Here is a 57,671-nt window from a genome sequence, read left to right on the forward strand (position 1 = left end):
CGCGGCCTGGAACGCCGGCGAACCGGAGCGGGTCATCGCCCTCGCCGGGCAGGCCACGCCGTCGTGGCGGGATGACGAAGCCGTGCTGTCGCTGCTCGGCCTGGCGCAACAGGCCTGCGGCCACGTGCAGCAGGCCGCGACGAGCTTCCGCCGGCTGGCGCAGTTGCAACCGGAGGTTTCCGCACACTGGAACAACCTCGCCGTGGTCTGCCGCGAAGCAGGCGACCTGGCCGAGGCCGAACAGGCCTTGCTGACGGCGCTGGCGCTGGCGCCCGACGATGCCGAAGTGCACTACAACCTCGGCCTGCTGCGCATCCAGCAGCGGCAGTGGCTGGCCGCCCGGCAGAGCCTGCTGGACGCCGTGCAGCTGTCGCCGCATTTCATCGAGGCCCGCCTGCAGGCAGCCCATGCCTGCCACGTCTGCGGCGACAACACCCGACAGGAAGCGCTGCTGGACGGCGCCGGCGACTGGCCACCGCAAACAGCCGAGCATGCCCTGCTGCTGTCGGCGATGCTTTCCGTCCAGGGCGAACTGGACGCCGCGCTGCGCACGCTGGCCCGGGCGCAGCTGCCGGCCGAACCGGCGGCCACGATCATGCGCCTGCGCATCGCGGCGCAGCGGGTGCTGCTGCATGAACGGAACAACCGGCTCGACGCAGCGCGGGAAGCATTGGAGCAGTTGCCCATCGAGGCGCTCGAGGCCCTGCCCGCGCAGGCGGAACAGGCGCGCGCCGAAGGCTGGCATGCACACGCCGCGATGGCGATGCGCGCAGGCGAGGCGGCCACGGCCGCGACGCTGCAGGCCAGCGCGCTGGCCAGCGCGAGCGACGACGAGAGCCGGGCCGGCGCCGCCTTCGGGCTCGCCTCCGCGCTTGATCGACAAGGTCACTACGCCGAAGCGTGGCAGGCCTTGCAGCAGGCGCACTCCGCTCAGCGCGAGATCGCCCGCCACGTGGTGCCGGAGCTGCTGGCGGCCGACAGCCGACCGCTGCAGGTCAGCGCCCAGCGGGTCGGCCGCGACGAGCATGGCCGCTGGAGTCCGCTGGCCGCCCCCGACACCCGGCACAGTCCGGTCTTCGTGGTCGGCTTCCCCCGCTCGGGCACCACCTTGCTGGAACAGATGCTCGACGCCCACCCGGACTTCCGCTCGATGGACGAGCGCGCCCACGTGCATGACCTGATCGAGGCTATGCAGCTGGTCGGCCAGCGCTATCCGGCGGACCTGGCGGAACTGAGCCAGCAGGATGCGGACCAACTGCGCGGCGTGTACTGGCGGCAGGCGCGACGGGTCGCGCCCGATCTGGGCGAGCGGCGCCTGGTCGACAAGAATCCGCTCAACATGCTGTGCCTGCCGATGATCATGCGGCTGTTTCCGCACGCGCGCATCATCCTGTGCCTGCGCCATCCCTGCGACGTGCTGCTCAGCTGCTACATGCAGTCGTTCCGTTCGCCGGCCTTCATGATGCTGTGCTCGTCACTGCCGCGACTGGCGCAGGGCTACGCCCACGCGTTCGCGCAATGGTTTGCCGACGCCGAGGTATTCGCGCCCGCCGTGCTGGAGTGGCGCTACGAATCGGTGGTCAGCGGGCTGGACGAGCAGCTCGCCCGGCTGGGGGACTTCCTCGAAACAACGGACACCGCGGCGATGACCCGCTTCGCCGAACATGCACGGGGCAAGCGCTTCATCAGCACGCCCAGTTATGCCCAGGTGACCGAGGGCGTCCATCGGCGGGCGGTGGGGCGCTGGCAGAACTATCGCCGGCAGTTCGAGCCGGTGCTGCCGGTGCTGCAGCCATGGCTCGAACGGCTGGGCTATCGCCCATGAAAAAGGAGGCGGTGCCAAGCACCGCCTCCTTTCAGGCTTGCCGCTGTTGCCGCGCGGATCGACTCAGTGCTGCTCCAGCACGCCGGACGTATCCGGCTGGGCATTCACCACGCTGACGCCCGACTTGCCGCCGTAAGGCAGCACTTCGCTGGCCAGTTTCGGATCGGCCTTGATCATGCCGATCGCGTCGAACAGGATGTGCGCCGTTTCGTTGAGCTGCACGTCCTTGGCCTTCTTGGCGTCCTTCTCCTGCTTCAGCTCGCTCTTCAGGCTGCGCTCGTTCGCGTTCAGCCCGTCGTCCAGGCTGCTGGCCTCGTCGGCGAGCGAGGCGTCGGTGCCGTCGATGGCCTTGTGCCGCGCGCGGAAGTCGGCCTGGATCGCCTCCAGCTTCTTGCGCTCGGCTTCGCGGGTGGCGAGGTTCAGCGAGATCGAGGTCTTCGCCCGCATCGTGCGGTACTGGGCCAGTTCGTCCAGCATCAGCTTCCACGCCGGCGACTGCGCCACGCGATCGGCGTGCAGCTTCTCCAGCCGCGGCAGGTAGTCGGCGAAATTCGCCACCACCTGGTAGTCGGCCGGCGCGATCTGGGTCCACTTCAGCGCGTTCTCGTAGGTGGATTCGCCGAAGTCCTTCTCGTCGCCGTTCTTCGGGAACGCGATGTCGGGGGTGACGCCCTTCAGCTGGGTGGAGCCGCCGTTGATGCGGAAGAATTCCTGGATGGTCATCTTCAGCTCGCCGAGCTGCGGCTTCTCGTCGTCGCTCTGGGCGAAGCGGTCCAGGTCGACCAGGTTCTGCACGGTGCCCTTGCCGAAGGTGGGCTCGCCGATGATCAGGCCGCGGTGGTAGTCCTGGATCGCCGCGGAGAAGATTTCCGAGGCGGACGCGGTGCCGCGGTTGACCAGCACCGCCAGCGGGCCGCTCCACACCATGCCCGGGTCGTCGTCGCCCTGCTGCTCGACCTGGCCCTTGGAGTCGCGCACCTGCACCACCGGGCCCTTGTCGATGAACAGGCCGGTCAGCGAGTTGGCCTCGGCCAGCGAACCGCCGCCGTTGTTGCGCAGGTCGACCACCACGCCCTGCACGCCTTCCTGCTTCAGCTCGCCGAGCAGGCGGGCCACGTCGCGGGTGGCGCTCTTGAAGTTCTTGTCGCCGGCGCTGCGTGCACCGAAGTCGGAATAGAAGGTGGGCAGGTCGATCACGCCGATCTTGCGGGTGACGCCGCCATCCTTGATCTCGACGACCTTCTTCTTCGCCGCCTGCTCCTCGATGCTGACCTTCTTGCGCACCAGGGTGACGATCTCGTGCTTGCCGTCCACGCCCGCGTCGGCGGGCAGGATTTCCAGCCGCACCACGGTGTCCTTCTTGCCGCGGATGCGGTTGACCACGTCGTCGAGGCGCCAGCCGATCACGTCGACGATCGGGCCGTTGTCGCCCTGGCCGACGCCAACGATGCGATCGCCGACCTGGACCTTGCCGGACTTGCCGGCCGGACCGGCGGGCACCAGCTCGCGGATCTGGGTGTAGTCGTCACGCGCCTGCAGCACCGCGCCGATGCCTTCCAGCGACAGCTTCATCGAGATGTCGAAGTTCTCGGCCGCGCGCGGGCCGAGGTAGTCGGTGTGCGGGTCGGTGGTTTCGGCGTACGCGGTCATGAAGGTCTGGAACGCGTCCTGCCCGTCGAGCTGCCTGATCCGTTCGATGTAGGCGGCGTAACGCTTGTCCAGCGTCTTGCGGATGTCCGCATCGTCCTGGCCGGCCAGCTTCAGGCGCAACCAGTCGTTCATGGTGCGCTTGCGCCACAGCTCGTCCAGCTCGGCCTGGTCCTTCGGCCAGTCGGCGTGTTCGCGGTCGAAGGTGTAGCTCTGCTCGGCGGAGAAGTCGAAGCCCTGCTTGAGCAGGCCGCGGGCGTAGGTCATCCGCTCCACGGCGCGCTGCACGTAGGCGTTGAAGATGGCGAACGGCGCGGACAGGTCCTGGTTCCAGATCGCGTCGTCCAGCTTGGTCTTGCTGGGTGCGAACTGCGCCATGTCGGCCTGGGTGAAGAACACCTTCTCGCTGTCCAGCAACTTGAAGTAGGCGTTGTAGATGCGCGCCGACATCGCGTCGTCCAGCGGCTGCGCGTCGTAGTGGAAGCGGGTCAGGAAGCGCGCGGACAACTGCGCGGCCTGTGCTTCTTCCTGTGTCGAAGTCAGCGGCCAGGTGGCTGCCTTGCGCGGCTTGCCCGCGCCCATGTCGGCGGCGGACTGTGCCTGGGCGCCGGTGGCGGCAAGGGCTAGCAGCAGGAACAGCGCGGGACGAAATTTCATGGAGGCTCTCAGGCTGTCTCGGTGACACCGGCTGCATGGGCCTGCAGGTCGGCGTGGTAGGACGAACGTACCAGCGGGCCGGAGGCGACGTGATGGAAACCCATCGCCTCACCGGCTTCGCGCAGCATGTCGAATTCTTCGGGGGTCCAGTAGCGCACCACCGGATGATGGTGGGGCGTGGGCTGCAGGTACTGGCCGATGGTGATCATCTCGACGTCATGGGCGCGTAAATCGCGTAGCGTCTCGATCACCTGGTCATACGTCTCGCCCAGACCAAGCATGATGCCGGACTTGGTCGGCACGTCGGGATGCTGCGCCTTGAAGCGCTTGAGCAGGTCCAGCGACCACTGGTAGTCGGCGCCCGGGCGCACCTCGCGGTACAGGTGCGGCACGGTTTCCAGGTTGTGGTTGAACACGTCCGGCGGGAAATCCTTGAGCACTTCCAGCGCCCGTTCCATGCGGCCCTTGCCGCGGAAGTCGGGGGTGAGGATCTCGATCCGGATGTTCGGGCTGGCGTGGCGCGTGGCGCGGATGCAGGCGGCGAAATGTTCGGCGCCGCCGTCGCGCAGGTCGTCACGATCGACCGAGGTGATCACCACGTACTTCAGGCGCATGTCGCGGATCGTCTCGGCCAGTCGCGCCGGCTCCAGCGTGTCCGGCGGCAGCGGGCGGCCATGCGCCACGTCGCAGAACGAGCAGCGCCGGGTGCACACCTCGCCCAGGATCATGAAGGTGGCGGTGCCCTTGCTGAAGCATTCGTGGATGTTCGGGCAGGACGCTTCCTCGCACACGGTGACCAGCGAGTTCTCGCGCAGGCGCGCCTTCAGCTGCTGCACCGCGTTGCCCTGGGGCAGGCGCACCCGGATCCACGACGGTTTGCGCAAGGTCGGCACGGCAGTGTCGAAGCCGGCGCGGTTCAGCGCGATCTTGTCGTTGCCCAGCTGCTTTTCACCGGCCGGGGCGTTGCCGACCACGGTGATCGGGATGACCCGGGTCGACGATGTGGATGATTCGCTCATGTAGAAAGCTCAGACCGCCGCGCGCGCGGGGAGTTCGGGTAATAGGGAAGCGGCAGGCTCGGCGACGAAACCGAACTGGCGACAGAACTGCGCTACCAGCACGTCCTCGACCGTGGCCAGGCTTGAAGGGCCGCCCAAGTCTAGCAGTTGCGTGACCGCCAGATCCTTGTAACCGCAAGGGTTGATGCGGTGAAACGGCTCCAGGTCCATGGCCACGTTGAAGGCCAGCCCGTGGAAGCTGCAGCCGCGGCGCACGCGCAGACCCAGTGCAGCAACCTTGGCCTCGTCCACGTAGACACCCGGCGCGCCTTCGCGGCGCGCGGCGCTGACGTTCCAGTGCGCCAGCGTATCGATCAGCGACTGCTCGATCCGGTGGACCAGCTCGCGCACGCCCACCCCGACCCGGCGCAGGTCGATCAGCGGATAGCCGACGATCTGGCCCGGCCCGTGATAGGTCACCTGGCCGCCGCGATCGACCGGAACCACCGGGATGTCGCCCGGCGCCAGCACGTGCTCCATCTTGCCGGCCTGGCCCAGGGTGAACACCGGGTCATGCTCCAGCAGCCACAGTTCGTCGGGCGTGTCGGCGGTGCGGTTGTCGGTGAACGCACTCATCGCCCGCCAGGTCGCCGCGTAGGGCTGGCGACCGAGGCGGCGGATTTTCAGCGGCAACGACATGACAACAAACCTTGGGGAACGGGAAACAGGGAACGTTGGGGTACTTCGCAGGTGATCAATGGCACCCAGGCGAAACGGGCGAGGCTATCTCTCTCCCCGCGCCCTGTTCCCTGCCCTCACATCGTGTACCGGATGTCCGGATCGGCGCGCAGCGCATGATGCGCCGCTTCGTACTGCTCGCGGTTCTCGCAATGGAAGCTGACCGTGACCGAGACGTAGTTGCCGGCGCCGGAGTGCCGGTGCCGCACGGTTTCGTGCAGCACGCGCAGGCCGGCGCGCTCCAGCAGCTGCGGCACGTGGGTCGGCAGGTTCGCGCTGGACTTGCCCACCGCGGTGATCTCGAACTCGCCGGGGAATTCGAAACCCTTGCCTTCCTCTTTCGCCCTGGTGAAGTCGATCGGCTGCATTACTTCGCGTCCGCAGCCTTGGCCGGCGCCGCGGCGTCGGCCTTCTTGTCGCTGTGGAACCACAACAGGATGCTGTCCCACAGGCGCGAGAAGAAGCCGCCCTGCGGTGCATCGGCCAGCGCCACCAGCGCCACGTTCTGCACCGGCTTGCCGTCCAGCGTGATGTGCAGCGTGCCCACCTGCTGACCCTTGGTGAACGGGGCGATCAGGGTGGCGGGGATGTCCATGGTGGCCTTCAGCTGGTCGTACTGGCCGCGCTTGACGGTGACCTGCACACTCTCGTTGACGCCCAGCGGCAACTGGTTGGACGCACCCTTCCACAGCTTCGGCGTGGCCAGCGGCTTGCCGGCTTCATACAGCTTGTGGGTCTCGTAGAAACGGAAGCCGTAGTTGAGCAGGGCCATCGCCGAATCGGCGCGCGCCTTCTCGCTGCTGGCGCCCATCACGATCGCGATCATCCGCGACTCGCCCTGCTTGGCCGAGGCGGCCAGGCAGTAGCCGGCGGCGGCGGTGTGGCCGGTCTTGATGCCGTCCACGCTGGGGTCGCGCCACAGCAGGGTGTTGCGGTTGTGCTGCTTGATGCCGTTCCACTCGAACTCCTTCACCGCGGAGATCGCGTAATCCTCGGGGAAGTCGTGGATCAGCGCTCGCGACAGGATCGCCACGTCATGCGCGGTGGTGTAGTGGTTGGCGATCGGGTAACCGGAGGCGTTCTCGAAGTTGGAGTTCACCATGCCGAGCTGCCTGGCGTAGGCATTCATCAGGCCGGCGAAGGCCTGCTCGGAGCCCGCAGTGTGCTCGGCCAGCGCGATCGCCGCGTCATTGCCGGACTGGATGATCATGCCGTACAGCAGGTCCTTCAGCGGCACCTGGCTGTTGAGCTTCATGAAGCTGGTGGAGCCGTCGGTGCCCGCGCCACCGCCACGCCAGGCGTTTTCGCTGATGGTCACCGGGTCGGTCATGTGCACCTTGCCGTTGGCGACCTCGGCCGAGACCACGTAGTCGGTCATGATCTTGGTGATCGATGCCGGCTCCAGCCGCAGGTCCGGCTCCTTGCTGGCCAGGATCTGGCCGGTGGCGTAATCCATCAGCACCCAGCTCTTGCCGTCGACGTCCGGCGGCGGAGGCACCGGCGCCTCCGGCACCACCGGACGCGGCACCGGTGACGGACGCGGCGGGGTCTGGGCGACGGCGACGCCGACCAGCAGGGTGACGGCGGCAAGCGGAAGCAGGGTGCGGCGGAAAAAATTCATCGTGTTGTTCAGTCCGGTGTCTGGCGTTCGACGTCGCAGGCGTCGATCAAGGTGGAAAAGGTTGCGCAAATCCTGCTCAGTCTACCGCGACCTGCGGCCGGGGCAGACCCATGCCTTCGATCCGGCTGCTGACCTGGTCGGCGCGATCGACGCTGGCCAGCGGCCCGACCCGCACCCGACGCACGCGCTGGCCGTTGATCACCGCGTCGGTGACCTGCACCGCGCCGAGGTTGGCCTGACGCAGGCGCTGGGCCAGGCGGTCGGCGTTGTCCGCGTCGGCGAACGCGCCAATCTGCAGGTAGATGCCGGGATGTGAGCCTGTGACCACGGGCGCCAGCGGCAGTTCCTTGCCAGGCCGGGACGGGTCGATGCCCTGCACTTCGACCAGACCGGTGCCCTTGGGCCAGATGCCGATCTTCACCGCGGCGGCGTAGGACAGGTCGATCAGCCGGTTGTCGTGGAACGGGCCGCGGTCGTTGACCCGCACGATCACGCTCTTGCCGGTTTCGAGATTGGTCACCCGCGCATAGCTGGGCAGCGGCAGCGTGGTGCTGGCGGCGCTGAACGCATACATGTCGTAGGTTTCCAGGCTGGAGGTCTTGTAGCCGTGGAACTTGTTGCCATAGAACGAGGCAATGCCGCGCTCGTCGTAGCCGCGCGCGCTGGGCAGCACGCGATAGCTCTTTCCGCGCACGCTGTACGGCGACTTGTTGCCATACAGCGAGCGCGGCTCGACCTTCGGCACCGGCTCGACCAGCTTGCTGACATCCAGTGGCGGCGGCACGCTGTCCTCGCCGTCGCGGTAGCGGCTGCCCTGCGGCTTGCTGAGGTCGTCCTCGAAGCGGTCGTCGCCGGAGGTCCGGGACGGGCTCGACGGCGACGTCCGCGAATGACCGTCGCGATGAGCGGGCTTCGTGCGGTGGCCTCCGCACGCGGCCAGCAGCAGGCCCGCCGCCAGCACCAGCGCGACGCGGACCAGCCTCATCGCGCCGCTTCCGCCGCGCCGACGCCAGCCGCGATGGCCTGCGCCAGCTGGTTCACCGCCATCGCGTACAGCGGACTGCGGTTGTAGCGGGTGATCACGTAGAAGTTCTGAAAGGTGAACCAGTATTCCGGCCCGTTCGGGCCTTCCAGCGTCTGCAGGCTGCTGGGTTCGGCCGGCGACAGCGGTTGCAGCGGCGCATAGCCCCACGCCTCCAGTTGCTCCAGTGGCCACTTCGGGCTGGTGTCGGTCACCGTGGGCGGTGTTGCCGACGCATCCGGTTGCGCGCGCGCCGCCACCGGACCACCGGTGACCCAGCCGTGCTTCACGAAATAATTGGCCACGCTGGCGAAGATGTCCGGCAGCGAGTTCTGCAGATCGATGTGACCGTCCTGGTCCGCGTCCACCGCGAAATCGCGGATGCTGGTGGGCATGAACTGGCCCCAGCCCTGGGCGCCGGCATACGAGCCGGTGAGCCTGTCCAGCGGACCGGCCAGGTGGTTGTCCGGCAGGCTCAGCAGTTCCTTCAGCTGTTCGCGGAAGAACTTCGCCCGGGGCGGGTAGTACAGACCCAGCGTGACCAGCGCGTCGAGCACCTTGTACTTGCCGGTGTTGCCGCCGTAACTGGTCTCCACGCCCACGATGGCCACGATGTATTGCGGCGCCACGCCGTACTGCCTGCCGATCTGATCCAGCAGCGCACGGTGCTCGCGATAGAAGGCCACGCCATCGTCGATGCGCTTGTCGGTGAGGAAGATCGGCCGGTAATCCTTCCACGGCTTGCCCTCCGCCGGCCGGCTGATCGCGTCGAGGATGCCCTGCTGCATCTTCGCGCCGTCCAGCAACGCATTCAGCGCCTGCGGACTCTTGCCGGTTTCCCGCGCCACCTCGCGCACCAGTTCGGCCTGGCCGGGATGGGTGGCAGCCAGCACCGGCGTCAGCGAAGCCACCCACAACAGGCTGAGGACGGCGAGAAAACGGGCCGGGCGCGGCGCAGGCGTGGCTGTCATGTTGTGGTTTCGCTCACAGAATTACCATGTCCACGAAAGCCTAACACGCAGGCGCGCGCAACTTCGGGCACGCACGGGACGGTGCGCTGGCGAGGTTCAGAGATGCGTCTTGCGGTTGGCGTGGATCGACATCAGCACGCCGAAGCCGGTCAGCAGCGAGACGGCCGAGGTGCCGCCGTAGCTGATCATCGGCATCGGCACGCCGACCACCGGCAGCATGCCGGCGACCATGCCGCCGTTGACGAAGACGTAGACGAAGAAGCTCATGCCGATCGCGCCGGCCAGCAGGCGCGAGTAGGTGTCGCGCGCCTCCATCGCTATCCACAGGCAGCGGCCGATGATGAAGGCGTACAGCGCCACCAGCGCGCACACGCCGACCAGGCCGAACTCCTCGGAGAACACCGCGAAGATGAAGTCGGTGGTGTGCTCGGGCAGGAAATCCAGCCGCGACTGCGTGCTGTGTTGCCAGCCCTTGCCGAAGATGCCGCCCGAGCCCACCGCGATCTGCGACTGGATGATGTGCCAGCCGTTGCCCAGCGGATCGGATTCGGGATTGAGCAGGGTCAGCACGCGGTCGCGCTGGTACTGGTGCAGGAAGTGCCAGCCGACCGGGATCATGCCGGCGACCGCGCCGACCAGCAGGCCGATCCGCCACCACGCCATGCCGGACAGGAACAGCGCGAAGGCGCCGGCAGCGGTCACCAGCACCGCGGTGCCCAGGTCCGGCTGCTCGGCGATCAGCCCGGCCGGGATCGCGATCAGCAGGCCGACCACGGCGATGTCCTTCCAGCCCGGCGGCAACTGGCGCGGGTGCAGGTACCAGGCGACCATCATCGGCATGGTCAGCTTGAGCAGTTCGGACGGCTGGAAACGCATGAAGCCGAGGTCGAGCCAGCGGATCGAGCCGCGCCCCTCGCCGAGGATCGCCACCACCACCAGCAACGCGGTGCTGCCGCCATACAACCACGGCGTCCAGCTGCGCAGCACCGAAGGCGGGATGCGCGACACCAGCAGCAGCAGGCCTGCGCCCAGCACGAAGCGACCGGCCTGGCCGCCGACCAGGGACAGGTGGGCGTCGCCGGCGCTGTACAGCGTGACCAGTCCGGTGATCGCCAGCACGAACAGGCCCAGGGCCAGCGGCAGGTCGATCCGGGGCCGGGTCAGTATCCGCCGCAGGAAGCGCCGGCCACGCGCGTAGAGCACCTCGATCATGGCGTGTCTCCGCTTGAGGTGGCTTGGGCCGGGATGTCTTCGACCTGCTCGTCGTTCGGAACCTCGGCGGGAGCGCTTGCCGGCGCGGCGTTCGACACCGGCAGGCGCTCCGCGTCGGGAATCACGCCGCCGTGCGAGGCGAGCCACGCGTCGAGGATCTGGCGGGCGATCGGGCCGGCCGAGCTGGCGCCCCACGCGCCGGATTCCAGCAGCACGGCCACCGCGATCTGCGGGTTGTCCGCGGGCGCGTAGACCTCGAACCAGGCGCGGTTGCGGCTGGCCAGGTAGGCCAGGTTGCTGCGATCGTCGTAGGCATTGGTGGTGCGCGAGTAACGCTCCGCGGTGCCGCTCTTGCCGGCCAGGCGGTAGGGGAAGCCGGTCACCAGCGTGCGTCCGGTGCCCCGCTCGCCATACATCACCCGCTCCATGCCCAGGTTGACCGCATCCCAATCGGCCGGCTTTCGAATCACCGACGGTCCGCTGGGCGGGTTGGCCAGTGGCTGCAGCGGCGCGTTGACGCCATCGCGGGTCGCCATCACCAGCCGTGGGGCGTAGGGAATGCCATGACCGGCAAAGGTGGCGATCGCATGGCCGAGCTGCAGCGGCGTCACCGCCCAGAAGCCCTGGCCGATGCCGGCGATGACCGTTTCTCCGGGATACCAGGGCTGTTTGGAGTTGGCCGCTTTCCATTCGCGCGAGGGCAGCACGCCGGCCGACTCGCCGATCAGGTCGATCCCGGTCGGCTTGCCGAAGCCGAACTTGGCCATGTAGGCACTGAGCTTGTCGATGCCCATGTCCAGGGCGAGCTTGTAGAAATAGGTGTTGACCGATTGCTCGATCGCGCCGGCCAGGTCCACGCGCCCCACGCCGCCGCGCTGGTCGTCGCGATAGCCGCGGGTCTGGCCGGGAATGTAGAACACGCCGGTGGAAACCACGGTGTCCTGTGGCGTACGCATGCCGCTCTCCAGGCCAGCCAGGCCCACCAGCGGCTTGACGGTGGAGCCTGGCGGATAGACGCCACGCAGCGCCCGGTTGTAGAGCGGCTTCTCCGGATCGTTGGTCAACGCGCTGTAGTCGGCCTGGCTGATGCCGTTGACGAACAGGTTGGGATCGAAGGTGGGCACGCTGACCATCGCCAGCACCTGGCCATTGCGCGGATCGATCGCCACCGCGGCGCCGGGCCGGCCGGCGAACGCCTCTTCGGCGGCCTTCTGCAGGCGCACGTCGATGCTGAGGTAGAGGTTCTTGCCCGGCTTGGGCGCATGCGTTTCCAGCACGCGCTGGGTGCGGCCGTCGGCGTTCACCTCCAGCAGCTCGTAGCCCGGCGTGCCGTGCAGCATGTCTTCGTAGGATCGCTCGATGCCGCTGCGGCCGACGTGGCTGGTGCCCTTGTAGCGGACCGGATCGAGGCGATCCACGTCGTCGGCGTCGATGCGCCCGACATAGCCCACGACATGGGCGAACATTTCGCCCAGCGGATAACGCCGGGTCAGGTACGGCACCACGTCCACGCCGGGGAAGCGCCAGCGATTGACCGCGAAGCGGTCGATCTCGTCCTCGGTCAGGCGCAGCTTCAGCGGCACGCTCTCGAAGCGCCGGCTCTGCCTGAGCTGCTTGTGGAAGGCGTCCAGATCGTCCTGGTCCAGCGGCACCACGTGGCCCAGTTGTTCCAGCAATGCCGGCATGTCCTTGACCTGCTCGGGCACCACTTCCAGCCGGAACGCCGGCACGTTGTCGGCCAGCAGCACGCCGTTGCGGTCGTAGATCAGGCCGCGCGCCGGGGGAATCGCCCGTGGCTTGACCCGGTTGTTCTGCGAGCGGGTGACGAATTCCTCGTGGTGCGCCACCTGCAGGAAGGCAAAGCGCACCAGCAACAGACACAGGCCCAGCAGGATCAGCACGAAGGCAGCCGCGGCGCGACGCCTGAACAGCAGGCTTTCGCCACGCGGGTCCTTGATCGATCGCCGGATCTTCATGTCACTGCTTCATGTCTCATTGGATCCGCAGCCGTGCGCGCAGATCGTCGAGCAGCAGGAACAGGAACGGCCACAAGGCGGCACCGACGAAGGGCGAAATCCACCAGCTGGCCGGCGGCAGCGAGGCACCGGCCAGCAGCCGCACCAGCAACAGCAGGATGCGGTCGTTCAACAACAGCGCGAGCACGGCCAGCGCCTGCTGCCACATCGGGAAGAAGCGCAGCCGCGAACGGAAACGCAGGGCGATGAAGACCAGCGCGCACAGGCGCAACGCCTGTTCGCCCAGCACCACGCCGTTGAGCAGGTCGGCGCCGAGTCCGATCATGAAGGCCAGCCCCAGGGTGACCCGGTCCTCCGATTCCAGCGACCAGTACAGCAGGAACAGTGCCGGCCAGTACGGCTTGAACGGCTCCAGCACGCCGGGCAAGGGCACCAGCATCGACAGCAGGGCGAACACCAGGGTGCCGGCAAACCACCACTGGCTCAGGCGTTGCCGGCTCATGGCTTCACCTCGCTGGCCGCGGCCGGTGCGGCGACACTGGCGCCAGGCGCCAGCTGGCTGGGCGGGCCCATCGGTTTGACCGGTGCGGGCGGACCATCGGGTTCGGCCTGGTCATGCAGCAGCAGCACGTCCTCGCTGCGGTCGATGTCCGCCGCCGGCTTCGCCAGCGCGACCAGGAACATGCCGGTGGGTGCCGGTGCCACCGAGCGCACGTCGCCGACCGGGAAGCCGGGCGGGAAGCGGCCACCGAGGCCCGAGGTGAGCAGCTTGTCACCGACGCGCACGTCCGCCGCCAGCGGAATGGTGGGCAGCGCCAGCTCGTCGCCGTCGCGGGAACCGTAGGCCACGGTGCGCAAGCCCGTGCGCTCGACCACCACCGGAATCGCATGCGCCGGATCGGTGATCAGCATCACCACCGAGGTGGTCGGCAGAACTTCCTTGACCTGCCCCATCACGCCGTGGGCATCGATCACCGGCTGGCCGGGCCGGACACCATCGCGGGCGCCCATGTTCAGGGTCAGCTGGTAGCGATACGCGCCGAGGTCCACACCGATGACCCGCGCCAGTTGCACGTTGAGATCGAGGCTGTGCTGCGTGTCCAGCAATTCCTTCAGGCGCTGGTTCTGTTCCGCCACGGCCGCCATGCGGTTGAGCTTGGCGTTCGCCAGCAGCAGATCCTCGCGCAGACGCTGGTTCTGTTCGGTAAGACGCTGGCGATCGGCGAAGGCCACGCTCATCGTGCGCACACCGACGGCAGGCAGGCCAGCCAGGCGGTACACCGGCTCGACCACGGCTGACGCGGTGTCGCGCAGCCGCCACAGCCAGCCATTGCGATGGTCCAGCACCATCAGCACCATGGCCAGCGCCAGGTAGACGATCAGCCGCAGGGTTCCCGCGGCATTGCCGGCGAACAGCGGCGAGGATTCGTCGCGCGCACGCGCCATGAGCAGGCTCTCGCCTTATTCGGGTGCGAAGAAGTCGCTGCCGTGCTGATCGATCAGCTCCAGCGCCTTGCCGCCGCCACGCGCCACGCAGGTCAGCGGATCGTCCGCCACCTGCACGTGCAGGCCGGTTTCCTCGGAGATCAACCGGTCCAGGTCGCGCAGCAGGGCACCGCCACCGGTGAGCACGATGCCGCGCTCGGCGACGTCGGAGCACAGTTCCGGCGGAGTCTGCTCCAGTGCCGACTTCACCGCGGCCACGATGCCGGCCAACGGCTCGTGCAGGGCCTCGAGGATCTCGTTGGAGTTGATCGTGAACATCCGCGGCACGCCCTCGGCGAGGTTGCGGCCGGAGATCTCGATCTCCTTGACGTCGGCTTGCGGGAAGGCACAGCCGATCTGCAGCTTGATCCGCTCGGCGGTGGATTCGCCGATCAGGGTGCCATGGTTGCGACGCACGTAATTGATGATCGCCTCGTCGAAGCGATCGCCGCCGACACGCACGGATTGCGAGTAGACGATGCCGTTCAGCGAGATCACCGCGACCTCGGAGGTGCCGCCGCCGATGTCCAGCACCATCGCGCCACGCGCCTCGTGCACCGGGATGCCGGCGCCGATCGCCGCGGCCATCGGCTCCTCGATCAGGAACACGTCGCGGGCGCCGGCGCCTTCGGCCGATTCCTTGATCGCGCGGCGCTCGACCTGGGTCGAGCCGCACGGCACGCACACCAGCACGCGCGGGCTCGGGCGCAGGAAGCGCGACTTGTGCACCTGCTTGATGAAGTGCTGCAGCATCGCCTCGGTCATGGTGAAGTCGGCGATCACGCCGTCCTTCATCGGCCGCACGGTGGCGATATTGCCCGGCGTGCGGCCGAGCATGCGCTTGGCGTCGCCACCGACCGCCGCGATCGTGCGCGGACCACCGGGGCCACGATCCTGACGGATCGCCACCACCGACGGTTCGTTCAGCACGATGCCCTGCCCACGCACGTAGATCAGCGTGTTGGCCGTGCCGAGGTCGATGGAGATGTCGTTGGAGAAGATCCCGCGAAACTTCTTGAACATGAGTCCGCCGTGGTCCGGCCTGGTTAAAAAGTAAGCTCGCCAGTCTAGTCAGCGTGCCCCGCATGCGCAAGGACAATAACGTTAAGAAATCCTTCTACAACACGACCCTAAGCACGTTTTCTGCGTCGCAGGCTGAGCTTCGGGGATGGCCAGAAAGTCGCCAATCCGGGCGGATGGCGTTAAGATCGCCCCTTTGACCGGGGCCGTCCGGTGCGGCCTGCGCCGTCCCGCGGCGATACGGTTTTCCATTCTCTGCCCAGGGGCTCCCGCGCATCATGTCTGCCGTCATCTGCGGATCGCTGGCCTACGACACCATCATGGTGTTCCAGGACCAGTTCAAGAACCACATCCTGCCCGATCAGATGCACATCCTGAATGTGTCGTTCCTGGTGCCGCGCATGCGACGCGAGTTCGGCGGCTGCGCCGGCAACATCGCCTACAACCTCAAGCTGCTCGGCGGCGATCCGCTGCCGGTGGCCGCGGTGGGCCAGGATTTCGCGCCGTATCGTGCGCACATGGAGCAGTGCGGGATCTGCCTGGACAGCGTGCGCGTGTTCGACGACCAGTTCACGCCGCAATGCTTCATCACCACGGACCTGGACAACAACCAGATCACCGCGTTTCATCCCGGCGCGATGTCCAGCGCCCAGGAAAACCACGTACGCGACATCCCCGACATCGATTTCGCGATCGTGGCGCCGGACGGACGCGAGGCGATGCTGCAGCATGTCGACGAGTTCGCCGCACGCGGCGTGCCCTTCATCTTCGATCCGGGCCAGGCGATGCCGCTGTTCAGCGGCGAAGAGTTCCGCTCGATGATCGCCAAGTCGACCTACGTGATCGTCAACGATTACGAATCGCAGCTGCTGCAGACACGCACCGGCTGGAGCGCCGAGGAAATCGCGCAGAAGGTGACTGCTTACATCGTCACCCAGGGCCCGCGCGGATCGGTCATCCACGTCGGCAGCGAGACCCACCACATCCCGCCGGCCCGCGAGCGGCAGATCGTCGACCCCACCGGCTGTGGCGACGCTTATCGCGCCGGGCTGATGTTCGGCATCATGCGCGGCAAGGACTGGCCGACCGTGGGTCGCATGGCTTCGCTGATGGGTGCGCTCAAGGTCGAACATCCGGGCACGCAGAACCAGCGTTTCGGCTACGCCGACTTCGCCGCCGAGTTCCTGGACCAGTTCGGCTACGCGCTCGACTGAAGCCGGCCGTCACCGCTTGAAGAACGAGGCCCCGCGCATGCCGCCGGGGCCTCTTTTTTCAGGCCACCCGAAAGCCGATGGTGGCATGCACCGCATCGCGCCAGCCCTGGTAGAGGCGCTCGCGATCGGGTTCGGCCATCAATGGCTGGAAGCGCTGATCGATCCGCCACAGCTTCGCGATCTGCGCCCGGCTTTCCCAGAACCCCACGGCCAGCCCTGCCAGACACGCCGCGCCCAGCGCCGTCGTCTCGGCGACCTGCGGACGCAGCACCGGGACACCGAGCATGTCACTCTGGAACTGCGCCATGAAGTCGTTGGCGATCGCTCCGCCATCGGCGCGCAACTCCTTCAACGGAATGCCCGCGTCGGCCTCCATCGCGGACAACACATCGCGCGACTGGTAGGCCATGGATTCCAGCGCAGCGCGCACCACGTGTTCCTTGCGGGTGCCTCGCGACAGGCCGAACATCGCGCCCCGCACGTCGCTGCGCCAGTACGGCGCCCCGAGACCGACGAAGGCCGGCACCAGGTACACGCCCTCGCAGGAATCCACGCTTTCGGCGCAGGCTTGCGAGTCACTGGCGCATTCGAGCATGCGCAAGCCATCGCGAAGCCACTGCACCACCGAGCCGGCGACGAAGATGCTGCCTTCGAGCGCGTACTCGACGACGCCATCCAGCTTCCACGCCACGGTGGTCAGCAAGCCGTGTCGCGAAGGCACCGCCTGCGTACCCGTGTTCATCAGCATGAAGCAGCCGGTGCCATAGGTGTTCTTGGCCATGCCCGGTTCAAAGCAGGCCTGGCCGAACAACGCCGCCTGCTGATCGCCGGCCACGCCGCTGATCGGCACCCCGGCCGGCACGCCGGGGAAGGCCACGGTATGGCCGTAGACCTCGCTGCACGAGCGCACCTGGGGCAACAGGCTGCACGGGATGTCCAGCATGCGCAGCAGCTCGTCGTCCCACTGGCCGGTGTGGATGTCGAACAGCAGCGTCCGCGCCGCATTGCTGATGTCGGTGACATGCAATGCCCCACCGCTGAGATTCCAGATCAGCCAGCTGTCGATCGTGCCGAACAGCAAGTCGCCGCGTTCCGCCCGGACACGGGCGCCGGCGACGTGATCGAGAATCCAGCGGATCTTGCTGCCGGAGAAATACGCATCGATCAGCAGGCCGGTCTTCTCGCGCACCAGTGATGCGTAGCCGTCCGCTTCCAGCTGCTCGCAGATCGCCAGGCTCTGCCGCGACTGCCACACGATCGCGTTGCAGACCGGCTTGCCGGTGTGCCGGTCCCACACCACCGTGGTCTCGCGCTGGTTGGTGATGCCGATGCCGGCCAACATCGTCGCCGCATCCGGCACCCGGGCCAGAACTTCGGCCACCGTCGCCAGCACGCTCGACATGATCTCCTGCGGGTCGTGTTCGACCCAGCCGGACTGCGGAAAGATCTGTCGAAACTCGCGTTGCGCCGATCCGACGACCGCGCAGGCACGGTCAAACAGCATCGCGCGTGAGCTGGTGGTCCCCTGGTCTATCGCCAAAATGTAACGCTGTTCCACCGCACGTCCCTTCACACGAACCCATCGGTCAAGAGTAGCAACTGGTCTGCGCTATGGGTGGTCGCCGTGATTCGATCGATCGCGCTCAGTGTGCCTCGGCGTGCTTGCCGACCGGCTGGGTCAGCTTGTCGATGTACGCGAGGGCCACCGCCGACACCACGAAAGTCAGATGCAGCAGGATTTGCCACATGATCGTCTCGCCATCCATGTTGCGCGCCTTGATGAACGTGGCGAGCAGGTGGATCGAGGAGATGCCGATGATCGCCATCGCCAGCTTCACCTTCAACACGGTGGCATTCACGTGCGACAGCCACTCGGGCTGGTCCGGATGTCCTTCCAGCCGCAGACGGGAGACGAAGGTCTCGTAGCCTCCCACGATGACCATCACCAGCAGGTTCGAGATCATCACCACGTCGATCAGACCGAGCACGGTCAACATGATCGTGGCCTCGGCGCTTTCCACCCCGCCGGCGTCGACGCCGTTGTGGAACAACGTGGTCGAGACCAGATGCCACAGCTCACGCAGGAACTGCACGACGTAGATGCCCTGGGCCACGATCAGGCCCAGGTAAAGCGGAAGCTGCAACCAGCGCGAAGAGAAGATCAGGTACGACAAGGGGCCGAGGCGGCTTGGGTTGGAAGTCGTCATGCGGGTCCGTGATGGGAGGAATCGGTCGATTCTAGCGATCAACGCAGGAAGTTGCGTTCGCGTAGTCCACACTGCGGCAATTTGCCCCTCGTGGCGGTGACCTGTTGCGGTTCGCCACCGCAACAGCACCAAAGAAAAACCCCCACCGTTTCCGGTGAGGGTGTTTCAGGATAAAGCCCCTGGCGGTGACCTGTTGCGGGTCGCGATCTGCGATCGCCACCGCAACTGTTCAAACGCGATAAAGACGAAGGCCTCCCCGATGGGGGAGGCCTTCTAGGATAAAGCCCCTGGCGGTGACCTACTCTTGCATGGCAAAGCCACACTACCATCGGCGCATGCGCGTTTCACTTCTGAGTTCGGGATGGGATCAGGTGGGACCACGCCGCTATGGCCGCCAGGGAAGGGGTTGAAGCAGCGCATGGAGCGCCAGCTTCAATCTCTGGGGCAAGGCCCTTTTGAAGAGTCCGCCATGGATGGCGGGTTTTGCTCTTCGTGAGAGGACCTCACGACAAAAATCGTAAACGAGTGACAAGCGTCGAGGTGAAATTCGAATCAGACAAGCTTCGGGGAACGAACGAAGCGTCTTGGGGTTATATGGTCAAGCCTCACGGCTCATTAGTATCAGTTAGCTCAATGCATTGCTGCACTTCCACACCTGACCTATCAACCACCTAGTCTTGATGGTGCCTTAAGGAGAGTCAAGCTCTCGGGAGATCTCATCTTGGGGCGTGCTTCCCGCTTAGATGCTTTCAGCGGTTATCACTTCCGTTCGTAGCTACCGGGCAATGCCATGGGCATGACAACCCGAACACCAGCGGAACGTCCACTCCGGTCCTCTCGTACTAGGAGCAGCCCCCCTCAAATCTCCAACGCCCACGACAGATAGGGACCGAACTGTCTCACGACGTTCTGAACCCAGCTCGCGTACCACTTTAAATGGCGAACAGCCATACCCTTGGGACCGGCTACAGCCCCAGGATGTGATGAGCCGACATCGAGGTGCCAAACACCGCCGTCGATATGAACTCTTGGGCGGTATCAGCCTGTTATCCCCGGAGTACCTTTTATCCGTTGAGCGATGGCCCTTCCATACAGAACCACCGGATCACTATGACCTACTTTCGTACCTGCTTGATCCGTCGATCTCGCAGTCAAGCACGCTTATGCCATTGCACACAGTGCGCGATGTCCGACCGCGCTGAGCGTACCTTCGTGCTCCTCCGTTACTCTTTGGGAGGAGACCGCCCCAGTCAAACTACCCACCATACACGGTCCCTGACCCGGATTACGGGCCGAGGTTAGAACGTCAAGCACTTCAGGGTGGTATTTCAAGGATGGCTCCATGCAAACTGGCGTCTGCACTTCAAAGCCTCCCACCTATCCTACACAGAAGAACTCAACGTTCAGTGTAAAGCTATAGTAAAGGTTCACGGGGTCTTTCCGTCTTGCCGCGGGAACGCTGCATCTTCACAGCGAATTCAATTTCACTGAGTCTCGGGTGGAGACAGCGCCGCTGTCGTTACGCCATTCGTGCAGGTCGGAACTTACCCGACAAGGAATTTCGCTACCTTAGGACCGTTATAGTTACGGCCGCCGTTTACTGGGGCTTCGATCAAGAGCTTCGCTTTGCGGCTGACCCCATCAATTAACCTTCCAGCACCGGGCAGGCGTCACACCCTATACGTCCACTTTCGTGTTTGCAGAGTGCTGTGTTTTTGATAAACAGTCGCAGCGGCCAGGTTACTGCGACCCTTCAACGCTCAGTCACGCATGTGACCACGTCGAAGGGCGCACCTTCTCCCGAAGTTACGGTGCCATTTTGCCTAGTTCCTTCACCCGAGTTCTCTCAAGCGCCTTGGGATTCTCACCCTGCCTACCAGTGTCGGTTTACGGTACGGTTTTTCTTAAGCTGAAGCTTAGTGGCTTTTCCTGGAAGCGTGGTATCAGTCACTTCGCCCAATAGGGCTCGTCTCGGTGCTCGGCATAAAGGGTCCCGGATTTGCCTAAGACCCATGCCTACCGCCTTTCCCCGGGACAACCAACGCCCGGTAGACCTAACCTTCTCCGTCCCCACATCGCACTTAAGAAAAGTGCAGGAATATTAACCTGCTTCCCATCGACTACGCATTTCTGCCTCGCCTTAGGGGCCGACTCACCCTGCGCCGATGAACGTTGCGCGAGGAAACCTTGGGCTTTCGGCGTGGGGGCTTTTCACCCCCATTATCGTTACTCATGTCAGCATTCGCACTTCCGATACCTCCAGCATGCTTTACAACACACCTTCACAGGCTTACGGAACGCTCCTCTACCGCGTACACATAAATGTGCACACCCCGAGCTTCGGTGCATGGCTTAGCCCCGTTAAATCTTCCGCGCAGACCGACTCGACCAGTGAGCTATTACGCTTTCTTTAAAGGATGGCTGCTTCTAAGCCAACCTCCTGGCTGTCTATGCCTTTCCACATCGTTTTCCACTTAGCCATGACTTTGGGACCTTAGCTGCGGGTCTGGGTTGTTTCCCTTTTCACGACGGACGTTAGCACCCGCCGTGTGTCTCCCGGATAGTCTGTCCTGGTATTCGGAGTTTGCCATGGTTTGGTAAGTCGCGATGACCCCCTAGCCATAACAGTGCTCTACCCCCAGGAAGATTCGTCCGAGGCGCTACCTAAATAGCTTTCGAGGAGAACCAGCTATCTCCGAGTTTGTTTAGCCTTTCACTCCTATCCTCAGCTCATCCCCATCTATTGCAACAGATGTGGGTTCGGTCCTCCAGTGCGTGTTACCGCACCTTCAACCTGGCCAAGGATAGATCACTCGGTTTCGGGTCTACTGCCTGAGACTATGCGCCCTATTCAGACTCGATTTCTCTTCGCCTCCCCTATACGGTTAAGCTTGCCACAGACAGTAAGTCGCTGACCCATTATACAAAAGGTACGCAGTCACCCTTGCGGGCTTCCACTGCTTGTACGTATACGGTTTCAGGGTCTATTTCACTCCCCTCTCCGGGGTTCTTTTCGCCTTTCCCTCACGGTACTAGTTCGCTATCGGTCAGTCAGTAGTATTTAGCCTTGGAGGATGGTCCCCCCATGTTCAGACAAGGTTTCACGTGCCCCGCCTTACTCAATTTCACACAAAATGCCTTTTCGTCGACTGGGCTATCACCATCTATGGCCGGGCTTTCCATCCCGTTTGACTAAAACATAATGTGCTTTTGGGCTAGTCCCCGTTCGCTCGTCGCTACTCAGGGAATCTCGGTTGATTTCTTTTCCTCCGGGTACTTAGATATTTCAGTTCCCCGGGTTCGCCCTGCATGGCTATGTATTCACCATGCAGTACTCCTTGCGGAGTGGGTTTCCCCATTCGGACATTGCCGGATCAAAGCTTGTTGCCAGCTCCCCGACACTTTTCGCAGGCTGCCACGTCCTTCATCGCCTCTGACTGCCAAGGCATCCACCGTATACGCTTAGTCGCTTGACCATATAACCCCAAGTCGCCTCGGGGCATGCACCCTCATCAGGTGCAGCCAAGTTACTTCGTTTTCGTGCCTTAACACTTGCCTCGGTTCGGTTTCGAACCAAGACGCTTGTCACTCGTTTACTTGTTTTCAAAGAACATCACGCCGGCCTCAATGCCGGATGATTTCAACAAATCTTGTGTGTGCTGATACTTCACGCGTCAGATCGAACCTTGGTGGAGCCTGTCGGGATCGAACCGACGACCCCCTGCTTGCAAAGCAGGTGCTCTCCCAGCTGAGCTAAGGCCCCAAGGAAACCTTGGCATAATGGTGGGTCTGGGTGGACTCGAACCACCGGCCTCACCCTTATCAGGGGTGCGCTCTAACCACCTGAGCTACAGACCCATGAAGGATGAACCCCAGAACCCGCGAGCCAAACTACCTGGACAAACCGCCTGGGCCCAGATTCGAAGTCGCTGTTGATGAAGAGTCCGTCCATGGATGGACGGTCTTGATCTACGCTCTTCGCGACAGGATGTCGCGTGAAGTACAGGTGTCTTGTGTGGACGTCTTGCGTGATGACTCACGCCGTCTATTACTTGAAAGGAGGTGATCCAGCCGCACCTTCCGATACGGCTACCTTGTTACGACTTCACCCCAGTCATGGACCACTCCGTGGGCGTCGTCCTCCTTGCGGTTAGACTAACGCCTTCTGGAGCAACCCACTCCCATGGTGTGACGGGCGGTGTGTACAAGGCCCGGGAACGTATTCACCGCGGCATAGCTGATCCGCGATTACTAGCGATTCCGACTTCACGGAGTCGAGTTGCAGACTCCGATCCGGACTGGGATCGGCTTTCTGGGATTGGCTCCACCTCGCGGTATTGCAACCCTCTGTACCGACCATTGTAGTACGTGTGTAGCCCTGGCCGTAAGGGCCATGATGACTTGACGTCATCCCCACCTTCCTCCGGTTTGTCACCGGCAGTCTCCTTAGAGTTCCCGACATTACTCGCTGGCAACTAAGGACAAGGGTTGCGCTCGTTGCGGGACTTAACCCAACATCTCACGACACGAGCTGACGACAGCCATGCAGCACCTGTGTTCCGATTCCCGAAGGCACTCCTCGATCTCTCAAGGATTCCGGACATGTCAAGGCCAGGTAAGGTTCTTCGCGTTGCATCGAATTAAACCACATACTCCACCGCTTGTGCGGGCCCCCGTCAATTCCTTTGAGTTTCAGTCTTGCGACCGTACTCCCCAGGCGGCGAACTTAACGCGTTAGCTTCGACACTGATCTCCGAGTTGAGACCAACATCCAGTTCGCATCGTTTAGGGCGTGGACTACCAGGGTATCTAATCCTGTTTGCTCCCCACGCTTTCGTGCTTCAGCGTCAGTGTTGTCCCAGATGGCCGCCTTCGCCACTGATGTTCCTCCCGATCTCTACGCATTTCACCGCTACACCGGGAATTCCACCATCCTCTGACACACTCTAGCTCGCCAGTATCCATCGCCATTCCCAGGTTGAGCCCGGGGATTTCACGACAGACTTAACGAACCGCCTACGCACCCTTTACGCCCAGTAATTCCGATTAACGCTTGCACCCTTCGTATTACCGCGGCTGCTGGCACGAAGTTAGCCGGTGCTTATTCCTCAGGTACCGTCAGCCCCATAGGGTATTAACCCGTGGTATTTCGTTCCTGATAAAAGTGCTTTACAACCCGAGGGCCTTCTTCACACACGCGGCATTGCTGGATCAGGCTTGCGCCCATTGTCCAATATTCCCCACTGCTGCCTCCCGTAGGAGTCTGGGCCGTGTCTCAGTCCCAGTGTGGCTGATCATCCTCTCAGACCAGCTAGCGATCGTCGCCTTGGTAGGCCATTACCCTACCAACTAGCTAATCGCACATCGGTCCGTCCAACCGCGCAAGGCCCGAAGGTCCCCTGCTTTCTCCCGTAGGACGTATGCGGTATTAGCGTAAGTTTCCCTACGTTATCCCCCACGTCTGGGTAGGTCCCGATGCATTACTCACCCGTCCGCCACTCGCCACCCACAGAGCAAGCTCTGCTGTGCTGCCGTTCGACTTGCATGTGTTAGGCATGCCGCCAGCGTTCAATCTGAGCCAGGATCAAACTCTTCACTTAAGTTTTCGACCATGTCATCACCTTGCAGCGATGGATGATCTATCTTTCTGAAGCGTTGTTCCCAACCAATCAAAACTCATTACTGACTTTTTACTTGGTGGGACGCTTGCATTGCTTGGACAGGTCGTGACCCATTCAACACAAGACGTCCACACAATTCACCTGCGCACACTGTCAAAGATCGTTCGCTTGCATCCCGTTTCCGGTTTGCGCCCCAAGACGTTTCGTCCTAGGTGAGCCGCCCATTCTACATCGCTTTTCCTCTCCGTCAACACCCTCGTGATAGCTTTTTCGAGATTGTTTGAAGCAGGAACCTTCGCAGCAGGACGTCTCGTCGAAGGGGGGAGAATCATAGCGCCCGGCAACCGATCTTGGAAGGGGGTCGCGCAACTTTTTCGCTACTTCATTTCCTCATGGCGGGCTTTCCATGCCGCACTACACTGGCCTGCAACCTTCCACACCGGATGAGTACGTGATGAAACGATGGCTGACCACGATCCCGTTCCTGCTGGCTGTCTGCTCCTGCAGCGCGAGGACACATGAAGCTGCGACCACGGTTGAACTGGACGGCCATCGGTTCTCGGTCGAACTGGCCACCGACGATGCCAGTCGCCAGCGTGGCCTGATGATGCGCACCACGCTGGCGGCCGATCACGGCATGCTGTTTGCGTTTCCAGCGATCGGCCCGCAGGCCTTCTGGATGAAGAACACGCTCATTCCGCTGGACATCCTGTACTTCGACGAGCAAAAGCGGCTGGTTTCGGTGCAGCAGGATGTACCACCCTGCAAGGCCGATCCCTGCCCGGTCTATCCGAGCGCCGCGCCGGCAATCTATGTGCTGGAACTGCCGGCAGGCACCTCGCAGCGAATGGGCTTCAAGGCGGGCGACGTGCTGAAGATCGACGGCGAGCTAGGTGCGGTGCGCTGAACCGCCGCACGGGGCGTGTCGAGCATGCCGATGCGATAGGGAACCAGATCTTCGGGACGCAGGTTCTCCAGTGCGTCCCAGTCGTCTTCAAAGGGAATGAACTGCTGCATGAGATGCTCCCGCATGGCGCGCCGCGGACCGGGCGCAGGAACATCAAAGCAGGCGGCCCGGTCAGTGCGCTGACGGAATCGGGCCGTTTGCTGGCGGGAATCGGCGCTCAGTCGAGCTCGATCATCTCGAAGTCGTCCTTGGTGGTGCCGCAATCCGGACACGTCCAGGTATCGGGCACGTCTTCCCAACGGGTGCCGGCAGGAATGCCCTCATCGGGCACGCCGATGGCTTCGTCGTAAATGTAACCACACACAACACACATCCATTTGCGGACGGCGGTCTCGCTGGAACTCTGGCTCATGATCGGATTTCTTCGAATCGCAGGATAATTGCCCATTCTCGCAACTCGACCGCGAATACGAAAGCGCGGGTCGGACGCACCCACCTGACTTGCCGACATGAGGTCGCCACTTGAATACACGCGGAATGCCGACCCGGCGCGGACTGTATGCCATCACGAACGGGCCACGGGCAGACTTGCTCGAAGCCACCGCGCTGGCGCTGGAAGGTGGTGCCCGGATGCTGCAATACCGGGATCTCGGCCGTGATGCGCAACGTCGCCATGCCGAGGCCAGCGCGCTTGCGGCGCTTTGTCGGGCGCACCATGTTCCGCTGATCATCGACCACGACATCGCCCTGGCCATGGAAGTGGGTGCAGACGGCGTGCACCTCGGTCGCGACGACGACGACCCGGCGGCGGTACGCGAGGCCCTGGGGCCGCAGGCGATCATCGGTGTCTCCTGCTACGACTCGCTGCCGCGGGCGGAAGCGGCGGCCCGCGCCGGCGCCAGCTACGTCTCGTTCGGTGCGTTCTTTCCGTCGTCGACCAAGCCGTTGGCGTCACTGGCGCCGATCGACCTGCTGAGGCAAAGCGCCGCGCTGGGCATAGCGCGGGTGGCGATCGGTGGCATCACGCCGGACAATGGGCGGCCACTGGTTGAAGCGGGTGCGGACTACCTGGCCGCCGTGGCGTCGGTGCTTGCCGCCACCGACGTTCGCGCCGCCGCACGACGCTTCGACGACCTGTACTCCTCCGATCGGGAATCCGCATGACGACCAACCACGAACTCTTCCAGCGTGCCCGGCAATTGATGCCCGGCGGCGTGAACTCGCCAGTGCGCGCATTCAAATCCGTGGGCGGCGAGCCGTTCTTCACGGAGCGTGCGGATGGCGCGTACCTGTGGGACGTCGAGGGCCATCGCTACATCGACTACGTGGGTTCCTGGGGCCCGATGATCGTCGGCCACAACCATCCGGCGGTGCGCGAGTCGGTGGAACGCGCGATCCGGCACGGCCTGTCGTTCGGTACGCCATGCCCGGCCGAAGTCGTGATGGCCGAAACGATCACGCGCCTGATCCCTTCCATCGACATGGTGCGCATGGTCAACTCCGGCACCGAGGCGACCATGTCGGCGATCCGCCTCGCCCGCGGCGCCACCGGCCGCAGCAAGATCGTGAAGTTCGAAGGCTGCTACCACGGCCATGGCGACAGTTTCCTGGTCAAGGCCGGTTCCGGTGCGCTGACCTTCGGCGTGCCGACCTCGCCGGGCGTGCCCAAGGCCAATGCCGACCTCACGCTGACCCTCCCCTACAACGATCTGGATGCGGCCAGGGCGCTGTTCGCCGAGCAGGGACACGAGATCGCGGGCCTGATCATCGAGCCCGTCGCAGGCAACATGAACTGCATCGCCCCGCTCGACGGTTACCTGCAGGGTCTGCGCGAGCTGTGCACGCAGTCCGGTGCGCTGCTGATCTTCGACGAGGTGATGACCGGCTTCCGCGTGGCGCTCGGCGGCGCGCAGGCGCATTACGGCGTGACGCCCGACCTGACCACCTTCGGCAAGATCATCGGCGGCGGCATGCCGGTGGGCGCCTATGGCGGCAAGCGCGAACTGATGGAGCAGATCGCACCGGCCGGGCCGATCTACCAGGCTGGAACGCTGAGCGGAAATCCCGTGGCGATGGCTGCGGGCCTGGCCATGCTGGAGCTGATCCAGGCACCCGGCTTCCATGACAGGCTGGCCGCACGCACGCGCCTGCTGACCGACGGTTTCCAGTCGGTCGCCGATGGCGAAGGCGTGGCCTTCAGCACCAATCGTGTCGGCGGCATGTTCGGCCTGTTCTTCACCGCGGAGAAAGTGACGACCTACGCGCAAGCCACCGCAGCGGACAGCGCCCTGTTCAACCGCTTCTTCCACGGCATGCTGAAGCGTGGCGTGTACCTCGCCCCTTCCGCGTTCGAAGCCGGTTTCATGTCCAGCGCGCACAGCGACCAGGACATCGCCGACACACTGGAAGCCGCCCGCGGCGCCCTGCGCGAGGCGAAGGGCTGATTCACCAGCTGCCGGTGTTCGGCATCGAGGCCCACGGCTCACGCGGCGGCAAATGGCCTTCCTGCAACAGCTCGACCGAGATCAGGTCGGGCGAACGCACGAAGGCCATGTGGCCGTCGCGCGGCGGGCGATGGATGGTGTAACCCATGTCCTGCAGGCGCTGGCAGGTGGCGTAGATGTCATCGACGCGAAACGCGAGATGGCCGAAGTTGCGCGCCGAACCGTAGTCTTCCTGCGAACCCCAGTTGTGGGTCAGCTCGATCTCGGCCTCCGGGCTCTCCGCCGCGGACAGGAACACCAGGGTGAACTTGCCCTCGGGCACTTCCTTGCGGCGCACTTCGCGCAGCCCCAGCCCCTCGCAGTAGAAACGCAGCGACGCATCGAGGTCGCGCACGCGCACCATGCTGTGCAGATATTTCATTGCCGGCTCCGGATGTTCAGGTGTGTCAGCTTGCCGCGAAATCGCTCAAGGCCGCGTGCAGACGGGCCAGGCCATCGGCCAGTTCCTCGTCGGCAATCGTCAGCGGTGGCACGAAGCGCAGCACGTCGGGCCCGGCCTGCAACAGCAGCAGGCCATGCGCCGCGGCATGATCGAGGATCGCCGCCGCCTTGCCCCGATGCGCCTCGGCCAGCACCGCACCGATCATCAGGCCGCGTCCGCGCACTTCGTCGAACAGGTTCAACTCGTGATTGATCCGGGCGAGGCCGGCGCGCAGGTCGTTCGCCTGCCGCTCCACATTGGCCAGCACCGCGGGCGAACCCAGCTTGGCCAGCGCGACGCGGGCGACCGCCGCCGCCATCGGGTTGCCACCGAAGGTGGTGCCGTGCGCGCCGTACTGCATCACCTCGGCCACCCTGGGGCCGGCCAGCATCGCGCCGATCGGAAATCCGCTGCCCAGCGCCTTGGCCAGGGTCACGATGTCCGGCGTGACGCCGTCATGGGCATGGGCGAAGAGTGAGCCGGTGCGGCCCATGCCGCACTGGATCTCGTCCAGCACCAGCAAGGCGTCGTGCGCATCGCACAATTCGCGGACGCGCCGCAGGAAGCCGGGTGCCGCAGGCAGCACGCCACCTTCGCCCTGGATCGGCTCCAGCATCACCGCCGCGATGTCGTGGTCGGCGAAGGCTGCCTCAAGCGCATCGACGTCGTTGAACGCGGCGTACACGAAGCCCGCCGGCAGGGGCTCGTAGCCCTCCTGGTATTTCGGTTGCGCGGTGGCGGTGACGGTAGCCAGGGTGCGTCCGTGGAACGAGCCGAAGAACGTGAGGATGTTCCGCCGCTCCGGCGCACGCCCGTTCGCTGCGGCCCACTTGCGCACCAGCTTGATCGCCGCCTCGTTCGCTTCCGCACCCGAATTGCACAGGAACACCCGCTCGGCGAAGCCGGACGCTTCCACCAGCTCCGCGGCCAGGCGCAGCGGCGGTTCGGTGTAGAACACGTTGCTGCTGTGCCACAGCTTGTGCGCCTGCGCGGTCAACGCGGCCAGCAGGTCAGGATCCTGGTGGCCGAGCGCATTCACCGCGATGCCGGCGCCGAAGTCCACGTAGTCGCGGCCCTCCGTATCCCACACCCGCGCCCCCTTGCCGTGATCGAGCACCAGTTCGCGCGGCTTGTAGACCGGCAGCCAGTAGCGCTTGCCCAGTTCGATCAGGTCGGTGGCTTGTTCGTGCATGTTGTTCTCGAAAAAGTTGATGTCGGTGCGAACCGGGTGGAAAACGCGACGTGCCATCGTGAAACCTGGCCGCGATCGGCGCCGCGGCCGGGCAGCCGGCGCAGCGCGCCACGGGTTCAGTCCAGGAACAGGTCCGGCAGCAGGGGCGCCCCCGGCTGCATGGCGTAGCCGGACAGATCGCTGATCCCGGCCTCGCGCAGGACGTCCTCGTCGATCGCGAAATGGCCGGTGTATTCCGTCGAGCGCCGGGTCAGCACGGCGTGGGCGGCATCGGCGACGATCTCGGGCTTGCGGCAATGCTCGACCTTCACGCCATCGATCATGCCGATCGCCGCGGTGGCGATCACCGTGCGCGGCCACAGCGCGTTCACTGCAATGCCCATCGGGGCAAACTCCGGACTCATGCCCAGCACGCACAGGCTCATGCCGTACTTGGCGATGGTGTAGGCGGTATGCGGCGCGAACCATTTCGGATCGAGGTTCGGCGGCGGCGACAGCATCAGCACGTGCGGATTGGCCGCCTGTTTCAGGTACGGCAGGCAACTGCGGGTGACCAGGAAGGTGCCGCGGGTATTCACCTGCTGCATCAGGTCGAAGCGCTTCATCGGCGTCTCGGCGGTGCCGGCCAGCCAGATCGCGCTGGCGTTGTTCACCACGATGTCGATGCCGCCGAAATGTTCGGCGGCCCGGGCGGCGGCCGCGACCACCTGCTCTTCCTCGCGGATGTCCACCTGCAACGCCAGCGCCTTGCCACCGGCCGCCTCGATCTCCGCGGCCGCTGTGTGGATGGTGCCCGGCAGTTTCGGGTTGGCCACGTTGCTCTTCGCCGCGATCACGATGTTGGCGCCGTCGCGCGCAGCGCGCAGCGCGATCGCCAGACCGATGCCCCGCGACGCGCCGCTGATGAACAAGGTCTTGCCGGCCAGCGTATCCATGATGTGTCGAATCCTCGAAAGGGAAAGTGCAGACAGGCAGTCTAGCGGGTGACGACTATGCCTTCTGGAAACGCGGCAGGATGTCGCGCAATTCGGCCAGGCGCAGCAGGGGGTCGGTCAGCTCCAGCATGCATTGCTGCTCGGCGACATCCAGCGGCAGCAGTTCGGCCAGGCGCAGGCCGAGCCAGCTGGCATCCTCGTAGGCGCCGCGTGGCGCATCGCGCCAGTGAGGCGCCATGGTTTCGATCAGGCGCTCCAGGATGCTCTGCAACAGAGCGAACTCCACCGGCACTTCCACGGTCGGCTCGTCCGGCCAGATTTCCACTTCGCCGCGCAGCAGGCCGTCCGATCTTGCCCGACTTCGTGCCACCCGAAAGCGCCGGCCGCCGGTGGCCATGATGCCAAGGAGGCCGCTTTCATCGGTGTTGAAGTCATGGATGTGCGCCATCGTGCCGATCGCCGCAGGCACCGCCGGGGCGCCGGTTTCCTGTCCCTGCAGGATCAGGCAGACGCCAAAGCCGGTGCCGTAACGCGTGCACTCGCGCACCAGATCGATATAGCGCGGCTCGAAGATGCGCAATTGCAGCTTGCCGGCCGGAAACAGCACGGCAGGCAGCGGGAACAGCGGCATCTCGATCAGCGGCGACTGGGACTGGGCAACCATGTCCGGAGTGTAACGACAGCGATGGGCAGGGTCACCGCCGGCCGCTCACGCCTGGCGCAGGCTTTCCACGAAGCGACGCGGTGCCGCCTCGAAGCCGCCGTTGGACATGAACACGACCTGGTCGCCCGGTCGCACCTGCCCGCGCAGATGGGCGATCAGTGCATCGACCGTCGCGGCCGTGGCGCCGCGACCGTCCAGCGCGTCGGTCACCCGGTGCGCATCCCAGGGCAATTCCGGGCGCTGCAGAAAGACCACGGCGTCGGCGTCGGCAAGCGACGGCGCCAGCGCCTCGGCATGCGCGCCCTGGCGCATCGAATTGGAGCGCGGCTCCAGCGCCACCAGGATGCGCGCCGTTCCCACGCTGGCGCGCAGGCCGGCCAGGGTGGTGGCGATCGCGGTGGGATGATGGGCGAAGTCGTCGTAGACGCGTATGCCGTCCACCTCGCCGACCAGTTCCATCCGGCGCTTGACGCTCTCGAAGCTGGCGAAGGCGGACAACAGCGCTTGCGGATCGGCACCCGCGGCAGCCGCCGCGGCCAGCGCCGCCAGCGCGTTCATCACGCTGTGATGGCCGAGCAGGGTCCAGCGTATTTCGCCCAGCCGTACGCCACGATGATGCACGGCAAAGGCCGAGCCATCCGCCTCGATCAGGCTGGCCTGCCAGTCGCCGCGGCCGATGCCGAAGGTTTCCACCGGCGTCCAGCAACCCATCGCCAGCACTTCGGCCAGGCGCTCGTCGTGCGCGTTGACGATCAGCCGGCCGTTGCCGGGCACCGTGCGCACCAGATGATGGAACTGGCGCTGGATCGCGGCCACGTCGGGAAAGATGTCCGCATGGTCGTATTCGAGGTTGTTGAGGATGGCGATGCGCGGACGGTAGTGCACAAACTTCGAGCGCTTGTCGAAGAACGCGGTGTCGTATTCGTCCGCTTCAATGACAAAAGGCGCGGTCGAAGACCGCTCCAAAGATCCTGCTTCCTCCGGGAGAAGGTGGCGCGCAGCGCCGGATGAGGATTCGGGACCCGCGCAGATCTGCTTGCCTCCAAGCCGTGCCGACACCCCGAAATTCCCCGGCACTCCGCCGATCAGGAAGCCCGGCGCCAGCCCCGCGCTCTCCAGCAGATGCGCCAGCAGGCTGGTGGTGGTGGTCTTGCCGTGGGTGCCGGCCACCGCCAGCACGTCGCGCCGGGCCAGCACCGTCTCGCCCAGCCACTGCGGGCCGGAGATGTAGTTCAAACGCGCGTCGAGCATGTACTCGACGGCGGGATTGCCGCGGACCATCGCATTGCCGACCACCACCCTATCCGGCGCCGGCTGCAGGTGCTGCGCGGTGTAGCCGCTCATCAGGCCGATACCCAGCGCTTCCAGCTGGGTGCTCATCGGCGGATACACGTTGGCGTCGGAACCTTCGACCGTGTGGCCGAGCTCACGCGCGAGCGCGGCGACGCCACCCATGAAGGTGCCGCAGATACCGAGGATGTGCAGGCGCATGCCGAACGACTCCGTGAAATCCGCTCCGCCGGAGCAGGCAGTGCTCAGCCGTTCGCGGCAGCGGGCTCGCGGTGCAGGGCCTGTTCGACCCGCGCGGTGACTTCGCCGAGCTCGCCGACGCCATCGACCACCTGCAGCTTGCCGCGGCTGGCGTAGAAATCGGCGACCGGCGCGGTCTGCTCGGCATACACGCCCAGGCGCTTGCGCACGGTGTCGGGATTGTCGTCGGCGCGGGCTTCGGCCTTGAAGCGGATTTCGCAGCGACCGATGATCGCGTCGTTCGGCACGTCCAGCTTGATCACCGCATCCAGCGGCTGGCCGAGCTTGGCCAACAGGTGGTCGAGTGCATCGGCCTGGGCCAGGTTGCGCGGATAGCCGTCGAGGATGAAACCGGCTTTCGCGTCAGGCTGGGCCAGGCGCTCTTCCAGCATGCCGAGCAGGATGTCGTCGGAGACCAGCTGGCCGACATCCATCACCGCCTTGGCCTTGAGTCCCATCGCGGTACCCGCGGCCACCGCGGCGCGCAGCATGTCGCCGGTCGAGATATGCGGTACGCCCAGCGCCGTCTTCAATCGGGCTGCCTGCGTACCTTTGCCCGAGCCGGGCGCACCAAGTAGGACGAGTCGCATAATGCTCCACAAGTTCGACGTACTGCCGCACACTGCAACAGTCCGTCCGATATCCCGGATATTGTGCGCCAAATTAGCCGCTGCACCCCAAGTCGTCAAACGGCGGCAACCCCCAGGCACGCGCAAGTATCTGTCGCCAAAACCTTTGTTGCCGACCATGCGCAACACTTCATCGCCCGTATCGAGGAACCCATGAGCCCGAGTCGCCGTTCGCCCGTCCCTGCCGGAAACATTCTGTATGCCCAGTCCGGCGGCGTCACCGCCGTCATCAACGCCACTGCGGCAGGGGTGATCGAAGCGGCCCGCGGCAAGGGAGTGAAGGTGTACGCCGCCCGCAACGGCATCCTTGGCGCCCTGCGCGAAGAGCTGATCGACACCTCGAAGGAGTCGGCCAGCGCGATTGCCATGCTGCGCCACACGCCCGGCGGCGCGTTCGGTTCGTGCCGCTACAAGCTGAAATCGCTGGACGACAACCGCGCCGAGTACGAGCGGCTGATCGAGGTTTTCCGGGCGCACGACATTCGCTGGTTCCTCTACAACGGCGGCAACGACTCGGCCGACACCGCGCTGAAGATCTCGCAGTTGGGCAAGGCCATGAACTACGACATCCGCTGCATCGGCGTGCCGAAGACGGTGGACAACGACTTGGCCGTCACCGACTGCTGTCCGGGCTTCGGTTCGGTGGCGAAGTACACCGCCATCTCCACCCTGGAGGCCAGCCTCGACGTGGCCTCGATGGCCGAGACCTCGACCAAGGTATTCATCCTCGAAGTGATGGGCCGCCACGCCGGCTGGATCGCTGCCGCCGCGGGCCTGGCCGGCGAGGGCGCCGATGCGCCGCCGCACATCATCCTGTTCCCCGAGAACGCCTTCGACGAGGCGGCCTTCCTGGCCAAGGTGAAGGCCACCGTCGAGCGCGTGGGCTGGTGCACCGTGGTCGCCTCCGAAGGCGTGCGCAACGCGGCCGGCCAGTTCCTCGCCGAAGCGGGCACGCGCGATGCGTTCGGCCATGCGCAACTGGGTGGCGTGGCGCCGGTGCTGGCCGCGCTGGTGAAGGAAAAGCTCGGTTACAAATACCACTGGGCGCTGCCCGACTACCTGCAGCGCTCGGCGCGCCACGCCGCGTCGAAGGTCGATACCGAACAGGCGCATGCCGTGGGCCGGGCCGCCGTGGAATACGCGCTGGCCGGGATGAACGCGGTGATGCCGGTGATCGTGCGCACGTCCGATGCGCCGTACCGCTGGAAGATCGAACCGGCGCCGCTGGCGAAGATCGCTAACCGCGAGAAGAAGATGCCGAAGGGTTTCATCAGCCGCGACGGCTTCGGCATCACCGCCGCCGCACGGCGCTATCTGGCGCCGCTGATCCGGGGCGAGGCGCCCTTGCCCTACGGCAGGGACGGCCTGCCGCGTTACGTAAGCCTGAAGAACGCCGCAGTGCCACGCAAGCTGGCCCCGTTCCAGCGCTGAGTCGGGCGGAGTCTGTGACCGTGTTCGCGATGCTGAGCGCCACCTGAAACCGCCCTGCCGGAATCGGCTGGCGTTCAGCCGCAGCTTCCTACGATCCATCCTGCCCCGGTCGAACGCCGCATTGTCGCGGCCATTGCCGAGGGGAGGAGACCCGAGATGAAACTCATCGCCCGCCTGCTCGTTGCCATCACCCTGCTCAGCGCCGGCAGTTTCGCCGTGGCCGCCCCCGGTCCCGGTGACCATGGCCGTCATGGCCACGACCGCGGCAATGATCGTCATCACGACAGTCGGCGTCATGACGAGCGGCGCTACGACCATCGGCGCTACGACAGCCGCCGCGACTACCGTCGCCACGATGATCGACGCTACGTCAATCGCGGCTACGTCGGCCCGCGCTACTACGGCCATCCGCATCGCTGGGAGCGCGGCCATCGTTACTACGGCCCGACTTACGTCGTGCGCGACTACGGCCACTACCACCTGCGCCACCCGCCACGTGGCTACCACTGGGTACGCGCGGACAATGATTACCTGCTGGTCGCCATCGCCACCGGCGTCATCCTGGACTTGGCGCTGCGCTAAGTCCGCCGCCCGCTGAACCTTCAGGGCCATGCATTCGTGCATGGCCCTTTTCTTTGCCGGACAGCGCTGCGCCGCACAACAGCCCGCGCCGCAACGTCTGCCTATACTCCCCGGGACCGCCCGTTCCGGCGGCCGCATACAACCCATGGGGAGGCTCCGATGCTGCAGCAGTATGGCTGGTGGATCGTTGTTGCATGTGCGTTAGTGGCGGTTTTGTATGGCGCGTTCTCCACGCGCTGGATCCTGGCGCAATCGCCGGGCAACGAACGGATGCAGGAGATCGCCGCAGCGATCCAGGAAGGCGCCCGCGCCTACCTCAACCGCCAGTACACCACCATCGGCCTGGTCGGCGTGGTGCTGCTGCTGTTGATCGGTTTCTTTCTGAGCTGGCCGACCGCGATCGGCTTCCTGCTGGGCGCGCTGCTGTCGGGCGCGGCCGGCTATATCGGCATGAACGTGTCGGTACGCGCCAACGTACGCACCGCCGAAGCAGCCCGTGGCGGCCTGGGCAAGGCGATGGATGTCGCCTTCCGGGGCGGCGCGATCACCGGCATGCTGGTGGTCGGCCTGGCCCTGCTCGGCGTGGCCGGTTACTGGCTGCTGCTCAACCGCATGGGCATCAACGGTGAACCCGCCTTGCACGCGCTGGTCGGTTTCGCCTTCGGCAGTTCGCTGATCTCGATCTTCGCGCGCCTGGGCGGCGGCATCTTCACCAAGGGTGCCGACGTGGGCGCTGACTTGGTCGGCAAGGTCGAGGCCGGCATCCCCGAAGATGACCCGCGCAACCCGGCGGTGATCGCCGACAACGTGGGCGACAACGTGGGCGACTGCGCCGGCATGGCCGCCGACCTGTTCGAGACCTATGCGGTGACGGTGATCGCCACCATGCTGCTGGGCAGCCTGATGATCAGCGAGGTGGGCGCCAACGCGGTGCTGTATCCGCTGCTGCTGGGCGGCGTGTCGATCATCGCCTCGATCATCGGCACGCTGTTCGTCAAGGTGAAGCAGGGCGGCTCGATCATGGGCGCGCTGTACAAGGGCGTGGTCGTCTCGGCCGTGCTGGCCGCGGCCGCGTTCTATCCGATCACCATGCAGCTGATGCCGGACTTCAGCCACGGCGCGATGAACCTGTGGGGCTGCACCCTGATCGGACTGGCCCTGACCGGCGGCATCGTGTGGATCACCGAGTACTACACCGGCACCCAATACAAGCCGGTGCAGCACATCGCCGCCGCTTCCACCACCGGCCACGGCACCAACATCATCGCGGGCCTGGGCGTGTCGATGAAGTCCACCGCGTGGCCGGTGCTGGCCGTATGCGCCGCGATCTGGGGTGCGTTCGCCCTGGGCGGCCTGTACGGCATCGCGGTCGCCGCCACGGCGATGCTGTCGATGGCCGGCATGATCGTGGCGCTGGACGCTTACGGCCCAATCACCGACAACGCCGGCGGCATCGCCGAGATGGCCGACCTGCCACCGGAAGTGCGTGGCGTCACCGATCCGCTGGACGCGGTGGGCAACACCACCAAAGCGGTGACCAAGGGCTACGCGATCGGTTCGGCGGCACTGGCGGCGCTGGTGCTGTTCGCCGACTACACGCACAACCTCAGCCAGCACTTCAGCGGCTCCCTGGTCAGCTTCGACCTGTCGAACCATTACGTGATCATCGGCCTGCTGATCGGCGGCCTGATCCCGTACCTGTTCGGCGCGATGGCGATGGAAGCGGTCGGTCGGGCCGCCGGTGCGGTGGTGGTGGAAGTGCGCCGCCAGTTCCGTGACATCCCGGGCATCATGGCCGGCACCGCCAAGCCGGAATACTCGCGCGCGGTGGACATGCTGACCAGGTCCGCCATCCGCGAGATGATCGTGCCGTCGCTGCTGCCGGTACTGGTGCCGGTGCTGGTGATCTTCGGCTTCAAGTGGCTCGGCGGCCCCGAGGCCGGCGCGCAGGCGCTGGGCGGCGTGCTGATCGGCACCATCGTCACCGGGCTGTTCGTGGCCATCTCGATGACCACCGGCGGCGGCGCATGGGACAACGCCAAGAAGTACATCGAGGACGGCCACCACGGCGGCAAGGGCTCGGAGGCGCACAAGGCCGCCGTGACCGGCGACACCGTCGGCGATCCGTACAAGGACACCGCCGGCCCCGCAGTAAACCCCTTGATCAAGATCATCAACATCGTGGCGCTGCTGATGATCCCCCTGCTGTAATCGAAGCGACTCCCGCACGGCATTTCGCCCCTCTCCCGCACACCGGGAGAGCGGCGAAGCGGGGCCGGATCGAGACGACAGAATCCCGCCCCCGTGGCGGGATTCCTGTTCCAGGCCAGGCACTCCTGACTTTGGTCGGCAGCGGCCGTATGATCGGATGGTCGCGCTTCGACTGACCGCGGGCCGCACCGGCCACGTCCATCCCGCTCTTCGCGCACCTGGGGACACACCATGAAATCACTCTGGTTGATGCTGGCGCTTGGCGTCACACTGACAGGCATGACCGATATCCACGCCCGCGACACCAAGCCCGCCGGGGCTGCCCCTGCAGCCGGCCACGACGATCCGTTCCTGTGGCTGGAAGACATCCACGGCACCCGCGCCATGGACTGGGTGAAGCAGCAGAACGCCACGACGGCGATGCGCTTCGTCGACAACGACGAGTTCACCCGCACCCGCGACAGCATCCTCGAAGTGCTCGACTCCGACGCGCGCATCCCCTACGTCAGCCGGATGGGCAACTATCTCTACAACTTCTGGCGCGACAAGTCGCACCCGCGCGGCATCTGGCGGCGGACCACGCTGGCCGAATACCGCAAGGCCGAGCCGGCGTGGGAGGTGCTGCTGGACATCGACGCGCTGAACAAGGCCGAGGACAAGCGCTGGGTGTTCAAGGGCGTGCAATGCCTGAAGCCGGCGTTCGAGCGCTGCCTGGTGTCGCTGTCGCCGGATGGCGGCGACGCCATCGCCGTGCGCGAGTTCGACATACCGCACAAGCGCTTCGTGAAGAACGGCTTCGAGCTGCCGGTGGCGAAGACCCAGGTCGGCTGGATCGACGAGGATTCGCTCTACGTCGGCACCGATTTCGGGCCCGGCACGATGACCGAGTCGAGCTACCCGCGCATCGTCAAGCAATGGCAGCGCGGCACGCCGTTGGCAAACGCCGCCGTCGTGTACGAAGGCAAACCGACCGACCTCGCCGTCAGCGCGTACCACGATCGCACACCAGGCTACGAGCGCGACTTCGTGTCGATCGCCAGGGACTTCTTCCACAGCGAGCTGTATCAGCGCATCCATGGCAGCCTGGCCCGCGTCGAGGTGCCCGACGATGCCGAGGCCGATGCCCACCAGGCATGGTTGCTGGTGCGCACGCGCTCGCCGTGGACCGTGAACGGCACGACCTATCCGGCAGGCGCGTTGCTGGCCACGCAGTTCGACCGCTTCATGGCCGGCAAGCGCGAGTTCACCGTGCTGTTCAAGCCCGATGCGCATACTTCGCTGGACTCCTACGCGTGGACCCGGCACCACCTGATCCTCAACCTGATGGACGACGTGAAGAGCCGCCTCGACGTGCTGACGCCGCCGCAGATGGCCACGCCGGACGGCGACTGGAAGCGCGCGGCGATGCCGGGCGCACCGGCGATGAGCTCGATCAGCGTGGTCGACACCGACCCCGACCACAGCGATGAATACTGGCTCGACGTCACCGGCTTCCTGACCCCGTCGTCACTGCAGCGCGGCGTGCTCGACAGCACGTCGGCCGAGACGATCAAGCAGGCGCCGGCGTTCTTCGACGCCACGAAGTTCACGGTGAGCCAGCACTTCGTGAAGTCGAAGGACGGCACCAGCGTGCCCTATTTCGAAATAACCCCGAAGGACCTCAAGCTGGACGGCTCCAACCGCACCCTGCTGTACGGCTACGGCGGTTTCGAAGTCTCGCTGCAGCCTTACTACAGCGGCAGCGTCGGCCGCGCCTGGCTGGAACGCGGCGGCGTCTACGTGATCGCCAACATCCGCGGCGGCGGCGAATACGGCCCGCAATGGCACCAGGCCGCACTGAAGGCCAATCGCCCCCGCGCCTACGAGGATTTCGCGGCGGTGGCCGAAGACCTGATCAAGCGCAAGGTGACCTCGCCGAAGCATCTCGGCGCCGAGGGCGGCAGCAATGGCGGCCTGCTGATGGGCAACATGCTGACGACCTATCCGCAGCTGTTCGGCGCGATCGCCTGCGAAGTGCCGCTGCTGGACATGAAGCGCTACATCCATTTGTCCGCCGGTGCATCGTGGATGGCCGAATACGGCAATCCGGATACCGCCGACTGGAACTTCATCAAGACCTTCTCGCCCTACCAGAACGTGAAGAAGGACGGCCATTACCCGCCCGTGCTGTTCTACACCGCCACCAGCGACGATCGCGTGGGGCCGGTGCAGGCGCGCAAGATGGCCGCGGAAATGCAGGCCCAAGGCCACCCGAACGTGTGGTTCTACGAGAACCTCGAAGGCGGCCACGGCGCCGGCGCGGACAACCAACAGTCCGCCCACATGCACGCGATGGCGTACGACTTCCTGTGGGACCAGCTGAAGTAGTCCGCCACGCCCTGCCTGCGTCACCGATCGCCCGGGACGGGTTCCGTTCCGGGCGATCTTTTTTGAGCTCCCGGCACCACCGGGCAAGCCGGCCCGCTGCGGCTGCGACAGACTGCCGCGCCGTCACCGCCCGCGAACCTGCGCACCCATGATGGACGTCCAGACGGCCATACATCATTGATTTGCGATCGGCGAAATGGCTGCATTTCTGCAGCTTCAGGCAGGAACCGGTCAAACCAATTGGCTTTGGCCAGTTCGGAAAAATTGGTTATGTAACGAAGGATTTCGGCATCTACGCTACACCTCCGAACGCTTCCATAACAAAAACCTGACGTTCCGGCGGACTCCCACGGCCCGCCTTGTCACCCCATGTTGCCGGCCTCCCCAAGCCGGCATTCCCCCATGGAGCCAGCACCATGTCCACCAGTGCATCCTGGTTCGCGCCCCCTCCCCCGGGCCGGACCGGCAGCAACAGTCACGTCGCTGCGGCGGCGTCGAGCAAGCCCCTGGCGCGCCTTGCCCTGCTCGATGGCATGACGGGCAGGCACGCCACGTCGCCCGGCGCGTCGGACGCGGCGAATGCCGACGCCGCCGACGCGGCACGGGGTTTGCCCGACCGCATACGCCGACTGATCAAGCTCGAGGGCAGCGCCGCTGCGATTGCCGATCGTTGCGGCTTTTCCGCCGGCGCCGTGCGCAATTGGCGCGATGGCCACAGCGACATCTCGCGCGAACGCTGCATCACCATGGCTCGAACCCTCGGTGTTTCGCTGCTGTGGCTGGTCGCCGGCGAGGGTCCGATGTACGCCGCCGACGAGTCGTCGCGCCCGGTCCGGCTGGTGCCGGCGGCCGCCGTCGAGCAGGTCGCCAGCAAGCCGGAACCCTTGTCCAGTCCGTCGCCTGCGACGGGTGTGGACCCCCAGCTGCTGGCGGCGTCGCTGCGCCTGCTGCAGTCGTACATCGGGCTGCTCGGCGGCTCGCTGGATCAGGCCACGCGTGCGGACCTGCTGGCCGAACTCTACGGGGTCCTCGGGCACAGCCCGGGAGCCGAACAGGTCGATCGCCTGATGACCTTCCACAACAAGCTCAACGTCAATCTCCGAAGCAACCGGGGCCTGATCGCCTGAGTTTTCACCTGCACCGGATTTCCATTTTGAGGTGGACGCGGGTTCGTTCCACCGGATCCGATGTCAATCACCACTGAAACGGGGAGCTACATGAAGAACCACGCAAATATCCAACGCAAACCCGGCAGCCGGCCGTTCGGCCATGCCGCGCTGGGCCTGGCGGCAGCCATCACCCTGGGACTGTATGGGGCTGGCGCCCTGGTTCCGGCTCACGCGCAGGCGACGACCGGCAGCATTTTTGGCCAGGTTTCCGCCAACAGCGGCGAAACCGTGAAGGTCAGCAACAACGCGGGCATCACCCGTGAAGTGGCGGTGGACGCGTCCGGCCGCTACACCGTGGACTCGCTGCCGCTGGGCGACTACACCGTGACCTTGCAGCGCGATGGCCAGGTGATCGACACGCGCTCGCACATCACGATGCGCGTGGGCGCCGGCACCGAGGTTTCCTTTGCCGCGCCGAACGCGGCGGACGCACAGGTCCTGAGCGCCGTCACCGTGCAGGCCAATGCGCTGCCGAGCATCGACGTGACCGGTGTCGATTCGCGCACCGTCATCACCTCCCAGCAACTGGCCCGCCTGCCGCTGGCACGCAGCGCCGAGGCGATCGCGTTGCTGGCCCCGGGCGTGGTCGAAGGCAGCGGCTTGTTCAACGGCCTGAGCACCACCGGCGGCTCGGTCGTCTCGCTGGGCGGTTCCTCGGTCGTCGAGAACGCGTACTACATCAACGGCTTCAACACGACCGATCCACTGAGCGGCTTCGGCGGCCTGACCCTGCCCTACGGCGCGATCGACCAGCAGGAAGTGCTCAGCGGCGGCTACGGCGCCGCCTACGGCCGCTCCGACGGCGGCGTGATCAGCCAGGTCGGCAAGCGCGGCACCAACGAATGGCATTTCGGTGGCCAGGTGCAGTGGACGCCCAGCAGCCTGCAGGGCGACCCGAAGAACTTCTACTACGTCAACGGCGACGGTTCGCGCGGCAGCATCTATCGCCGCCGCAACGACAACAAGTCGTGGACGACCACCGTCGACGCCTACGTCGGCGGCCCGCTGATCAAGGACAAGCTGTTCTTCTTCGCCGCCGTCGAGGCCGAGCGCGAGCAGGGCCTGGGCGACTCCAACAGTGCAGTCGACCGCGGCGTGGGCCCGGTGACGGCGCCGTTCATCACGCATACGCGCGAAGACCGCCCGAAGTGGTACGGCAAGCTGGACTGGAACATCAACGACAGCAACGTGCTTGAGTTGACCGGCGCTTCCAGCAAGGATTCGTACGAGGGTTCGACGTACAACTACGACTACGACAGCGACAAGCAGACCGATTACGTCGGTGGCGCGACCTCGACCAAGAACGGCGCCGACCTCTACTCGGCGAAGTTCACCAGCTACATCACCGACGACCTCACGGTGAGCGCGCTGTACGGCAAGATGAAGGGCACGTACTACAGCGACACGCCCGGATTCGATCCGACCAACCCGTACCTTTTCCATCCGGAAAACCAGAACCCGGACGTCACCGGCGGCGACATCATCACCAACAACCAGACGGTGTCGACGATCAACCTGCCCGGGCATCGCTCGACCAACACCAACCTGCGCGTCGACATCAGCTACAAACTGGGCGATCACACGCTGACCGCGGGTATCGACAACCAGAACTCGTCGAACGTCGACGCGGGCACGTATTTCCCGCCCAATGGCCTCGGCTATGCCTGGTACTACGACCGGATCACCGACGGTGACGGCAACCCGCTGCCGAACCAGTACATCCTGGGCGGCCCGGGAACCGCGGCCGCGGGTGCGGACTGGCGCAACTCGCCGTGGGTTGCCGCCGCCGGCCCGGGCAGCAACGGCTACTACGTCTACCAGTACCGCTACCACGACAACGGCTCGTTCCGCGTCGCGCAGCGGGCGCAGTACATCGAGGACAGCTGGCAGGTCAACGATCGCTGGCTGGTCAAGCTCGGCCTGCGCAACGACCAGTTCACCAACTACGGTGGCGACGGCCAGCCGTACCTGCGCCTGACCTCGCCGCAGTGGGCGCCGCGCGTGGGCTTCAGCTGGGACGTCAATGGCGACTCCAGCATGAAGGTCTACGGCAATGCGGGTCGTTACTACCTCGCACTGCCGAGCAGCGTGGCGCAGCGTTCGGCTGGCACCTCGCTGTTCACCAGCACCTACTACACCTACACCGGCATCGACGCCAACGGCGCGCCCACCGGGCTGACCCCGATCGACACCAGCGTCGGCGCCGGGCAGCCGCTGTCGAACAACGGCGAGTACGGCCAGGGCCGTGACCCGCGCACGGCAGCGTCGACCAACCTGAAGTCGGAATACCAGGACGAGTACATCCTCGGCTTCGACAAGAAGCTGGGTGACTCGTGGGTGTACGGTGCCAAGGCCACCTATCGCAACCTGCGCAACGCCATCGACGACATCGCCGACAACGTGTCGATCATCGCCAAGATGAACGCGATGGGCATCGACCCGAACAGCTACGACGCCACCCAGGTGCCGGGCAGCATCCTGATCAACCCGGGCGCCACCTCGGTCTTCAACATCCCGAAGCTGGCCGGCGGCTACTACACCGTGCAGATGGACTGGAAGAACGATTTCCACTTCAACACCACGATGAAGCGCAAGTACTACGGCCTGGACCTGTACCTGGAGCATCCGTTCGACGGCAAGTGGCAGGGCAAGGTCGACTACCTGTTCTCGCGCAGCTACGGCAACAGCGAAGGCCAGGTGAAGACCGACGTCGGCCAGACCGACGTGTCGGCCACCTCCGACTGGGATTACGCGCAGATCATGGACTACGCCAATGGCGAACTGGCCAACAGCCGGCGTCACCAGATCAAGGCGTACGGTTCGTATCAGCTGAACCCGGCATGGATGCTGTCGGGCAACCTGACCGTCATGTCCGGCGCGCCCAAGAGCTGCCTTGGCCTGTATGCCAACAACACCAACCCGGGTCTGGGCTACGGCACGTACTATCACTTCTGCAATGGCCAGCCGTCGTCGCCGGGCGAGTCGCACAACCCGTGGACCTACCTGCTGAGCCTGAGCGCGGAGTACCGGCCGGAATGGGCACAGCGCCGGCTGGGCTTCAACGTGATGGTCTACAACGTGTTTGACAGTCAGGAGACGACACAGACCTACGCGCGTCAGGGCGTCAACTATCTGCGTCCGTTCACGGCGCAGACCCCACGCTATGTGCGTTTTGGCGTGAACTACGACTTCTGATTCGCCAGCAACACCGTAAAACGGGGCACCGCCGAGCTTTTCGGCGGTGCCTTTTTGTTTCCCCGGCGGACACGGACGCCGCGGCTGGCCGCGGATTCCGGCTTGCCATCCGCGAGCCTTCACGACTGCAGCCGTGGACCGGTACGCGTCCCGGCGAATCCACGCCGCGCGAACGCGGCCGAACGAGGCCTCCATCGAAGCTTCATCGTGACTTCTGCCGCACGACGCGCAGTCACGCTCGCCTCTAAGCTCACCCATCGGCCATCGCGTTGTCCCCACATCGCCGTGGCTCCAGTCCATGCATTTCTGAAACCCCTCGGAGATCTGGCGTGTTCCTCATCCTAGACGGCACCGGGCCCCAGTACGCCCAACTTTCGCGAGCCATGAAGGCAGCGATCCTCGACGGTCGCATCGGCATCGGCTCGCGCCTCGCTCCCACGCGCGAGCTGGCCCAGGAACTCGGGCTCTCGCGGACCACCGTGCTGGCTGCCTACGAGCAGTTGCGCGCGGAAGGTTTCATCGACGCCAGGGTCGGATCGGGCAGCTACGTGGCGCACCTGCAGACCACGCGCACGGCGCGTCCGCTCGAGCGCTCGATCACTCCGCCATCGCGTTATGCGCATCGCGCGCGACGGGTGCAGGACAGGACCATTGCGCAGCTGCACAGCGGCTTGCGCTACAACCTGCAGTACGGCAACCCGCTGGTGAATCCCGCGCTCAGCGAGACCTGGGGGCGCGAACTGGCGCGCGCCGCGGCCTACACGCCCACCAGCGACATCCGCGCGCAGGGTTCGCCGGCCCTGCGCGAACAGGTGTGCGCCTACCTGGCACGCCACCGCGGCGTGCGGGCGCTGCCCGAGAACGTGCTGATCGTCAGCGGCGCCCAGCAGGCCTTTTCGCTCACCGCCCGGGTGTTATTGAACGAGGGCGATCCGGTGGCGCTGGAAGACCCCCATTATTTCGGCGCCTACCAGGCCCTCGGGGCGCATGGCGCCCGCATCTGTTCCGTGCCGGTCGACCACGAAGGCCTGATCTGCGAGGCGTTGCCCGTGCCGGCGCCGGCGCTGGTCTGCGTCACGCCTTCGCACCAGTTTCCCAGTGGTGCCGTGATGTCGCTGCGGCGACGACTGGAACTGCTGCACTACGCCGACACGCACAAGAGCTGGGTCCTGGAGGACGACTACGACGGCGAGTTCCGCTACGACAGCCGCCCGCTGGCTGCGCTGCGGTCGCTGGACCAGGGCGACCGGGTGATCCACGTCGGCAGCTTTTCCAAGACGCTGTTCGGCAGCCTGCGCCTTGCCTACATGGTGCTGCCCGTCGCCTTGCGGGACGATTTCATCAACGCGAAATATCTCAGCGACTTCTCCTGCCCCGGGATCGAGCAGGCGGCACTGGCGCATTTCATGGAAAGCGGTGGTTTCGAACGGCACCTGCGGCAGGCGCGCAAGGAGCTCAAGGGGCGTCGCGAAGAACTCATCCGCGGCTTGCACCGACACGCCGGCGACCGGGTGGACATCGTCGACTCCCCGGCCGGCATGCACGTGGTCGTGTGGCTTCGCGGCTACGACGAAGCACAGGCACAGGAACTCATCGAACTGGCCCACTCGCAGGGCCTGGGCCTGTATCCGATGGCGCCGCACTACGCGTCCGCCCAGGCACGCCCGGGGCTGCTGCTGGGCTATTGCGGCCTGTCCGCGCAGGAATTGCATGACGCGATGCAACTGTTCGGCCATTGCCTGGACGAGATGGAAGAGCGGATGGCGCTGCGACCGGCGCGACGCCGCTGCCAGGGCGGCTGATCGAACCTGCCCCCGTCCTGCCGGCGACGAGCCAGCGCGCCCGCGATCAAGCCGGTGCGGCGCATGCAGTAAGCTTTCCGCTCCGCTGCCGACTCTGTCCCATCCATGCACCCACGCACCACGATCACCCCGCAACTGCGCGACTGGATTCTGACCACGACGCGGGACGGCCACAGCGTGACTGAAGTGTTGCGGCTGATGAAGGACAACGGTTACGACCCGCGCCAGAGCCGCAGCATCGTCGCCGAGGTGTTGAAGCTGCCCTTGGCGGCGCTGAATGCGCCGGCACCGGGCGCGACGCCCCGCGGCTTGCGCACGAGACATCCCGAAGCGCCTGAAGTCGATGTCGACGGACATCTGGTCGGCATTTCGCTCAGTGTGGAGAACCCCACGCTGCGCGTGCTGGAAAACCTGCTCGCCGCGGAAGAATGCGACGAGCTGATCGCGCTGGCGCAACCTCGGCTCAAGCGCGCGCTGACGGTGGCCAGCGACGGCAGCAACCAGGTCGACCAGCGCCGCACCAGCGAGGGGATGTTCTTCACCTTGAACGAGCTGCCGCTGGTGGGCCGGATCGAGCAACGCCTGGCCACCCTGCTGGGCATGCCGGTCAGTCACGGCGAAGGGCTGCAGATCCTGCACTACCTGCCCGGCCAGGAATACGAACCGCACTTCGACTGGTTCGACCCGCGGCAGCCGGGCTACGACACCATCACCGCGGTGGGCGGTCAGCGCGTCGCCAGCGTGGTGATGTATCTGAACACGCCGGCACAAGGCGGCGGCACGGCCTTCCCGGAACTGGGCCTCACCGTCACCGCACGGCGTGGTGCCGCCGTGTACTTCGCCTACGAGGGCGGCGACCAGCAATCCCTGCATGCCGGCCTGCCGGTGCAGCGGGGGGAAAAGTGGATCGCCACCAAATGGCTGCGCGAACGCCCCTACGGACACTCGCACACGGCCTGAACGCCCGGCCCGGGGGCCGGCGTGCGTTGCTGCGGCGCAGCAGCGTTTGGCGTATCCTTGCAGACCTTCTTTCCTCAATCTTCACCAAGGACTGTCCATGGGTCTGCATCTCGTACCCGCCGGCCGCAACGTGCCGGACGAAATCAACGTCATCATCGAAATCCCCAAGGACGCCGAGCCGGTCAAGTACGAAGTGGACAAGGAAAGCGGCGCGATCTTCGTCGACCGCATCCTCTCCACGCCGATGCGTTACCCGTGCAACTACGGCTACGTGCCGGGCACCCTGGGTGGTGACGGCGACCCGCTGGACGCGCTGGTGATCCTGCCGCTGCCGCTGACCGTGGGTTCGGTGATCCGCTGCCACCCGGTCGGCATGCTGCAGATGTCCGACGAAGCGGGCAGCGACGAGAAGCTGGTGGTGATCCCGTCGCCCAAGGTGTTCCCGGGCTACGCGCACATCAACGACATGAAGGGCGTCTCGCCGCACTGGCTGGAGCGCATCGGCCACTTCTTCGAGCACTACAAGGATCTGGAGAAGGGCAAGTGGGTCAAGATCGAGGGCTGGGCCGGCGCCACCGAGGCCAAGGCCGAGATCGTCGCGGGCGTCGAGCGTTACAAGGCCAGCAAGGCCTGATCATCCGACGGACCAACGGCGCGCCCGCTTCGCGTGGCGCGCCGTTTTCGTGTCCGCCACCCGCAGGAATCAACCGCGCTTGAGCAGCTCGCGCAGGTCGATCAGGGCCGCGTTCGCCCGCGACACGTAGTTCGCCATCACCAGCGAATGGTTGGCGAAGAAGCCGAACGGCGAACCGTTCAGCACCATCGGGCTGTGCAGCGGACGCTGCGCTTCCTCCAGTTCGCGGATCACCTGCTCCAGGCTCACGTCGGCGTGCTTGGAACGCAGGATCGGGCCGAAGTCCTGCTGGAACGCCTTGAGCTGTTCGAGCAGGGTCGAGGTGTAGCCGCGCGCCTCGTAGAAGTTGTCGTCGATCTTCGTCCACGGCGTCTTCACCAGCCGGCCGCCACCGGGCGCAGCGACCGTGCTGGCCGCCGCCGGCTCGTCCGCCGAGGCCACGTCGCCGATGCGGATCTGTCCCACGCTGGCCGACAGCCGCTGCGACAGCGAACCCAGCCGCGACGAGACCAGCTGCAGGTAGTCGGCCAGGTTGTCCGCGCGCGCGTAGAAGTGCGCGTTGCTGTCGTCGGCGTCGCCGAGCCGGCCCAGATAGCCGTCCAGATGTCTGATCGCCTTGCGGTACTGGCTCTCCGAACTGGGCAGCAGCCAGCGGTCGTTCGGGCTGTTGAGCAGCGGGTCGGCCTCGGCCAGGTCCTTGTCCTCGGTCGACTGCGTCTGCGAACGGCTGAAGTCGTTGCGCAACGCGCGCACCAGGTCGCGCGAGGCGGTCAGCGAGCCGAATTCCCAATTGGGCACGTTGTCCATCAGCACGCCGGGCGGCAGCTTGTCGTTGCTGAGGTAGCCGCCGCGCTTGTCCAGCAGCGTGTGCACCGAGGTGATCAGGGTGACCGTGGTGGTGGCGCCGACGCTGACCGGCCGCTTCAGTTCCTGCATCTGCGCCCGGGTCACCGTCACCGGATCGAACAGCGCAGGCTCGCTGTCCCACCACCACATCAGCGCGCCCACGAACAGCAGCACCAGCGCGCACAGCGCCAGGATGGCGCGGCGGATGCCGTGGCGTGGCGGGTTCGAGGTGTCCTGGGTCTGCATCGGGCAACTCCTGCGGGGAATGGGCAAAGCTTACAGGCTCATCGTTCCCACGGCGGCTGCGCGCCCAGCCGCTCGGCCAGAAAGTCGACGAAGGCGCGCACCCGCGGCGGCACCAGCCGGCGCTGCGGCATCACCGCGTGGATGCCGGTGGTGGCGATCGCATGGTCCGGCAGCACGACCTGCAGTCGGCCGTCGCGCAGTTGCTGGTGCACGTGCCAGACCGAATGCATCGCGATGCCGAGCCCGGCCACCACCGCGTCGCGCAGCAGTTCGCCCTGGTTGGTCTCGAAGCGGCCCTGCACGCGCTGCGCGACGGCGCGGCCCTTGCGGTCGCGGAAATGCCAGGTGTCCTGCCGACCCCGGCTGCCGACCAGCAGCAGGCAATCGTGGTTCAAAAGATCGGCCGGCGTGCGCGGTACGCCGTGGCGCTGCAGGTAGCCCGGCGACGCGCACAGCACGCGCCGGTTGGTCGCCAGCTGGCGCGCCACCAGGCCGGAGTCGTCCAGTGCACCAACCCGGATGCCGAGGTCGAAACCGGAACCGACCAGGTCCACGATCTGGTCGTCGAGATTCACGCTGAGCTTCAGCCGCGGATGCAGGGCGAGGAATTCCGGCAGCAGCGGCGAAATGTACTGGCTGCCGAACGCCGCCGACATGGTCACCCGCAAGGTGCCGCTGACTTCGCTGGCGCCCTGGCGCAGGCCGCCGGTCAGCGCCTCCAGGTCCTCCACCAGCGCGCGCCCCTGCTCGGCCAGCTGCATGCCCTCGGGCGTGGCGTGCAACCGGCGGGTGGTCCGGTGCAGCAGGCGCACGCCCAGTTCGCGCTCCAGCCGCTTCAGCCGCTGGCTGGCCACCGCCACCGACAGGTCGAGGCTGCGCGCGGCGGCGCTGATCGAACCCAGGTCGAGCACGCGCAGGAACAGGCCGAGATCGCCGATGCGGTCCATGACTATCAACCGTTCATTGATAATGATTAGCCATCTTGGTGGTTTTTGCAGAAAAGGCAAATCCCTAGGCTGGCGCATCGTTTCTTCAGGACTGTCGCCATGCGCTCCCCTTCCGTCCGGCCACGCACCCCGCTGGCGCTGTACGCGCTGACCGCCGGCGCGTTCGGCATCGGCACCACCGAATTCGTGATCATGGGCCTGCTGCTGCAGGTCTCCGCCGACCTGCACGTCGGCATCGCCGCCGCCGGCCTGCTGATCTCCGGCTATGCACTGGGCGTGTTCGTCGGCGCGCCGCTGTTGACCGCGGCCACCAGCCGGCTGCCGCACAAGACCGCGCTGATCGCCCTGATGATCATCTTCACCCTGGGCAACCTGGCCAGCGCGCTGGCGCCGAGCTACACCGTGCTGATGATTGCGCGGGTGCTCACCTCGCTGGCCCACGGCACGTTCTTCGGCGTCGGCGCGGTGGTGGCGACCGGGCTGGTGGCGGAGGATCGCAAGGCCTCGGCGATCTCGATCATGTTCACCGGCCTCACCGTGGCGACCCTGCTCGGCGTGCCGGCCGGCGCCTGGCTGGGCCTGCACCATGGCTGGCGCGCCACGTTCTGGGCGGTGACCGCGATCGGCGTGCTGGCCACGATCATCATCGCCACGCTGGTACCGGCCGATCGCGGGGGACACGCGCCGATGAAGTTCGCCGAGGAGCTGAAAGGCATCGCGCATCCGCAAGTATTGCTGGGCCTGCTGATGACCGTACTCGGCTTCGCCGGCGTGTTCGCGGTGTTCACCTATATCCAGCCGATCCTGACCCGCATCACCGGCTTTGCCGACAGCGCGGTGTCGCCGATCCTGCTGGTGTTCGGCGGCGGCATGGTGGTCGGCAACCTGCTCGGCGGCCGTCTCGCCGACAGGCGGCTGATGGCGACCCTGCTGGGTTCGCTGGTCGCGCTGGCGGTCGTGCTGGGCACGATGACCTTGGCCCTGCACAGCAAGCCGGCGATGATCGCGTTTGCCGCGGTGTTCGGCATCGCCGGGTTCGCCACCGTGGCGCCGCTGCAGCTGCGGGTGCTGCAGAAGGCCAGCGGCGGTGGCGTGCTGGCGTCGAGCTTCAATATCGCCGCGTTCAACCTCGGCAACGCGATCGGCGCGTGGCTGGGCGGCGCGGTGATCAGCCACGGACCGGGCCTGGGCGCGGTGACCTGGGTGGCGGCGACCTTGCCGCTGCTCGGCCTGATCGTGGCGCTGTACAGCATGCGGCTGGATCGCGCCCACGCTTCCCGTGTCGCGCCCCGCGCCGCCGGCCTCGAAGCATCCTGCTGAAACCGCGTTCGCGCCAGCGCAAACTCTTTCCCGTCCCCTGCCCGAAGTCCGGAGCTCCCATGAAAGCCGTCGCCCTCACCCGTTATCTGCCGATCGACGATCCGCAATCGCTGATCGATGTCGAGTTGTCCACGCCCGTGCCCGGCGAGCACGACCTGCTGGTGCGGATCGAAGCCGTATCGGTGAACCCGGTCGACACCAAGGTCCGCTCGCCGAAGCCGCAGGTGGAAGCGCAGCCGAAGGTGCTTGGCTATGACGCCGCCGGCACGGTCGAGGCGGTCGGCGCGGCGGTGACCGGCTTTCGGCCGGGCGATCGCGTGTACTACGCCGGTGACGTCACCCGGGCTGGCAGCAACGCGCAGTACCAGCTGGTGGATGCACGGCTGGTCGGCCACGTGCCGCCATCGGTAGAACTGGCCGACGCCGCGGCCTTGCCGCTGACCGTGCTCACGGCCTGGGAGCTGCTGTTCCAGCGCATGCCGTTCGACAGCGAGCACGGCGGCGAAGGAAAGTCCCTGTTGATCATCGGTGGCGCCGGCGGAGTAGGCTCCATCGCGATCCAGCTGGCCCGACGCGCGGGCTTCACCGTGATCGCCAGCGCCTCGCGCGCCGAAACCATCGACTGGTGCCGCACGATGGGCGCGCAGCACGTGGTCAACCATCGCGAGCCGCTGGCCGCGCAACTGCAGGCGCTGGGTTTCTCCCAGGTCGATGCGGTGCTCAACCTCGCCGACACCGACCGCTACTGGTCCGTCATCGGCGATCTGCTGGCGCCGCAAGGTCACGTGGGGCTGATCGTGGAACCGGTCGGCGCGCTGAAGATCGGCGATCCGTACAAGGCCAAGTGCATCGGCATCCACTGGGAAATGATGTTCGCGCGTGCCCGCTACAAGACGGACGACCAGGCCGAACAGGGGCGCATCCTCGAACGCGTGGCAACCCTGCTCGCCAGCGGTGAACTGCGTGGCACGCGCACCGCCACCCTGACGCCCATCCATGCCGCCAACCTGCGCGAGGCGCATCGCCAGCTGGAATCCGGCAGCACGATCGGCAAGCTGGTGCTGGCCGGCTGGTAAAAATGAAGCAGGGTGGCGGCGGCCACCCTGCTTCCTGTTCTACCCACACTTTTGATCGAGGGATTTCCTGGCCTTTCGACAGGACTATCTCGACGAAACGGGCTTGGCCGGCTCACCTTTCTTGCCGAAATCCTCCATCAGGGTCTTCATGTCCTCGGCGTGCTCTTCCTCCATCGCCAGGATGCCTTCCAGCATGCGCTTGGTGGTGGTGTCCTGGTCACCCACGTAGTTGATGATTTCCCGATAGCTGTCGATGGCGATGCGTTCGGCGACGAGGTTTTCCTCGATCATCGCCGCCAGTTCCTCGGGCACCACGAACTCGGCATGGCTGCGAGTGGAAAGGCCATCCGGCGAGAAATCGGGTTTGCCATCGAGCTGGGTGATGCGCTCGGCGATCAGGTCCGCGTGACCTTGCTCCTCGTTGGCGTGTTCGAGGAATTCGGCGGCCACGCTCTTGGCGTTGATGCCGGAGGCAAGATAGTGGTGGGCCTTGTAGCGCAACACGCAGACGAGTTCGGTGGCCAGCGCCTCGTTGAGCAGCTTCAGCACCGTTTCCCGATCCAGCGTGTAGCTGTCGGTGACCGCGCCGCGCTGCATGTGTTCCCGCGCGCGTCGCCGGATCGTCTCGATGTCGGAAAGAAACTGCGTGGATTTCGACGGCGTGGACTTCGACTGGGTGGCCATGAAATATCCCTTGCGTGGACGGATTCAGACCAGTCTAGTCACCCGGTGTGGCGGTGGCGTCAACGCCACCGCCAGCTCGCCCGCCACTCAGGCCATGGACGAATCACGCGGCAGGTAGGCGCGCAGGAACATGTCGACACCGGCCCGAGCGGTGGCTTCGATTTCTGCGGCATAGCTTTCGGGACAATCCGTGCAACCGAACATCTGGCGCATCATCAGGTTGCCCTTGATCAGGCTGAGGAATTGCGTGCAGGCGCGTGGCACGTCGGCGATATCCAGCTGGCCGGCGTCGACCGCCTGCTGCAACAACCGCTCCATCAGTCCATGCGTGCGCGCGGCACCTTCTTCCCAGATCAGCTTGCCGTAGCGCGGATTGCCCTGACGGCAATCACTGAGGATGGCGCGAAACGTGCCCACGGTCTCCACGTTGCAGTCGAGGTGGGCATGGATCAGCGCCACCCTCAGCAAGGTCTCGCGGATGTCCGCATGGGGGTCGAAGGCATAGGTTTCTTCCGGCAGCAGATCCTCGATGCGCGAACGGATCACTTCGCGGAACAGGTTGTCCTTGTCGCCGAAGTGGCTGTACACCGTGAGCTTGGATACCCCGGCATCGGCGGCGATCGCATCCATGCTGGTGCCGGCGAAGGCATTGCGGATGAACAGCGCCTTCGCCGCGACCAGAATGGCCGCACGCTTCTCCATGTCCTTCGGACGACCGGGACCCTGGGCTCTGATTTGCGCGCTGCTGCTCATGCCTCCACCTTCACAAACGGGGTTCATCGCTTTATTATACGCCCCGGTTCATTTATTTTCCAGAACAGGCACCGGCGCCAGTTCCCGTGTCGAACGCACGCGTGCATCAGGTGACGTGCGTCAACCGCTTCCGATGACTTCCGGCACTTCGTGGCCCGCCGCGCAACCGGCAGGCTGTGACCGTCGGAGCGTGTCATTGTGGGAGCGCGCGCTAGCGCTTATCCTTTTTGACCTTTTTCGATCCGCATGGGACACGAGCAGATGGCGATGAATATCGAGCAGGCGCGACTCAACATGGTGGAAAACCAGGTGCGCCCGTGGGAAGTCCTGGACGCCCGCGTGCTGGACGTGATCGCCCGCGTGCGCCGCGAGGATTTCGTCGCCGCCGAACATCGCCAGCTCGCCTTCGCCGACCTGTGCCTGCCGCTGGGCCACAACGAAGTGATGATGAAGCCGGTGGTGGAAGGCCGCGTGCTGCAGGCGCTGGAACTGCAGGGTACCGAGCACGTGCTGGAAATCGGCACCGGCTCGGGGTTCCTCACCGCCTGCCTGGCCGGCTTGTCGGCGCATGTCACCAGCGTCGACATCCATGCGGACTTCACGGCGGCCGCCGGTCAACGCCTGCAGGCCGCCGGCGTTTCCAACGCTGACCTGGTCACCGGCGAAGCCGTGAACGGGTGGCAGCCCGACGGCTTGTTCGACGGGCTGGTGGTGACTGGTGCGGTGCATGCGATACCGCCGCGCTGGCTGACCTGGCTCAAGCCCGGCGGTCGCGCCCTGGTGATCCGCGGTGAATCGCCGGTGCAGCATGCCACCCTGCTCATGCACGAGGGCGCCGGTCGCTACCGCGAAGAGGCCCTGTTCGAAACCGATCTTCCCTACCTGAGTCACGCCGAGCCGCCGCCGCGGTTCGTGTTCTGAGCTCATCCCCGAATCGATACCCACGAGGCAACTCATGCGTTTGAAGCTGCTCACTCTTGCACTGGCCCTGGCCGCCATCTCGCTGCCCAGCCACGGCGAGGACTTGCTGGACGCCTACCGTGAAGCCCGCAACAACGACCCAGTGCTGTCGCAGGCCGATGCCAGCAGGCTGGCGACCGGTGAAGGCGTGACCCAGGCCCGCGCGTCGCTGCTGCCGCAGATCGGCGCCAGCATGAGCCTGAACCAGACCAATGGTGGCGGCCAGATCGGCCACAGCCGCTCGCGCACGATCAACGGCACCTTGAGCCAGAGCGTGCTGGACTTCAGCAAGTACGCCAACCTCAAGGCCGCCCACTCGGCTTCCGAGGCCCAGGACGAGCTGTACGCATCCGCCGGGCAGCAACTCTACGTGCGCGTGGTGGCCGCCTACTTCGGCGTGCTGACCAGCGAGGATGGCCTCACCTACGCCAAGGCCAACGAGGACGCGTTCCGCCAGCAGTACGAGCAGTCCGACCAGCGCTTCAAGGTCGGCCTTTCGGCGATCACCGACGTCTACCAGGCCAAGGCGTATTACGAAGCGGCGAAGTCGCAGACGATCGCCGCGCAGAACACCCTCAATGATTCCCGCGAGGCGCTGGCCCAGATCACCGGCAAGCCCACCGGCGACCTGAAGAAGCTGCGCGACGACCTGCCGATGCAGCCGCCGTCCCCGGCCGACCAGGACGCCTGGGTCAAGCAGGCGCTGGAAACCAATCCCGACCTGCTCGCCCAGAAGAGCAACGTGGAAACCGCCCAGCACAACATCAGCGCGGCGCGGGCGGCGCATCTGCCCACGATCACCGCCGGCGTGTCCTACGGCAAGGGAGCCGGCTGGTCCGAAGGCAATGCCGCGGCCCGCTATCGCGACCCCGCCTCGACCACGATCGGACTGACCCTCAACGTGCCGATCTTCTCCGGCGGTGCCACGCAGTCACTCGTGCGCCAGTCGATCTACCAGCGCGACGGCGCCGCCGACGCGCTGGAAGCGCAGCGTCGCCAGGTCGTGCGCGACACGCTCAACTACTATCGTTCGGTGATCGCCGGCATCGCCCAGGTCGAATCGGCGAAGGCTTCGGTGGAATCGGGCCGCAAGGCGCTGGAAGCGACCCGCGCCGGGTTCGAGGTCGGCACCCAGACGATGACCAACGTGCTGCTGGCGATCCAGACCCTGACCTCGTCGGAGAGCAGCTACTCGCAGGCGCGGCACCAGTTCATCCTCAACAAGCTGCTGCTCAAGCAGACCGCCGGCACCGCCGACGTGAAGGACATCGAGCAGATCAACGCGTTGCTGCAGTAAACCGCGGCGCCACGTTTCACGGAACGGCCGGGCATGTCCCGGCCGTTCCGTTTCCGGACGGACGATCCGTCATTCCTGCAGCATGCCATCGATCAGTTGCATGACCCGCTGCACCGCCCCGCGCTCTCGTTCGAACACGCCCTGGGCATCGCGACCCATGCGTTCGCGGCTGGCCGCATCCAGCAACAGCCGCAGCACGTCGGGGCCCAGTTGCGCGGTGCCGGTCACGCGCATCGCGCCACCCTGCTCGATCAGGCTGCGGGTGATCTCGTCGAAATTGAAGGTGTGTGGCCCGACCAGCACCGGCACCGACAGGGCTGCCGGCTCCAGCACGTTGTGGCCGCCGATCGGCACCAGGCTGCCGCCGACGAAGGCCACGTCGGAACCGGCGAAGAACGGCATCAGCTGGCCCATCGCGTCGATCACGAAGACCTGGTGCGAGGACGACGGCACGCCTTCGAGACCGCGCGTGGCCACCGTGAAACCCAGGCTGCGCACCGAGTGCTCGACCAGCCGGAACCGTTCGGGATGGCGTGGCGCCAGCAGCAGCAGCGCATCGGGCAGTCGCTTGAGCACCTGCAGGTGCGCCTCAAGCACCGCCTGCTCTTCGCCCTCGTGCGTGCTCGCCGCCATCCACACCGGGCGACGCGGCCCCCACTGCTCGCGCATGCCGGCGGCCAGCTCCACCGCGCCATCGGGTATGGGCATGTCGAACTTCATGTTGCCGGTGACCAGCACCTGTTGCGGATCGGCACCGAGCAGGCGATAACGCGCCGCATCGGTGCGTGACTGCGCGGCGATCAGGGTCACGCAACGCAAGGCGGATCGCAGCAGCCCGCGCAGCGGCCGGTAGCCGCGCAGCGAACGCTCGGACAATCGCGCATTGACGATCATCAGCGGAATGCCGCGGCGGCGACAGGCGAAGTAGAGGTTGGGCCAGATCTCCGTCTCGACGATCAGCGCCAGCCGTGGCCGGATCTTCTTCAGGAAACGGCTCACCGCGTACGGCAGGTCGTACGGCAGATAGACATGGAACACGCTGTCGCCGAACAACTGCTGCACGCGCGCCGTGCCGGTCGGAGTCACCGTGGTGACCACCAGTTGCGCCCTGGGGTAATCGCGTTGCAGTGCCTTGATCAGGGGCTCGGCGGCATTCACCTCGCCCACCGACACCGCGTGCACCCACAGGCTGCCGTTGAAGCCCGGCGTCCTGAAGAACCCGAAGCGCTCCGGCCAGCGCTGGTGGTAAGGCCGCGAACGCACCCCGCGCGCCAGCAGCCGCAGCACCAGCAACGGCGTGACCAGGAACATCGCCAGTGTGTAGAGATAGCGCAATGGCACGACTCGTGGTGTTGACGCGGCAGTATACGAGAGCGGGAACGAGGCCACGCGGGACAGCCGTCCGCGATCCACTACAATGCCCACGATGCCCGGCATGTCCCGTCCCGCCTTCCACCGTTCGCTGCTCGCACCTCGCCACTGGCCGGCGTGGCTGGGCGTGGCCACGATCTGGCTGATCGCACGACTGCCGCAATCCGTGCTGATGTGGCTGGGCCGTCGCCTCGGCGCCCTGGTGCTGCGCATTCCTTCGGCGCGAAAGCGCATCGCCGCAGCCAACCTCGCCCTGTGTTTCCCCGAACTCGACGCCGACGCCCGGGCACGCCTGGTCGACGCCAACCTGCGCGACATCGGCCTGATGCTGGTGGAGTTCGCGCTGGGCTGGATGGGCAGCGACCGGCGCATCGCGGCGATCCCCACCCGCATCGAGGGACTGGAGCATCTGGAAACGGCGCGGGCGGAAGGTCGGGGCGTGCTGCTGGTGGGCGGACATTTCTCGCATCTGGAGTTGTGCGCGCGACTGGTCTCGCAGCGCATCCGCATCGCCGGCATGTATCGGCGGATGGACTCGACCGTGTTCGAGTGGGCGGTGCTGCGCGCGCGACTGGATTACGCCGACGCCATGTTCGACAAGGACGACATCCGCGGCACGGTGAAATACCTGCGCAACGGCGGCACCCTCTGGTACGCGCCGGACCAGGACATGCGCAGCAAGGACACCGTGTTTGCGCCGTTCTTCGGCGTGCCGGCGGCCACCATCACCGCCACCCATCACCTGGCGCGGATGTCCGGCGCGAAGGTGATTCCGTTCTTCCATCGCCGCCTGCCCGGCAACCAGGGCTACGTCCTGCGCCTGGG

Annotated in this window: 45 protein-coding genes, 2 tRNA genes and 3 rRNA genes (2 of these 50 only partly in view); 19 read left to right on the top strand and 31 right to left on the bottom strand. The window is 65.6% G+C overall.

Annotated features, from left to right (window positions below; translation table 11 throughout):
• Positions 1 to 1,825: the 3' portion of a sulfotransferase gene (locus I6J77_RS15720; protein ID WP_204109760.1), read on the top strand. It extends 35 nt beyond the left edge of the window; the window shows 1,825 of its 1,860 coding nt (coding positions 36-1,860); the start codon falls outside the window, past its left edge; its stop codon occupies positions 1,823 to 1,825.
• A 63-nt stretch (positions 1,826 to 1,888) separates the two neighbouring features.
• Here the strand turns inward: I6J77_RS15720 and I6J77_RS15725 are convergent, their stop codons facing one another.
• From I6J77_RS15725 to I6J77_RS15780, 12 genes are all read right to left on the bottom strand, one after another.
• Entirely contained in the window at positions 1,889 to 4,129 is a 2,241-nt protein-coding gene (locus tag I6J77_RS15725) for a carboxy terminal-processing peptidase (RefSeq protein WP_204109761.1), read from the bottom strand.
• Between the two features lie 8 nt (positions 4,130 to 4,137).
• The gene (lipA, locus tag I6J77_RS15730) at positions 4,138 to 5,148 is read right to left on the bottom strand and encodes a lipoyl synthase (RefSeq protein WP_204109762.1); all 1,011 of its coding nucleotides are present in this window, start codon (positions 5,146 to 5,148) and stop codon (positions 4,138 to 4,140) included.
• Positions 5,149 to 5,157: 9 nt separating this feature from the next.
• Positions 5,158 to 5,826 (bottom strand): lipoyl(octanoyl) transferase LipB, encoded by a 669-nt coding sequence (lipB, locus tag I6J77_RS15735; protein WP_204109763.1) that lies wholly within the window; start codon positions 5,824 to 5,826, stop codon positions 5,158 to 5,160.
• A 116-nt stretch (positions 5,827 to 5,942) separates the two neighbouring features.
• A complete protein-coding gene (locus I6J77_RS15740) occupies positions 5,943 to 6,233 on the bottom strand; it encodes a YbeD family protein (protein WP_204109764.1) in 291 nt (96 codons plus the stop codon).
• Complete coding sequence (locus I6J77_RS15745) at positions 6,233 to 7,486, bottom strand: D-alanyl-D-alanine carboxypeptidase family protein (protein WP_204109765.1); 1,254 nt, start codon at positions 7,484 to 7,486, stop codon at positions 6,233 to 6,235. Before I6J77_RS15745 ends, I6J77_RS15740 begins: the two co-directional genes overlap by 1 nt.
• Positions 7,487 to 7,562: 76 nt before the next feature.
• Positions 7,563 to 8,471 carry a septal ring lytic transglycosylase RlpA family protein gene (locus I6J77_RS15750; protein ID WP_204109766.1) on the bottom strand — a complete coding sequence of 303 codons (909 nt, stop codon included), beginning with the start codon at positions 8,469 to 8,471 and terminating at the stop codon, positions 7,563 to 7,565.
• Positions 8,468 to 9,478: a lytic murein transglycosylase B gene (gene mltB / locus I6J77_RS15755; protein WP_204109767.1), complete on the bottom strand. Its 1,011-nt coding sequence runs from the start codon at positions 9,476 to 9,478 to the stop codon at positions 8,468 to 8,470. Before mltB ends, I6J77_RS15750 begins: the two co-directional genes overlap by 4 nt.
• Positions 9,479 to 9,574: 96 nt before the next feature.
• Positions 9,575 to 10,690: a rod shape-determining protein RodA gene (gene rodA, locus I6J77_RS15760; RefSeq protein ID WP_056715458.1), complete on the bottom strand. Its 1,116-nt coding sequence runs from the start codon at positions 10,688 to 10,690 to the stop codon at positions 9,575 to 9,577.
• Positions 10,687 to 12,666, bottom strand: coding sequence for a penicillin-binding protein 2 (gene mrdA / locus I6J77_RS15765; RefSeq protein ID WP_204109768.1), 1,980 nt, complete (start codon positions 12,664 to 12,666; stop codon positions 10,687 to 10,689). Before mrdA ends, rodA begins: the two co-directional genes overlap by 4 nt.
• 16 nt (positions 12,667 to 12,682) lie before the next feature.
• Positions 12,683 to 13,168 (bottom strand): rod shape-determining protein MreD, encoded by a 486-nt coding sequence (gene mreD, locus I6J77_RS15770; RefSeq protein ID WP_007810444.1) that lies wholly within the window; start codon positions 13,166 to 13,168, stop codon positions 12,683 to 12,685.
• On the bottom strand, positions 13,165 to 14,112 hold the full coding sequence (gene mreC / locus I6J77_RS15775) for a rod shape-determining protein MreC (RefSeq protein WP_204109769.1): 948 nt from the start codon (positions 14,110 to 14,112) through the stop codon (positions 13,165 to 13,167). The genes mreD and mreC overlap by 4 nt, the downstream gene beginning before the upstream one ends.
• A 15-nt stretch (positions 14,113 to 14,127) precedes the next feature.
• Positions 14,128 to 15,174, bottom strand: coding sequence for a rod shape-determining protein (locus I6J77_RS15780; protein WP_007810448.1), 1,047 nt, complete (start codon positions 15,172 to 15,174; stop codon positions 14,128 to 14,130).
• A 275-nt stretch (positions 15,175 to 15,449) separates the two neighbouring features.
• Here I6J77_RS15780 and I6J77_RS15785 point away from each other — a divergent pair, with 275 nt between their 5' ends.
• On the top strand, positions 15,450 to 16,385 hold the full coding sequence (locus I6J77_RS15785; RefSeq protein ID WP_204109770.1) for a carbohydrate kinase family protein: 936 nt from the start codon (positions 15,450 to 15,452) through the stop codon (positions 16,383 to 16,385).
• Positions 16,386 to 16,443: 58 nt separating this feature from the next.
• Here the strand turns inward: I6J77_RS15785 and glpK are convergent, their stop codons facing one another.
• From glpK to I6J77_RS15820, 7 genes are all read right to left on the bottom strand, one after another.
• Positions 16,444 to 17,943: a glycerol kinase GlpK gene (glpK, locus tag I6J77_RS15790; protein WP_204109771.1), complete on the bottom strand. Its 1,500-nt coding sequence runs from the start codon at positions 17,941 to 17,943 to the stop codon at positions 16,444 to 16,446.
• 85 nt (positions 17,944 to 18,028) lie between these two features.
• Positions 18,029 to 18,592: a TIGR00645 family protein gene (locus I6J77_RS15795; RefSeq protein ID WP_056764554.1), complete on the bottom strand. Its 564-nt coding sequence runs from the start codon at positions 18,590 to 18,592 to the stop codon at positions 18,029 to 18,031.
• A 285-nt stretch (positions 18,593 to 18,877) separates the two neighbouring features.
• A 5S ribosomal RNA gene (gene rrf, locus I6J77_RS15800) occupies positions 18,878 to 18,991 on the bottom strand.
• Between the two features lie 195 nt (positions 18,992 to 19,186).
• Positions 19,187 to 22,068 (bottom strand): 23S ribosomal RNA (locus tag I6J77_RS15805).
• A 211-nt stretch (positions 22,069 to 22,279) separates the two neighbouring features.
• Positions 22,280 to 22,355, bottom strand: a tRNA-Ala gene (locus I6J77_RS15810).
• 18 nt (positions 22,356 to 22,373) lie between these two features.
• Positions 22,374 to 22,450 (bottom strand) — tRNA-Ile (locus I6J77_RS15815).
• A 197-nt stretch (positions 22,451 to 22,647) separates the two neighbouring features.
• A 16S ribosomal RNA gene (locus I6J77_RS15820) occupies positions 22,648 to 24,192 on the bottom strand.
• The 16S, 23S and 5S rRNA genes sit together here with 2 tRNA genes alongside, the layout of an rRNA operon.
• 475 nt (positions 24,193 to 24,667) lie before the next feature.
• On the opposite strand from I6J77_RS15820, the gene I6J77_RS15825 reads away from it, so the two are divergent.
• On the top strand, positions 24,668 to 25,120 hold the full coding sequence (locus I6J77_RS15825; protein ID WP_204109772.1) for a DUF192 domain-containing protein: 453 nt from the start codon (positions 24,668 to 24,670) through the stop codon (positions 25,118 to 25,120).
• Between the two features lie 217 nt (positions 25,121 to 25,337).
• Here the strand turns inward: I6J77_RS15825 and I6J77_RS15830 are convergent, their stop codons facing one another.
• Positions 25,338 to 25,532, bottom strand: a complete 195-nt coding sequence (locus I6J77_RS15830) for a rubredoxin (RefSeq protein ID WP_040672978.1) — start codon at positions 25,530 to 25,532, stop codon at positions 25,338 to 25,340.
• Between the two features lie 125 nt (positions 25,533 to 25,657).
• On the opposite strand from I6J77_RS15830, the gene thiE reads away from it, so the two are divergent.
• Complete coding sequence (gene thiE / locus I6J77_RS15835) at positions 25,658 to 26,284, top strand: thiamine phosphate synthase (protein ID WP_056718064.1); 627 nt, start codon at positions 25,658 to 25,660, stop codon at positions 26,282 to 26,284.
• Positions 26,281 to 27,564: a glutamate-1-semialdehyde 2,1-aminomutase gene (hemL, locus tag I6J77_RS15840; RefSeq protein ID WP_204109773.1), complete on the top strand. Its 1,284-nt coding sequence runs from the start codon at positions 26,281 to 26,283 to the stop codon at positions 27,562 to 27,564. The genes thiE and hemL overlap by 4 nt, the downstream gene beginning before the upstream one ends.
• A 1-nt stretch (position 27,565) precedes the next feature.
• Here hemL and I6J77_RS15845 read toward each other — a convergent pair whose 3' ends face one another.
• The 6 genes from I6J77_RS15845 to I6J77_RS15870 all read right to left on the bottom strand — a co-directional run bounded on the left by I6J77_RS15845 (position 27,566) and on the right by I6J77_RS15870 (position 32,956).
• Positions 27,566 to 27,985: a lactoylglutathione lyase gene (locus tag I6J77_RS15845; protein ID WP_204109774.1), complete on the bottom strand. Its 420-nt coding sequence runs from the start codon at positions 27,983 to 27,985 to the stop codon at positions 27,566 to 27,568.
• A gap of 25 nt (positions 27,986 to 28,010) precedes the next feature.
• Entirely contained in the window at positions 28,011 to 29,237 is a 1,227-nt protein-coding gene (locus I6J77_RS15850; RefSeq protein ID WP_204111518.1) for an acetylornithine/succinylornithine family transaminase, read from the bottom strand.
• Between the two features lie 116 nt (positions 29,238 to 29,353).
• Positions 29,354 to 30,172, bottom strand: coding sequence for an NAD(P)-dependent oxidoreductase (locus I6J77_RS15855; protein ID WP_204109775.1), 819 nt, complete (start codon positions 30,170 to 30,172; stop codon positions 29,354 to 29,356).
• A gap of 55 nt (positions 30,173 to 30,227) precedes the next feature.
• Complete coding sequence (locus tag I6J77_RS15860) at positions 30,228 to 30,836, bottom strand: LON peptidase substrate-binding domain-containing protein (protein WP_056768311.1); 609 nt, start codon at positions 30,834 to 30,836, stop codon at positions 30,228 to 30,230.
• 45 nt (positions 30,837 to 30,881) lie between these two features.
• The gene (gene mpl, locus I6J77_RS15865) at positions 30,882 to 32,327 is read right to left on the bottom strand and encodes a UDP-N-acetylmuramate:L-alanyl-gamma-D-glutamyl-meso-diaminopimelate ligase (RefSeq protein WP_204109776.1); all 1,446 of its coding nucleotides are present in this window, start codon (positions 32,325 to 32,327) and stop codon (positions 30,882 to 30,884) included.
• A gap of 44 nt (positions 32,328 to 32,371) precedes the next feature.
• Complete coding sequence (locus tag I6J77_RS15870; protein ID WP_204109777.1) at positions 32,372 to 32,956, bottom strand: adenylate kinase; 585 nt, start codon at positions 32,954 to 32,956, stop codon at positions 32,372 to 32,374.
• A 192-nt stretch (positions 32,957 to 33,148) separates the two neighbouring features.
• Here I6J77_RS15870 and I6J77_RS15875 point away from each other — a divergent pair, with 192 nt between their 5' ends.
• The 9 genes from I6J77_RS15875 to ppa all read left to right on the top strand — a co-directional run bounded on the left by I6J77_RS15875 (position 33,149) and on the right by ppa (position 47,346).
• Complete coding sequence (locus tag I6J77_RS15875) at positions 33,149 to 34,426, top strand: 6-phosphofructokinase (protein WP_204109778.1); 1,278 nt, start codon at positions 33,149 to 33,151, stop codon at positions 34,424 to 34,426.
• A gap of 156 nt (positions 34,427 to 34,582) precedes the next feature.
• Positions 34,583 to 35,008, top strand: coding sequence for an RcnB family protein (locus I6J77_RS15880; protein WP_204109779.1), 426 nt, complete (start codon positions 34,583 to 34,585; stop codon positions 35,006 to 35,008).
• A 159-nt stretch (positions 35,009 to 35,167) separates the two neighbouring features.
• Entirely contained in the window at positions 35,168 to 37,219 is a 2,052-nt protein-coding gene (locus tag I6J77_RS15885; RefSeq protein WP_204109780.1) for a sodium-translocating pyrophosphatase, read from the top strand.
• Positions 37,220 to 37,498: 279 nt separating this feature from the next.
• Positions 37,499 to 39,586 carry a prolyl oligopeptidase family protein gene (locus tag I6J77_RS15890; RefSeq protein ID WP_239309301.1) on the top strand — a complete coding sequence of 696 codons (2,088 nt, stop codon included), beginning with the start codon at positions 37,499 to 37,501 and terminating at the stop codon, positions 39,584 to 39,586.
• A 416-nt stretch (positions 39,587 to 40,002) separates the two neighbouring features.
• Positions 40,003 to 40,713 carry a YdaS family helix-turn-helix protein gene (locus I6J77_RS15895; protein WP_204109782.1) on the top strand — a complete coding sequence of 237 codons (711 nt, stop codon included), beginning with the start codon at positions 40,003 to 40,005 and terminating at the stop codon, positions 40,711 to 40,713.
• Positions 40,714 to 40,803: 90 nt separating this feature from the next.
• The gene (locus I6J77_RS15900) at positions 40,804 to 43,950 is read left to right on the top strand and encodes a TonB-dependent receptor (protein ID WP_204109783.1); all 3,147 of its coding nucleotides are present in this window, start codon (positions 40,804 to 40,806) and stop codon (positions 43,948 to 43,950) included.
• A gap of 329 nt (positions 43,951 to 44,279) precedes the next feature.
• Positions 44,280 to 45,752, top strand: a complete 1,473-nt coding sequence (locus I6J77_RS15905) for a PLP-dependent aminotransferase family protein (RefSeq protein ID WP_204109784.1) — start codon at positions 44,280 to 44,282, stop codon at positions 45,750 to 45,752.
• Positions 45,753 to 45,857: 105 nt separating this feature from the next.
• Positions 45,858 to 46,712 (top strand): 2OG-Fe(II) oxygenase, encoded by an 855-nt coding sequence (locus tag I6J77_RS15910; protein ID WP_204109785.1) that lies wholly within the window; start codon positions 45,858 to 45,860, stop codon positions 46,710 to 46,712.
• A gap of 97 nt (positions 46,713 to 46,809) precedes the next feature.
• The gene (gene ppa / locus I6J77_RS15915; RefSeq protein ID WP_056768281.1) at positions 46,810 to 47,346 is read left to right on the top strand and encodes an inorganic diphosphatase; all 537 of its coding nucleotides are present in this window, start codon (positions 46,810 to 46,812) and stop codon (positions 47,344 to 47,346) included.
• A gap of 69 nt (positions 47,347 to 47,415) precedes the next feature.
• Here ppa and I6J77_RS15920 read toward each other — a convergent pair whose 3' ends face one another.
• Together I6J77_RS15920 and I6J77_RS15925 are read right to left on the bottom strand one after the other, a co-directional pair.
• A complete protein-coding gene (locus I6J77_RS15920) occupies positions 47,416 to 48,438 on the bottom strand; it encodes a DUF2333 family protein (RefSeq protein WP_204109786.1) in 1,023 nt (340 codons plus the stop codon).
• Positions 48,439 to 48,476: 38 nt separating this feature from the next.
• The gene (locus tag I6J77_RS15925; protein ID WP_204109787.1) at positions 48,477 to 49,385 is read right to left on the bottom strand and encodes a LysR family transcriptional regulator; all 909 of its coding nucleotides are present in this window, start codon (positions 49,383 to 49,385) and stop codon (positions 48,477 to 48,479) included.
• Between the two features lie 99 nt (positions 49,386 to 49,484).
• Here I6J77_RS15925 and I6J77_RS15930 point away from each other — a divergent pair, with 99 nt between their 5' ends.
• Both I6J77_RS15930 and I6J77_RS15935 read left to right on the top strand, forming a co-directional pair.
• Positions 49,485 to 50,705, top strand: a complete 1,221-nt coding sequence (locus tag I6J77_RS15930) for an MFS transporter (RefSeq protein ID WP_204109788.1) — start codon at positions 49,485 to 49,487, stop codon at positions 50,703 to 50,705.
• 59 nt (positions 50,706 to 50,764) lie between these two features.
• Complete coding sequence (locus I6J77_RS15935) at positions 50,765 to 51,781, top strand: zinc-binding alcohol dehydrogenase family protein (RefSeq protein WP_204109789.1); 1,017 nt, start codon at positions 50,765 to 50,767, stop codon at positions 51,779 to 51,781.
• 84 nt (positions 51,782 to 51,865) lie between these two features.
• On the opposite strand, the gene I6J77_RS15940 is transcribed toward I6J77_RS15935, so the two are convergent.
• Both I6J77_RS15940 and I6J77_RS15945 read right to left on the bottom strand, forming a co-directional pair.
• Positions 51,866 to 52,465, bottom strand: a complete 600-nt coding sequence (locus I6J77_RS15940; protein WP_204109790.1) for a bacterioferritin — start codon at positions 52,463 to 52,465, stop codon at positions 51,866 to 51,868.
• Positions 52,466 to 52,552: 87 nt separating this feature from the next.
• Positions 52,553 to 53,218, bottom strand: coding sequence for a TetR/AcrR family transcriptional regulator (locus I6J77_RS15945; protein WP_204109791.1), 666 nt, complete (start codon positions 53,216 to 53,218; stop codon positions 52,553 to 52,555).
• Between the two features lie 261 nt (positions 53,219 to 53,479).
• Here I6J77_RS15945 and I6J77_RS15950 point away from each other — a divergent pair, with 261 nt between their 5' ends.
• Together I6J77_RS15950 and I6J77_RS15955 are read left to right on the top strand one after the other, a co-directional pair.
• Entirely contained in the window at positions 53,480 to 54,139 is a 660-nt protein-coding gene (locus I6J77_RS15950) for a protein-L-isoaspartate O-methyltransferase (RefSeq protein ID WP_204111519.1), read from the top strand.
• 34 nt (positions 54,140 to 54,173) lie between these two features.
• Entirely contained in the window at positions 54,174 to 55,475 is a 1,302-nt protein-coding gene (locus I6J77_RS15955; RefSeq protein WP_056718040.1) for a TolC family outer membrane protein, read from the top strand.
• A 69-nt stretch (positions 55,476 to 55,544) separates the two neighbouring features.
• Here the strand turns inward: I6J77_RS15955 and waaA are convergent, their stop codons facing one another.
• On the bottom strand, positions 55,545 to 56,810 hold the full coding sequence (gene waaA / locus I6J77_RS15960) for a lipid IV(A) 3-deoxy-D-manno-octulosonic acid transferase (RefSeq protein ID WP_204109792.1): 1,266 nt from the start codon (positions 56,808 to 56,810) through the stop codon (positions 55,545 to 55,547).
• 100 nt (positions 56,811 to 56,910) lie between these two features.
• On the opposite strand from waaA, the gene lpxL reads away from it, so the two are divergent.
• Positions 56,911 to 57,671, top strand: the 5' portion of a protein-coding gene (gene lpxL, locus I6J77_RS15965; protein WP_239309054.1) for an LpxL/LpxP family Kdo(2)-lipid IV(A) lauroyl/palmitoleoyl acyltransferase. It continues 157 nt past the right edge of the window; the window shows 761 of its 918 coding nt (coding positions 1-761); its start codon is at positions 56,911 to 56,913; its stop codon lies off the right edge, out of view.

Origin of the sequence: Rhodanobacter sp. FDAARGOS 1247, assembly GCF_016889805.1 — a bacterium.
GTDB lineage: Bacteria > Pseudomonadota > Gammaproteobacteria > Xanthomonadales > Rhodanobacteraceae > Rhodanobacter.

What these genes read in the sequence shown, in the direction of transcription:
- I6J77_RS15945 (WP_204109791.1), bottom strand. Translation starts at nt 53,218, where the DNA reads ATGAGCAGCAGCGCGCAAATCAGAGCCCAGGGTCCCGGTCGTCCGAAG.
- mpl (WP_204109776.1), bottom strand. Translation starts at nt 32,327, where the DNA reads ATGCGCCTGCACATCCTCGGTATCTGCGGCACCTTCATGGGTGGCGTC.
- I6J77_RS15910 (WP_204109785.1), top strand. Translation starts at nt 45,858, where the DNA reads ATGCACCCACGCACCACGATCACCCCGCAACTGCGCGACTGGATTCTG.
- I6J77_RS15845 (WP_204109774.1), bottom strand. Translation starts at nt 27,985, where the DNA reads ATGAAATATCTGCACAGCATGGTGCGCGTGCGCGACCTCGATGCGTCG.
- I6J77_RS15855 (WP_204109775.1), bottom strand. Translation starts at nt 30,172, where the DNA reads ATGGATACGCTGGCCGGCAAGACCTTGTTCATCAGCGGCGCGTCGCGG.
- I6J77_RS15850 (WP_204111518.1), bottom strand. Translation starts at nt 29,237, where the DNA reads ATGCACGAACAAGCCACCGACCTGATCGAACTGGGCAAGCGCTACTGG.
- I6J77_RS15860 (WP_056768311.1), bottom strand. Translation starts at nt 30,836, where the DNA reads ATGGTTGCCCAGTCCCAGTCGCCGCTGATCGAGATGCCGCTGTTCCCG.
- I6J77_RS15925 (WP_204109787.1), bottom strand. Translation starts at nt 49,385, where the DNA reads ATGGACCGCATCGGCGATCTCGGCCTGTTCCTGCGCGTGCTCGACCTG.
- I6J77_RS15885 (WP_204109780.1), top strand. Translation starts at nt 35,168, where the DNA reads ATGCTGCAGCAGTATGGCTGGTGGATCGTTGTTGCATGTGCGTTAGTG.
- I6J77_RS15900 (WP_204109783.1), top strand. Translation starts at nt 40,804, where the DNA reads ATGAAGAACCACGCAAATATCCAACGCAAACCCGGCAGCCGGCCGTTC.
- mreD (WP_007810444.1), bottom strand. Translation starts at nt 13,168, where the DNA reads ATGAGCCGGCAACGCCTGAGCCAGTGGTGGTTTGCCGGCACCCTGGTG.
- I6J77_RS15830 (WP_040672978.1), bottom strand. Translation starts at nt 25,532, where the DNA reads ATGAGCCAGAGTTCCAGCGAGACCGCCGTCCGCAAATGGATGTGTGTT.
- I6J77_RS15870 (WP_204109777.1), bottom strand. Translation starts at nt 32,956, where the DNA reads ATGCGACTCGTCCTACTTGGTGCGCCCGGCTCGGGCAAAGGTACGCAG.
- I6J77_RS15950 (WP_204111519.1), top strand. Translation starts at nt 53,480, where the DNA reads ATGGCGATGAATATCGAGCAGGCGCGACTCAACATGGTGGAAAACCAG.
- I6J77_RS15895 (WP_204109782.1), top strand. Translation starts at nt 40,003, where the DNA reads ATGTCCACCAGTGCATCCTGGTTCGCGCCCCCTCCCCCGGGCCGGACC.
- mrdA (WP_204109768.1), bottom strand. Translation starts at nt 12,666, where the DNA reads ATGAAGATCCGGCGATCGATCAAGGACCCGCGTGGCGAAAGCCTGCTG.
- I6J77_RS15725 (WP_204109761.1), bottom strand. Translation starts at nt 4,129, where the DNA reads ATGAAATTTCGTCCCGCGCTGTTCCTGCTGCTAGCCCTTGCCGCCACC.
- I6J77_RS15930 (WP_204109788.1), top strand. Translation starts at nt 49,485, where the DNA reads ATGCGCTCCCCTTCCGTCCGGCCACGCACCCCGCTGGCGCTGTACGCG.
- thiE (WP_056718064.1), top strand. Translation starts at nt 25,658, where the DNA reads ATGCCGACCCGGCGCGGACTGTATGCCATCACGAACGGGCCACGGGCA.
- I6J77_RS15825 (WP_204109772.1), top strand. Translation starts at nt 24,668, where the DNA reads ATGAAACGATGGCTGACCACGATCCCGTTCCTGCTGGCTGTCTGCTCC.
- I6J77_RS15780 (WP_007810448.1), bottom strand. Translation starts at nt 15,174, where the DNA reads ATGTTCAAGAAGTTTCGCGGGATCTTCTCCAACGACATCTCCATCGAC.
- hemL (WP_204109773.1), top strand. Translation starts at nt 26,281, where the DNA reads ATGACGACCAACCACGAACTCTTCCAGCGTGCCCGGCAATTGATGCCC.
- I6J77_RS15785 (WP_204109770.1), top strand. Translation starts at nt 15,450, where the DNA reads ATGTCTGCCGTCATCTGCGGATCGCTGGCCTACGACACCATCATGGTG.
- lipA (WP_204109762.1), bottom strand. Translation starts at nt 5,148, where the DNA reads ATGAGCGAATCATCCACATCGTCGACCCGGGTCATCCCGATCACCGTG.
- lipB (WP_204109763.1), bottom strand. Translation starts at nt 5,826, where the DNA reads ATGTCGTTGCCGCTGAAAATCCGCCGCCTCGGTCGCCAGCCCTACGCG.
- rodA (WP_056715458.1), bottom strand. Translation starts at nt 10,690, where the DNA reads ATGATCGAGGTGCTCTACGCGCGTGGCCGGCGCTTCCTGCGGCGGATA.
- I6J77_RS15750 (WP_204109766.1), bottom strand. Translation starts at nt 8,471, where the DNA reads ATGAGGCTGGTCCGCGTCGCGCTGGTGCTGGCGGCGGGCCTGCTGCTG.
- I6J77_RS15795 (WP_056764554.1), bottom strand. Translation starts at nt 18,592, where the DNA reads ATGACGACTTCCAACCCAAGCCGCCTCGGCCCCTTGTCGTACCTGATC.
- I6J77_RS15890 (WP_239309301.1), top strand. Translation starts at nt 37,499, where the DNA reads ATGACCGATATCCACGCCCGCGACACCAAGCCCGCCGGGGCTGCCCCT.
- I6J77_RS15955 (WP_056718040.1), top strand. Translation starts at nt 54,174, where the DNA reads ATGCGTTTGAAGCTGCTCACTCTTGCACTGGCCCTGGCCGCCATCTCG.
- I6J77_RS15920 (WP_204109786.1), bottom strand. Translation starts at nt 48,438, where the DNA reads ATGCAGACCCAGGACACCTCGAACCCGCCACGCCACGGCATCCGCCGC.
- mreC (WP_204109769.1), bottom strand. Translation starts at nt 14,112, where the DNA reads ATGGCGCGTGCGCGCGACGAATCCTCGCCGCTGTTCGCCGGCAATGCC.
- I6J77_RS15745 (WP_204109765.1), bottom strand. Translation starts at nt 7,486, where the DNA reads ATGAATTTTTTCCGCCGCACCCTGCTTCCGCTTGCCGCCGTCACCCTG.
- I6J77_RS15880 (WP_204109779.1), top strand. Translation starts at nt 34,583, where the DNA reads ATGAAACTCATCGCCCGCCTGCTCGTTGCCATCACCCTGCTCAGCGCC.
- I6J77_RS15935 (WP_204109789.1), top strand. Translation starts at nt 50,765, where the DNA reads ATGAAAGCCGTCGCCCTCACCCGTTATCTGCCGATCGACGATCCGCAA.
- I6J77_RS15740 (WP_204109764.1), bottom strand. Translation starts at nt 6,233, where the DNA reads ATGCAGCCGATCGACTTCACCAGGGCGAAAGAGGAAGGCAAGGGTTTC.
- I6J77_RS15875 (WP_204109778.1), top strand. Translation starts at nt 33,149, where the DNA reads ATGAGCCCGAGTCGCCGTTCGCCCGTCCCTGCCGGAAACATTCTGTAT.
- I6J77_RS15940 (WP_204109790.1), bottom strand. Translation starts at nt 52,465, where the DNA reads ATGGCCACCCAGTCGAAGTCCACGCCGTCGAAATCCACGCAGTTTCTT.
- mltB (WP_204109767.1), bottom strand. Translation starts at nt 9,478, where the DNA reads ATGACAGCCACGCCTGCGCCGCGCCCGGCCCGTTTTCTCGCCGTCCTC.
- ppa (WP_056768281.1), top strand. Translation starts at nt 46,810, where the DNA reads ATGGGTCTGCATCTCGTACCCGCCGGCCGCAACGTGCCGGACGAAATC.